General features: G+C 71.0%; 47 protein-coding genes (2 of these 47 only partly in view). 15 read left to right on the top strand and 32 right to left on the bottom strand.

Features of this window, described 5'->3' with window-relative positions:
* The 4 genes from typA to AB0E78_RS17730 form a co-directional block, all read right to left on the bottom strand.
* A protein-coding gene (typA, locus tag AB0E78_RS17745) for a translational GTPase TypA (RefSeq protein WP_361833195.1) crosses the window boundary here: on the bottom strand, positions 1-1,563 show its 5' portion. It extends 312 nt beyond the left edge of the window; 1,563 of the gene's 1,875 nt are visible here — the first part of the coding sequence; it begins with the start codon at positions 1,561-1,563; its stop codon lies beyond the left edge, outside the window.
* 168 nt (positions 1,564-1,731) lie between these two features.
* Positions 1,732-2,037: a helix-turn-helix transcriptional regulator gene (locus tag AB0E78_RS17740; RefSeq protein WP_361833193.1), complete on the bottom strand. Its 306-nt coding sequence runs from the start codon at positions 2,035-2,037 to the stop codon at positions 1,732-1,734.
* A complete protein-coding gene (locus AB0E78_RS17735) occupies positions 2,034-2,384 on the bottom strand; it encodes a type II toxin-antitoxin system RelE/ParE family toxin (RefSeq protein WP_361833191.1) in 351 nt (116 codons plus the stop codon). Before AB0E78_RS17735 ends, AB0E78_RS17740 begins: the two co-directional genes overlap by 4 nt.
* A 176-nt stretch (positions 2,385-2,560) precedes the next feature.
* A complete protein-coding gene (locus AB0E78_RS17730) occupies positions 2,561-4,903 on the bottom strand; it encodes an ABC transporter family substrate-binding protein (RefSeq protein WP_361833189.1) in 2,343 nt (780 codons plus the stop codon).
* A 413-nt stretch (positions 4,904-5,316) separates the two neighbouring features.
* Here AB0E78_RS17730 and AB0E78_RS17725 point away from each other — a divergent pair, with 413 nt between their 5' ends.
* The 6 genes from AB0E78_RS17725 to AB0E78_RS17700 all read left to right on the top strand — a co-directional run bounded on the left by AB0E78_RS17725 (position 5,317) and on the right by AB0E78_RS17700 (position 11,540).
* Positions 5,317-5,631, top strand: a complete 315-nt coding sequence (locus AB0E78_RS17725; RefSeq protein ID WP_361833187.1) for a hypothetical protein — start codon at positions 5,317-5,319, stop codon at positions 5,629-5,631.
* A gap of 92 nt (positions 5,632-5,723) precedes the next feature.
* Positions 5,724-6,557, top strand: coding sequence for a hypothetical protein (locus AB0E78_RS17720; protein ID WP_361833185.1), 834 nt, complete (start codon positions 5,724-5,726; stop codon positions 6,555-6,557).
* Positions 6,557-8,494, top strand: a complete 1,938-nt coding sequence (locus AB0E78_RS17715; RefSeq protein WP_361833183.1) for a fumarate reductase/succinate dehydrogenase flavoprotein subunit — start codon at positions 6,557-6,559, stop codon at positions 8,492-8,494. Before AB0E78_RS17720 ends, AB0E78_RS17715 begins: the two co-directional genes overlap by 1 nt.
* Positions 8,491-9,318 carry a succinate dehydrogenase/fumarate reductase iron-sulfur subunit gene (locus AB0E78_RS17710; RefSeq protein WP_361833181.1) on the top strand — a complete coding sequence of 276 codons (828 nt, stop codon included), beginning with the start codon at positions 8,491-8,493 and terminating at the stop codon, positions 9,316-9,318. Before AB0E78_RS17715 ends, AB0E78_RS17710 begins: the two co-directional genes overlap by 4 nt.
* Positions 9,319-9,540: 222 nt before the next feature.
* Entirely contained in the window at positions 9,541-10,803 is a 1,263-nt protein-coding gene (locus AB0E78_RS17705) for a hydrolase (RefSeq protein ID WP_361833179.1), read from the top strand.
* A gap of 53 nt (positions 10,804-10,856) precedes the next feature.
* Positions 10,857-11,540, top strand: coding sequence for a phosphotransferase (locus AB0E78_RS17700; protein WP_361833177.1), 684 nt, complete (start codon positions 10,857-10,859; stop codon positions 11,538-11,540).
* Positions 11,541-11,678: 138 nt separating this feature from the next.
* On the opposite strand, the gene AB0E78_RS17695 is transcribed toward AB0E78_RS17700, so the two are convergent.
* Positions 11,679-12,416, bottom strand: coding sequence for a DUF4232 domain-containing protein (locus AB0E78_RS17695; RefSeq protein WP_361833175.1), 738 nt, complete (start codon positions 12,414-12,416; stop codon positions 11,679-11,681).
* Positions 12,417-12,804: 388 nt separating this feature from the next.
* Between AB0E78_RS17695 and AB0E78_RS17690 the strand changes: the two genes are divergently transcribed.
* Together AB0E78_RS17690 and AB0E78_RS17685 are read left to right on the top strand one after the other, a co-directional pair.
* Positions 12,805-14,859, top strand: a complete 2,055-nt coding sequence (locus AB0E78_RS17690) for a TPM domain-containing protein (protein ID WP_361833787.1) — start codon at positions 12,805-12,807, stop codon at positions 14,857-14,859.
* Positions 14,860-14,959: 100 nt separating this feature from the next.
* Positions 14,960-15,673, top strand: coding sequence for a PspA/IM30 family protein (locus tag AB0E78_RS17685; RefSeq protein ID WP_361833173.1), 714 nt, complete (start codon positions 14,960-14,962; stop codon positions 15,671-15,673).
* 73 nt (positions 15,674-15,746) lie between these two features.
* On the opposite strand, the gene AB0E78_RS17680 is transcribed toward AB0E78_RS17685, so the two are convergent.
* The 9 genes from AB0E78_RS17680 to AB0E78_RS17640 form a co-directional block, all read right to left on the bottom strand.
* Positions 15,747-18,383: a SpoIIE family protein phosphatase gene (locus AB0E78_RS17680; protein WP_361833171.1), complete on the bottom strand. Its 2,637-nt coding sequence runs from the start codon at positions 18,381-18,383 to the stop codon at positions 15,747-15,749.
* 166 nt (positions 18,384-18,549) lie between these two features.
* Positions 18,550-18,966: an ATP-binding protein gene (locus AB0E78_RS17675; RefSeq protein ID WP_361833169.1), complete on the bottom strand. Its 417-nt coding sequence runs from the start codon at positions 18,964-18,966 to the stop codon at positions 18,550-18,552.
* 259 nt (positions 18,967-19,225) lie between these two features.
* Positions 19,226-19,612 carry a (deoxy)nucleoside triphosphate pyrophosphohydrolase gene (locus AB0E78_RS17670; RefSeq protein WP_361833167.1) on the bottom strand — a complete coding sequence of 129 codons (387 nt, stop codon included), beginning with the start codon at positions 19,610-19,612 and terminating at the stop codon, positions 19,226-19,228.
* An 18-nt stretch (positions 19,613-19,630) separates the two neighbouring features.
* The gene (locus AB0E78_RS17665; protein ID WP_361833165.1) at positions 19,631-19,816 is read right to left on the bottom strand and encodes an SPOR domain-containing protein; all 186 of its coding nucleotides are present in this window, start codon (positions 19,814-19,816) and stop codon (positions 19,631-19,633) included.
* Between the two features lie 205 nt (positions 19,817-20,021).
* Positions 20,022-21,716, bottom strand: coding sequence for a hypothetical protein (locus AB0E78_RS17660; protein WP_361833163.1), 1,695 nt, complete (start codon positions 21,714-21,716; stop codon positions 20,022-20,024).
* Positions 21,717-21,895: 179 nt separating this feature from the next.
* A complete protein-coding gene (locus AB0E78_RS17655; protein ID WP_361833161.1) occupies positions 21,896-22,648 on the bottom strand; it encodes a GntR family transcriptional regulator in 753 nt (250 codons plus the stop codon).
* A gap of 174 nt (positions 22,649-22,822) precedes the next feature.
* Entirely contained in the window at positions 22,823-24,088 is a 1,266-nt protein-coding gene (locus AB0E78_RS17650; RefSeq protein WP_361833159.1) for an alpha/beta hydrolase, read from the bottom strand.
* Positions 24,089-24,203: 115 nt separating this feature from the next.
* On the bottom strand, positions 24,204-25,319 hold the full coding sequence (locus tag AB0E78_RS17645; protein ID WP_361833157.1) for a DUF4190 domain-containing protein: 1,116 nt from the start codon (positions 25,317-25,319) through the stop codon (positions 24,204-24,206).
* Between the two features lie 344 nt (positions 25,320-25,663).
* Entirely contained in the window at positions 25,664-27,238 is a 1,575-nt protein-coding gene (locus AB0E78_RS17640) for a S8 family serine peptidase (RefSeq protein WP_361833155.1), read from the bottom strand.
* A gap of 286 nt (positions 27,239-27,524) precedes the next feature.
* Between AB0E78_RS17640 and AB0E78_RS17635 the strand changes: the two genes are divergently transcribed.
* From AB0E78_RS17635 to fxsT, 3 genes are all read left to right on the top strand, one after another.
* A complete protein-coding gene (locus AB0E78_RS17635; protein WP_361833153.1) occupies positions 27,525-28,640 on the top strand; it encodes a threonine synthase in 1,116 nt (371 codons plus the stop codon).
* 321 nt (positions 28,641-28,961) lie between these two features.
* On the top strand, positions 28,962-30,413 hold the full coding sequence (locus AB0E78_RS17630; protein WP_361833151.1) for a hypothetical protein: 1,452 nt from the start codon (positions 28,962-28,964) through the stop codon (positions 30,411-30,413).
* A gap of 419 nt (positions 30,414-30,832) precedes the next feature.
* Positions 30,833-34,732, top strand: a complete 3,900-nt coding sequence (gene fxsT, locus AB0E78_RS17625) for an FxSxx-COOH system tetratricopeptide repeat protein (protein ID WP_361833149.1) — start codon at positions 30,833-30,835, stop codon at positions 34,730-34,732.
* Between the two features lie 49 nt (positions 34,733-34,781).
* Here fxsT and AB0E78_RS17620 read toward each other — a convergent pair whose 3' ends face one another.
* The 7 genes from AB0E78_RS17620 to AB0E78_RS17590 form a co-directional block, all read right to left on the bottom strand.
* The gene (locus AB0E78_RS17620; RefSeq protein WP_361833147.1) at positions 34,782-36,653 is read right to left on the bottom strand and encodes an HEXXH motif domain-containing protein; all 1,872 of its coding nucleotides are present in this window, start codon (positions 36,651-36,653) and stop codon (positions 34,782-34,784) included.
* 29 nt (positions 36,654-36,682) lie between these two features.
* Positions 36,683-36,871: a hypothetical protein gene (locus tag AB0E78_RS17615; RefSeq protein WP_361833145.1), complete on the bottom strand. Its 189-nt coding sequence runs from the start codon at positions 36,869-36,871 to the stop codon at positions 36,683-36,685.
* 103 nt (positions 36,872-36,974) lie between these two features.
* Positions 36,975-38,042 (bottom strand): trypsin-like peptidase domain-containing protein, encoded by a 1,068-nt coding sequence (locus tag AB0E78_RS17610; RefSeq protein WP_361833143.1) that lies wholly within the window; start codon positions 38,040-38,042, stop codon positions 36,975-36,977.
* Between the two features lie 11 nt (positions 38,043-38,053).
* Entirely contained in the window at positions 38,054-38,380 is a 327-nt protein-coding gene (locus tag AB0E78_RS17605; protein ID WP_361833142.1) for a trypco2 family protein, read from the bottom strand.
* A 105-nt stretch (positions 38,381-38,485) separates the two neighbouring features.
* Positions 38,486-38,893, bottom strand: coding sequence for a rodlin (locus AB0E78_RS17600; protein WP_361833140.1), 408 nt, complete (start codon positions 38,891-38,893; stop codon positions 38,486-38,488).
* Between the two features lie 111 nt (positions 38,894-39,004).
* Positions 39,005-39,940, bottom strand: coding sequence for an LCP family protein (locus tag AB0E78_RS17595; RefSeq protein ID WP_361833138.1), 936 nt, complete (start codon positions 39,938-39,940; stop codon positions 39,005-39,007).
* A gap of 598 nt (positions 39,941-40,538) precedes the next feature.
* Entirely contained in the window at positions 40,539-40,949 is a 411-nt protein-coding gene (locus tag AB0E78_RS17590) for a rodlin (RefSeq protein WP_361833136.1), read from the bottom strand.
* Between the two features lie 206 nt (positions 40,950-41,155).
* On the opposite strand from AB0E78_RS17590, the gene AB0E78_RS17585 reads away from it, so the two are divergent.
* The 3 genes from AB0E78_RS17585 to AB0E78_RS17575 all read left to right on the top strand — a co-directional run bounded on the left by AB0E78_RS17585 (position 41,156) and on the right by AB0E78_RS17575 (position 43,038).
* Positions 41,156-41,566 (top strand): rodlin, encoded by a 411-nt coding sequence (locus tag AB0E78_RS17585; RefSeq protein ID WP_361833134.1) that lies wholly within the window; start codon positions 41,156-41,158, stop codon positions 41,564-41,566.
* 274 nt (positions 41,567-41,840) lie between these two features.
* Complete coding sequence (locus tag AB0E78_RS17580) at positions 41,841-42,032, top strand: chaplin (RefSeq protein ID WP_361833785.1); 192 nt, start codon at positions 41,841-41,843, stop codon at positions 42,030-42,032.
* A gap of 97 nt (positions 42,033-42,129) precedes the next feature.
* Entirely contained in the window at positions 42,130-43,038 is a 909-nt protein-coding gene (locus AB0E78_RS17575; RefSeq protein WP_361833132.1) for a chaplin family protein, read from the top strand.
* A 246-nt stretch (positions 43,039-43,284) separates the two neighbouring features.
* Here the strand turns inward: AB0E78_RS17575 and AB0E78_RS17570 are convergent, their stop codons facing one another.
* Together AB0E78_RS17570 and AB0E78_RS17565 are read right to left on the bottom strand one after the other, a co-directional pair.
* Entirely contained in the window at positions 43,285-44,553 is a 1,269-nt protein-coding gene (locus AB0E78_RS17570; RefSeq protein WP_361833130.1) for an NAD(P)-binding domain-containing protein, read from the bottom strand.
* A complete protein-coding gene (locus AB0E78_RS17565) occupies positions 44,553-45,917 on the bottom strand; it encodes an ATP-grasp domain-containing protein (protein WP_361833128.1) in 1,365 nt (454 codons plus the stop codon). The genes AB0E78_RS17570 and AB0E78_RS17565 overlap by 1 nt, the downstream gene beginning before the upstream one ends.
* Before the next feature lie 130 nt (positions 45,918-46,047).
* Here AB0E78_RS17565 and AB0E78_RS17560 point away from each other — a divergent pair, with 130 nt between their 5' ends.
* On the top strand, positions 46,048-47,322 hold the full coding sequence (locus tag AB0E78_RS17560; protein WP_361833126.1) for a glycosyl hydrolase: 1,275 nt from the start codon (positions 46,048-46,050) through the stop codon (positions 47,320-47,322).
* Positions 47,323-47,332: 10 nt separating this feature from the next.
* Here AB0E78_RS17560 and AB0E78_RS17555 read toward each other — a convergent pair whose 3' ends face one another.
* From AB0E78_RS17555 to AB0E78_RS17515, 9 genes are all read right to left on the bottom strand, one after another.
* On the bottom strand, positions 47,333-48,445 hold the full coding sequence (locus tag AB0E78_RS17555; RefSeq protein WP_361833124.1) for a GNAT family N-acetyltransferase: 1,113 nt from the start codon (positions 48,443-48,445) through the stop codon (positions 47,333-47,335).
* 5 nt (positions 48,446-48,450) lie between these two features.
* Complete coding sequence (locus AB0E78_RS17550; RefSeq protein WP_361833122.1) at positions 48,451-49,110, bottom strand: lipopolysaccharide biosynthesis protein; 660 nt, start codon at positions 49,108-49,110, stop codon at positions 48,451-48,453.
* Entirely contained in the window at positions 49,110-50,240 is a 1,131-nt protein-coding gene (locus AB0E78_RS17545; protein WP_361833121.1) for a glycosyltransferase, read from the bottom strand. The genes AB0E78_RS17550 and AB0E78_RS17545 overlap by 1 nt, the downstream gene beginning before the upstream one ends.
* A complete protein-coding gene (locus tag AB0E78_RS17540) occupies positions 50,237-50,950 on the bottom strand; it encodes a polysaccharide deacetylase family protein (RefSeq protein WP_361833783.1) in 714 nt (237 codons plus the stop codon). The genes AB0E78_RS17545 and AB0E78_RS17540 overlap by 4 nt, the downstream gene beginning before the upstream one ends.
* Positions 50,951-51,011: 61 nt before the next feature.
* The gene (locus AB0E78_RS17535; protein WP_361833119.1) at positions 51,012-52,700 is read right to left on the bottom strand and encodes a lipid II flippase MurJ; all 1,689 of its coding nucleotides are present in this window, start codon (positions 52,698-52,700) and stop codon (positions 51,012-51,014) included.
* Complete coding sequence (locus tag AB0E78_RS17530; RefSeq protein WP_361833781.1) at positions 52,697-53,962, bottom strand: O-antigen ligase family protein; 1,266 nt, start codon at positions 53,960-53,962, stop codon at positions 52,697-52,699. Before AB0E78_RS17530 ends, AB0E78_RS17535 begins: the two co-directional genes overlap by 4 nt.
* Positions 53,963-54,059: 97 nt before the next feature.
* Positions 54,060-55,538 carry a sugar transferase gene (locus AB0E78_RS17525; RefSeq protein ID WP_361833117.1) on the bottom strand — a complete coding sequence of 493 codons (1,479 nt, stop codon included), beginning with the start codon at positions 55,536-55,538 and terminating at the stop codon, positions 54,060-54,062.
* Positions 55,535-56,689: a glycosyltransferase gene (locus AB0E78_RS17520; protein WP_361833115.1), complete on the bottom strand. Its 1,155-nt coding sequence runs from the start codon at positions 56,687-56,689 to the stop codon at positions 55,535-55,537. The genes AB0E78_RS17525 and AB0E78_RS17520 overlap by 4 nt, the downstream gene beginning before the upstream one ends.
* 33 nt (positions 56,690-56,722) lie before the next feature.
* Positions 56,723-57,671: the 3' portion of a DUF3344 domain-containing protein gene (locus tag AB0E78_RS17515; protein ID WP_361833113.1), read on the bottom strand. It continues 158 nt past the right edge of the window; only the last 949 of its 1,107 coding nucleotides appear in the window; its start codon lies off the right edge, out of view; its stop codon occupies positions 56,723-56,725.

Here is a 57,671-nt window from a genome sequence, read left to right as displayed (position 1 = left end):
GAGGTTGACCATCGCGAACGGCGTGACCGAACCTGAACGGTCCGCGACGAGCGAGCCGTTGTGACGGGTGCGCAGGTCGCCGAACCACGGCTCGTGACCCTCGAAGATCGAGTGCGCGATGCCGGTGCCGCGGGTCTGCGTCAGGAACTCCGTACGGAAGCCGATGAGGCCACGCGACGGAACGATCCACTCCATGCGGATCCAGCCGGAGCCGTGGTTGGTCATCGTCTCCATGCGGCCCTTGCGGGTCGCCATCAGCTGCGTGATGGCGCCGAGGTGCTCCTCGGGCGAGTCGATGGTCATGCGCTCGATCGGCTCGTACGTCTTGCCGTCGATCTGCTTGGTGACGACCTCGGGCTTGCCGACGGTGAGCTCGAAGCCCTCGCGGCGCATCTGCTCGACCAGGATGGCGAGCGCGAGCTCACCACGGCCCTGGACCTCCCAGGCGTCGGGGCGCTCGGTGTCCAGGACACGGAGCGAGACGTTACCGATGAGCTCCTTGTCCAGACGGTCCTTCACCTGGCGGGCGGTGACCTTGTGGCCCTTGCCGCCCTTGCCGACGAGCGGCGAGGTGTTGGTGCCGATGGTCATGGAGATCGCGGGCTCGTCGACCGTGATGAGCGGCAGCGCGATCGGGTTCTCGGGGTCGGCGAGGGTCTCACCGATCATGATGTCCGGGAATCCGGCGACGGCGCAGATGTCGCCCGGGCCCGCCTTCTCGGCCGGCTTGCGGGTGAGCGCCTCGGTCATCATCAGCTCGGTGACGCGGACGTTGGACATCGTCCCGTCACGCTTGATCCACGTGACGGTCTGGCCCTTGCGCAGCTCGCCCTGCTCGACACGGCAGAGGGCGATACGGCCGAGGAAGTTGTCGGCGTCCAGGTTCGTGACGTGCGCCTGGAGCGGGGCCTCCTCGTCGTACTCCGGAGCCGGGACGGTGTCCAGGATCGTGGAGAAGAACGGCTCCAGGTTCTCGCTGTCGGCCGGGACGGTGCCGTCCTCCGGCTTGGTCAGCGAGGCGACGCCGTCACGGGCGCAGGCGTAGACGATCGGGAACTCGATCTGGTCCTCGTCGGCGTCGAGGTCCAGGAAGAGGTCGTACGTCTCGTCGACGACCTCGGCGATGCGCGAGTCGGGACGGTCCGTCTTGTTGATGCACAGGATGACCGGCATCTTGGCCGCGAGGGCCTTGCGGAGCACGAAGCGGGTCTGGGGCAGCGGGCCCTCGGAGGCGTCCACGAGGAGCACCACCGCGTCCACCATCGACAGGCCGCGCTCGACCTCACCACCGAAGTCGGCGTGGCCGGGGGTGTCGATGATGTTGATGGTGATGACGTCGCCGCCATCCTTGGGGTGGTACTTGACGGCCGTGTTCTTGGCCAGGATCGTGATGCCCTTCTCACGCTCCAGGTCGTTCGAGTCCATCATGCGGTCGTCGAGGGACTCGGCTGCGTGCGCGGCGAAGGAGCCGGCCTGCTTGAGCATGGCGTCGACCAGGGTGGTCTTGCCGTGGTCGACGTGGGCGACGATGGCAACATTACGAATGTCATGGCGCGTGGGCATACGAGCTGCGCTTCTCCCGGGAAGAGTGGATGGCCGCGCGTACGGTCCGGCACGCGTGCCCTGCCGGGCAGAACACGCCACGGCCTCACCCCAGTCTACGTCCCTTACGGGGAGGCGACCTCCGCGGGCCCCTCGCGGTGGGCCTGAGCTGGGGTTTTACCCCCAGAACTAGGCGCTCTCGGCGTGCGGCGCCAGCTCCACGCGCAGCTGGAGGTCCAGCGCGCGGGCCAGCCGGTCGAGCACCGGGATCGTGGGCACGGTGCCGCCCCCCTCGAACCGCGCCACGGCCGACTGCGTCATGTCCGCCCGGCGCCCGAGCTCGCTCTGCGAGAGCCCCAGCTCCTGCCGCCGCTCACGCACGGCTTCGGCAAGCATGAATCGGAGACGCGCGGCGGCGTACTCCTCCTCGATCTCGGGCGTGATCGCCCGAGCGGCACGCGCATCGGCAAGGCTGGCACGCCTGCTCTGAGTCACGACTCCTCCTCGTCCACGGTGTGCCGCTCTTCCTGGCAACGCTTCATGGCCTGACGCGCTCGATCGACCTCGGCGAACTCACGCATCCGCGTCTTGGGGAACACCGTGAGCATGATGATGCGGCGCCCGGAGGCAATCCAGTACGTGACACGGACCCGATCGCCTCCGCAGTAGAAGCGCAGCTCTCGGAGCTTGCCGTCGAGCTGGCGCGTGTACGGCTCGTCGAGGAGAACCCCGCGCTCTTCGAGCAGGTCGAGGTGCATGAGGGCCTGGGCCCAGCGTTTGTCGTCGAGCCCGGACAGCCAAGCATCGACTTCCGGCTCCAGTTCGACGGTACCCCACGTCATAGCACCAACGCTATAAACCGTGGCGTACCCGTGGGGTGGATCGCTGTGCTGTCACTCGATCGTGGCGATGGGGCAGGGGTGGGTGTCCCGGGTCAATGGGCGGGAACGACCTTGCCCGCCGGAGGTGCCGGCGGGCAAGGGAGTTGAGCGGAATCTGAGCGTGACCTGCGGCGGAGCTACTTCGCCGCGGGCTTGCCCGAGGGCTTGGCGCCCGGCTTCAGGAAGCCCATGTCCTCGTAGTTCGGGACCTGGAATCCGAACGCACCCGCGTTCGCGAGGTTCGTGCGGGCCGCCATCAGCTGCGGGCGCTGATAGAGAGGAATCGATCCTGCCTCCGCCCAGATGCGGGCATCGGCCTTCTTGACCAGGGCGCGGCTCTCGTCCTCGTCCAGCTCCCCCATCGCCTGATCGAACAATTGATCGATGTGATCCGTGCCGACCCGCGTGTAGTTCTGCTCGACGTTCAGCGAGCCGTCCGCGGCCGGCACCGGCTTGGCGAAGATCGGGCGCGCGTCCGTGGCCGGGAAGGCCGACGCGGGCCAGGAGTAGAGGGCGAGGTCGTACTGACCGGACGCGATGTGGTCCTTGAAGTAACTGTCGTCGGCGACCTTCGCCGTCTCCGTGCGGACCCCGATCTTCTCCAGCATCCGCGAGATCCGGTCCGCCACCGTCCGGAGCGATTCCGAGCCGTCGCCGGACGGCAGGACGAAGCGCAGGGTGAGGGGCTTGCCGTCCTTGGCCATGGGGCCGCCCGCCGCCGGGGTGGCAGCCGGTGCCGCAGTGCCCTTGGGGGCGTACGCGCCGGGCGCACCGCCCTTCGCCGCCTGCTTCTCCGAGTGCTTCTCGGAGTGCTTCTCCGCCTTTTCCGCCTTCTCGGCCTTTTCGGCGTGCTTCTTGGGGTCCTTCTTCTTCTCCTTGTCCGCCTCGCCCGGGGCCGTGAGGGACGCCGCCTGGCGGGTCAGCGCCGCCTGCTGGTAGGCCGCCGCGGGAGCCGGCGCGAGCACCGAGGTGCCGCTGTCGCCCGGCTTCTGGTCGTCCTCGCCGACGACGTACGAGCCGTCGTCGCCCGAGTCCTCCGAGGAGTCCTCCGCCGAGTCCGCGTCGGATTCCGCCTTCGCCTTCGCCTTCTTGGCGTCCGCCTCGCCCCCGGCCGTCTTCCCCTTCGGCTCCTTCACCGGACCGCCCGGCGTCCACCCCGCGTCGGCGAGCAGCGCCCGCGCCTCGGTGGTGTCCTGGTCGCCGAGGGCCCCGCTGTTGTCCGCGTACGCCTGCTGCCCGGCGAGGGCCAGGTGGCTGCCGACCGGCACGGCGGGCAGGCCGAGCGGTGAGAGGACCGCCTTGGCGAGTTCGTCGCGGTCGAGGGCGCGGGCCACCGCGCGCCGCACCCGGTCGTCGGCGAGCGGGCCCTCGGTGCCGTTGAGGGCGAGCTGGGTGTAGGCCGGTTCGAGGGACTTGCGGACGGTGTAGCCCCGCAGGCCCGTCTGTTCGGTGGCGTACTTCTTGATCGCCTTGTTGGTCCGCTGGCGGGCCTGCTGCTCGGTGTCGGCCGCCTCCTCGTCGGAGCCGTGGGCCACCGCCCAGGAGCGCAGCGCCTTCGCGGGGGTCAGCTGCGACTCGGGGCCGTGGCTGAGGGGCCCCTGGGCGCCCTTGTCGCGCGCCGCGTTCGCGATGCGGCGGGCCTCGGGGGCCTCGATCTCGGCCAGATCGACCTTGCCCTCCGCCAGCGCGGCGGCCCGCTTCTCGCGCGGCACCTCGCGCAGGACCAGCTTGGAGAGCTTCGCGGGCCTGCCCCACCAGCGCGGGTTGCGGACCAGCGTGACCTCGTCCGCCTTGCTGTCGAAGTCCTGCACCGCGAACGGACCCGCGCTCACCTTGAGCTTGCGCCGCGCACCGTCGTTGAAGGTGTCAGGGGTGCCCATGACCTCCTTCGGATACAGCGGCGAGAAGAGCGAACGCCAGTCCGCGTAAGGCTTGTTGAAGGTGACGCGCACCTCCAGGTTGTTCTCGCCCTGCTCGATCTTCTCGATGCGGTCGTAGCCCGCGTTGCGTGCCGTCCAGTACGCGCTGTCCTTCCCGGACAGGGCGCGCTGCTGCGCGGCGAAGTCATCGGCGCCGATCTCCCGGCCGTCGCTCCACACCGCCTGCTGGTTGAGCTTGTAGAGGACGACCTGCTTGGGCTCGCTCTCCACGACCTTCGCGGACTCCAGGAAATCGGTGTTCTGCTGCGACCTGCCCTGCGCGTCGAGCCGGAACATCGACGGCAGGACGGCTCCCGCGATCCGCGACGTGCCCGCATCCGCGTCCGCCTGGAAGGAGTTGAGGGTCTCCGGCATCGCGTCGACGGCCCAGTTCATGGTCCCGCCGTCGGCGACGAGATCCCGGGCTGCGGGCGCGATGTCCTGGCCGGCGGTCGGGGCGCCCGCCTCGTCCTGGGAGCTGCAGGCGGCAAGGGCGGGCAGGGCTAGCACGCCCGTGGCGAGGAACACGGCAGATCTCAGTCTGGCGCGGTCTGGGGACATGACGGGTACCTCCGGGGCTCGCCCGGCCGCCCGCTACCAGGACCGGGCCGGGTTTGATCACGTTTGGCGGTATATGGAGCTGATCACATCTATCGATCCACTGAAGGGGACGGGGCCCGGCACGCGGGGGCGACACGGCGTGGGGGCGCCAGATCCCACTCGTGCGGCCCAACCCCGTGTGATCACGCATGACCCAGCGTGACCGGATGCGGCCCGCAGCCGTGGCTCACACCCGACGCACGGCCGGGGTGTGCGGCGTACACCCCGGCGCGATCCACCGGCGCGTTCCGGCGGCGCGTTTCCATGCGTACGAGCCGGGAATCCCGGCAGATCCCTTCACAAGCCGGGATGTGACGCGCGACACTCGCAGGCGCATGAACGTTGCCGCCGCACCCCTGAAGTGAGGGCAAGTCATGGCTCTGCAGGATGATCTGACGGCTGTTCAGCGATGCGTCGACGATCTGGTCCGCACCGTCGGCAAGCTCGAGCAGCAGGTCGGCGAGGGTTCCCAGGGTGGTCTTGCCGGGCTCGACGTGCGCCGCGTCCGCACGGACGCCGACCATCTGCGCGAGAGCGTCGCGCTGCTGCGCGCCGCGGCCCCCGGACTCGCCGGAGCCCCGGCGAAGCGCCCTGACCTGGTCACCATCCCCGATACGCCGTACGACAGCTCCCTGTGGACGGACTCGGACGACGAGGGCCTGGGCGCGAGCGACCGGCGCGCCCCTTGAGGCGCCGCACCCCGCCCTGAGGGCCGCCACCGCACCGAGGACTGCCGATCTTCTGAGGACTGCCGATCTGAGGACAAAGGAGTGGAGCCTCGTTGGCCACTGGCACGGAACCCCATCTGAAAAGCGGTCAGGATCCGGGCGGCGTACGAGCGGCGACGCGCGCCGCGATCAGCGCTGCCCATCTGCGGACCGACCGCTGGTGGCTCGCGCCCGCCGCGACCGCCGCCGGCCTCTTCGCGTTCATCGTCTACTCGACGTGGCGGGCCTTCGCGAACGCGGACTACTACGCGGCGCCCTACGTCTCGCCGTTCTACTCGCCGTGCCTCGCCGAGAACTGCGAGCCGATGCGGTCAGGGCCCAACTGGGAGATCTTCGGCAGCTGGTGGGGCCTGTCCCCTGCCCTGCTGATCCTGATCTTCCCGCTCGGCTTCCGGATGACCTGCTACTACTACCGCAAGGCCTACTACCGCGGCTTCTGGGCCTCACCGCCCGCCTGCGCGGTCGCCGAGCCGCACAAGAAGTACTCCGGAGAGACCCGTTTCCCGCTGATCCTGCAGAACATCCACCGCTACTTCTTCTACGCGGCGGTTCCGGTGGCGGGCATCCTCACGTACGACACGGTGCTGTCGTTCCGCGATGAGCACTACGAGTGGGGCCACATGGGCCTCGGCACCCTCATCTTCCTGGTCAACATCACGTTGATCTGGGCGTACACGCTCTCCTGCCACTCCTGCCGGCACATCGTCGGCGGCAAGCTCAAGCACTTCTCCAAGCACCCCGTGCGCTACCGCATGTGGCAGTGGGTCGGAAAACTCAACGCACGCCACATGCTGCTCGCCTGGGCCTCCTTGGTGAGCGTGGCGCTCGCCGACTTCTACGTCTATCTGATCGCGTCCGGCGTCTTCGACGATCCGAGGTTGTTCTGATGTCTCAAGTGGAGCGGCAGCAGTGGGATGTTGTCGTGGTGGGAGCCGGAGGCGCGGGCCTGCGGGCCGCGATCGAGGCACGCGAACAGGGTGCCCGTACCGCGGTCATCTGCAAGTCCCTGTTCGGCAAGGCCCATACGGTGATGGCCGAGGGCGGCATCGCGGCCTCCATGGGCAACGTGAACTCCGGCGACAACTGGCAGGTCCACTTCCGCGACACCCTGCGCGGCGGCAAGTTCCTCAACCAATGGCGGATGGCCGAGCTGCACGCGCGCGAAGCGCCCGACCGCGTCTGGGAGTTGGAGACCTGGGGCGCCCTGTTCGACCGTACGGCGGACGGGCGGATCTCCCAGCGCAACTTCGGGGGGCACGAGTATCCGCGGCTCGCCCACGTCGGCGACCGGACCGGCCTCGAACTGATCCGCACGCTCCAGCAGAAGATCGTCTCCCTCCAGCAGGAGGACGAACGCGAATTCGGCGACCACGAAGCACGGTTGAAGGTCTTCCAGGAGTGCACGGTCACCCGGGTGCTCAAGGAGGGCGAGCGCGTCAGCGGCACGTTCTGCTACGACCGCGAGTCGGGCCGCTTCTTCGTCCTGGAGGCCCCGAGCGTGGTCCTCGCGACGGGCGGCATCGGCAAGTCCTTCAAGGTGACGTCGAACTCGTGGGAGTACACGGGTGACGGCCACGCGCTCGCGCTGCTCGCCGGGGCACCGCTCCTCAACATGGAGTTCGTGCAGTTCCACCCGACGGGCATGGTCTGGCCGCCGTCGGTGAAGGGCATCCTGGTCACCGAGTCGGTGCGCGGTGACGGCGGGGTACTGCGCAACTCCGAGGGCAAGCGGTTCATGTTCGACTACGTACCGGACGTCTTCAAGGAGAAGTACGCCCAGTCGGAGGAAGAGGGCGACCGCTGGTACGAGGATCCGGACAACAACCGGCGGCCTCCGGAACTCCTGCCGCGCGACGAGGTGGCGCGCGCCATCAACTCCGAGGTAAAGGCGGGCCGCGGCTCACCGCACGGCGGGGTCTTCCTGGACGTGTCGACGCGCATGCCCGCCGAGGCCATCCGGCGCCGACTCCCGTCCATGTACCACCAGTTCAAGGAACTGGCGGACGTCGACATCACGGCCGAGGCGATGGAGGTCGGGCCGACCTGCCACTACGTGATGGGCGGCATCGCGGTCGAGTCGGACACGGCGGCGGCACAGCGCGTACCGGGCCTGTACGCGGCAGGAGAGGTCGCCGGCGGCATGCACGGCTCCAACCGGCTCGGCGGCAACTCCCTCTCCGACCTGCTCGTCTTCGGGCGGCGCGCGGGACTGCACGCGGCGCAGTATGCCTCCGGGCTCACCGGGGCGGGCGCGCGGCCGGTGATCGACGACGTCCAGGTGGACACGGCGGCGGCCGAGGCGCTGCGGCCGTTCAGCGCGGAGGGCCCCGAGGACGGGGCGACGCCGGAGAACCCATACACCCTGCACCAGGAACTCCAGCAGACGATGAACGACCTGGTCGGCATCATCCGCCGTGAGGCCGAGATGGAACAGGCCCTGGAGAAGCTGGCGGAACTGCGGGTACGGGCGCGGCGGGCCGGTGTCGAGGGCCACCGCCAGTTCAACCCCGGCTGGCACCTCGCGCTCGACCTGCGCAACATGCTGCTCGTCAGCGAGTGCGTGGCACGGGCCGCCCTGGAGCGCACGGAGAGCCGGGGCGGGCACACCCGCGAGGACCATCCGGGCATGAACCGCGAATGGCGCCGCGCGAATCTGCTCTGCCAGCTCACGGACCCCTCCGGGGGGCTTGCGGCGACGGATCCCGTGCGCGGCCAGATCGACCTGGTGCGGATCACCACCGAGCCCATCCGTCCCGACCTGCTTGCTCTCTTCGAGAAGGAAGAGCTGGTCAAGTACCTGGCCGAAGAGGAGCTTTACGAGTGAGTACAGCTACGCCGAGTTCGTCGGGTCCCTCCGGTGCGCCGGGTCCCTCCAGTACGTCCTACGACGCGCGGTTCCGGGTCTGGCGCGGGGACGTGAAGGGCGGCGACCTGGAGGACTACAAGGTCGAGGTCAACGAGGGCGAGGTCGTCCTCGACATCATCCACCGCCTGCAGGCGACCCAGGCCCCCGACCTGGCGGTGCGCTGGAACTGCAAGGCGGGCAAGTGCGGTTCGTGCTCGGCGGAGATCAACGGCCGGCCACGCCTGATGTGCATGACGCGGATGTCGGTGTTCGACCGTGAGGACGTCATCACGGTGACGCCGCTGCGGGCGTTCCCCGTGGTCCGGGACCTGGTGACGGACGTCGGCTTCAACTACACGAAGGCACGGGAGGTGCCGGCCTTCGTGCCGCCCGCCGACCTCGGCCTCGGCGAGTACCGCATGATGCAGGCGGACGTGGACCGCTCCCAGGAGTTCCGCAAGTGCATCGAGTGCTTCCTGTGCCAGGACACGTGCCATGTGGTGCGCGACCACGAGGAGAACAAGGCGGCGTTCGCCGGACCGCGCTTCCTGATGCGGGTCGCTGAGCTGGACATGCATCCGCTGGACGCGGCGGCGGAGACCGGCCTCGACCGCAAGAAGGCCGCCCAGGACGAGCACGGGCTCGGCTACTGCAACATCACCAAGTGCTGTACGGAGGTGTGCCCGGAGGGCATCAAGATCACGGACAACGCGCTGATTCCTTTGAAGGAAAGGGCAGTTGACCGGAAGTATGACCCGCTGGTCTGGCTCGGGAACAAGATCCGGCGGCGGGGGGAGCAGTAGCGCTGCGGCGAGTAGGGGCGCTGCCGCGCCAAACGGTGAGGGGCGGGCTTCGGGGCTGGGCGTCTGGCGGGTCTGGAGGTCTGGCGGGTCTGGAGGTCTGGCGGGTCTGGGGGTAATCCCCCAGACCGAAGACTCAAGATTTCCCCCATGGTCACGGGGCCCGGGCGAGATCAGCATTGAGGCATGAACTCTTCCTCGGCAGTGACTCGTTCGGCTTTACCCGTGGCTGCGCGTTCGGCCTTGACCCGGCGGTCGGTGCTCGGCCTCGCGTCGGCCGGTCTGGCGGCGTCGATGCTGGCCGCCCCGTCCCCCGCCCATGCGGGCCCCGGGCCCGCAGGCCCCGCGCAGGCCCGCCCCCTGGGCATCGAGGCGAAGCTCCCGGCGCCGACCGGACCGCACCGGATCGGCACGGTGTCGACCCGCCTCGTCGACACCACACGGCACGACCCCTGGGTGAAGTCCGTGCCGTACCGAGAGGTGATGGTCAGCGTCTGGTATCCGGCGGCGGGAAAGAAGGGCGGGGGCGTGCACCGTCTCGCTCCGTACATGACGCCGGGAGCGGCGGAACGCTGGAACGCGAAAGCACCTCACGGCATCCCCAAGGACGCGATCGACTTCGCAGCCATGCGTACGCACGCGCGGGAGGGGGCCCCGGCCGACACGAGCGGGGGCCGCCGCCCGGTCCTCTTGTACGCGGCGGGCGCGAACGACCCGCGGACGTGGGGCACTTCCGTGGTCGAGGAGCTCGCGAGCCGCGGCTATGTGGTGGTGACGATCGACCACACCTATGAGGCACCGGGGGTGCAGTTCCCCGACGGCTCGGTCAAGGACGACGCCCCGCTCATCAAGGCCTTCGAGGAGGCGCAGCGGAAGGAAGAGGTGCCGGCGCTGCTCAAGAAGGTCGTGGACGTCCGGGTGGCCGACTCGAAGTTCGTCATGGACCGCCTCGGCTCGCTGCCGCACGGCCTGTCCAAGGCCGTGGACCAGAAGCGGGTGGGCATGCTCGGCCAGTCGGCGGGCGGAATCGCGGCCGCCGAGACCATGTACGAGGACGGCCGGGTCAAGGCGGGCCTGAACATGGACGGCACCCTGGAGAACAACCCCGAGCCGAACGGCACGAACCTGACGCCGGTGGCCGAGCACGGCCTGACCGGCCCGTTCCTCCTGATGGGCAGGCAGGGCAGCGACCGGACGACGGAACCGTCGTGGCGTGCGTTCTGGTCCCACAGCACCGGCTGGAAGCGCGACCTCACCCTGCGCGGCGCGAAGCACCAGGCGTACACGGACCTCGCCGCGCTGCTGCCGCAGGCCGGGGCGGACCGCGAGGTCATGGAGGAGAACGTGGGCACGGTCGACCCAGATCGCGCGATAGCGGTGGAACGGGCCTACGCCACGTCGTTCTTCGACCGCTGGCTGCGAGGCCAGGACAACCACCTGCTCGACAAGCCTTCAGGAAGGTATCCGGAGGTGGAGTTCGCGGGCTGAGCCGGGGCGGTTGATCCCCTGCGCCTGCGGGGGTGGCGGCTTACGCTCCCGGAATGGGGATGACTGATCGACTGCTCGGCTCGGGACGCACGGCGGATGTCTTCGCGCTGGACGACACATGGGTGCTGCGGCGGTATCGGGACGGAACCGACGCGACGGAGGAGGCCGCCGTCATGGCGTATCTGTCGGAGCACGGATATCCCGTACCGCCGGTCCGCCCGGCCGCGCCCGGGTCACCGCACACCGACCTGGTCATGGGGCGGCTGACCGGGCCGACGATGGCGGAGGCGGCGATGCGGGGCGTGCTCACGCCGGAGGAGGCGGCCGTGATCCTCGCCCGGTTGCTGCAGACGCTGCACGCCCTTCCGGCCCGCTCGTCCACCTCGCCCGCGGACCGCGTCCTGCACCTCGATCTCCACCCGGAGAACGTGATCCTCACGCCGGAGGGGCCGGTGGTGATCGACTGGTCCACCACGGAGGAGGGGCCGCCCGGCCTCGACTGGGCGATGTCGGCGCTGATCCTCGCGGAGGTCGCGGTGAGCGGCAGGCCCGAGGCGGCGGGGTCACGTGTCGCTCTGGCCACGCTCCTGACGGACGCGGCGGTCGATGTCAGGGCCACGGCCAAGCACCACTTGGCCGAGGCCCGCGCACGCCGGGCGGCGAATCCGACGCTGGGGGAGGACGAGGTGCGGTGCCTGGAGGCGGCGGGGGAACTGGTGCTGGAGCTGCACCAGTGACCTGGCGCCCGTTGAACGGGAGGAACCCCATGAACGGGAGGAACCCAAGGCGCTTGCGATCGCCTTGGGCCCTTGCTGCGGTCGTTCGATGGTCGTGGTGAGGAAGGCGAGGAAGGTGAAGAGCCAGCCGAGCGCGGTCTACTGGGCTCCGCCCTGGCCGGCGCTGCCGATCGGGCCGACCTTGACCGGTGAGCCGGAGCCGTCGGTGACGGGCAGGGTGGCGGCGCCCGGCCACTCCAGGGAGTAGGACTTCGTCTCTCCGGGCGGGGTCACGACCAGGCCCGTGATGCTGACGCCGGAGCCGCCCGAGTCGTTCATCGGGTAGCTGATGTTGAAGAACGTCGACTTACCGTCCTTGAGGACCGACCGCTCGGCCGGCGCACCCGCGCGCTTGGCGGACAGCGCACCCTCACTCGTCGACAGATCGACACCGGCGAATCCGGACATCACGCAGTCCTTGCCGCCCACGTTCTTCATCTCCACCGCGACGGAACCCTCGTTGTCGCCGTCGATGGTGGTGTCCGACGCCGAGATGTCCAGGTCATCCGTACGGCACTTGCCGACCGAGGCGTTCTGCCCCGAGCCCGAACCGGAACCGGCCGCCGTGCCCTGCCCGCCCGAGTCCTTGCCCGCCGAGTCCTTGCCGCCACCCTGCTCCGAGCCGCCCGAACCACCCGAGCCGCCCGAGCCCGCGTCGTCCTTGCCGGAGCCGCCGCCTGACGAGGACGCGCTGGACGCAGCCGAGGGGTCAGCCTGCCCCGTGGCGTCATCGCCGTTGCAGGCCGTGAGGGAGAGGCTCGCGGCCATGGTCAGGACCGCGGCGGCGACGCGGAGGGTGTGGCGACGGTTTCCACGGATGGTGGTGTTGGAGCGCATGGCGTGTCCCCCGGTAGGTGGTGGGTGGCGTTCCCTCCCTGGGAACAACACCGACTCTGGTGGAGGCCGCTAATGCCGGGTTCCCGTCCCGCTAACTTCCGCCTAACGCACCCGTAACCAGGCAAGAGAGCCCGGGAAATTCGACGACGCGGCTTGGCGGGCGGCCGCAACCGGGATCTCGGCAAGGGAATGTGGCGTCGAGCGGGCTGCGGCGGTCGCCCGGGGCAGGGCGAGGACGCGCAGGGCGCCGCCGAGGCCTTCGCCCGGGTGGCGCAGGCGGGACGCCGCCCGTTGTCCCCGGTCGCGCACCCCACAAGACGGCCATACGCTCCCACATGTGACGCCGCCCTCGCACATAGCCGTGCGGGCGACAGCGGCAGCCACCGCACTGCTCACGTGGTGCCTGCTGCTCCTGTCCGCCCCCGCAGCACTCGCCGCCCCGGCCGACGACCCGGTCACGCTCTCCCGCGACGGCCAGATCACCGACAAGGTGGGCGCGCTCGGCAGCCGCAAGAACGCCACCGCACGGGCGCTCGACCAGCTCTACGACGACCGAGGACTCCAGCTCTTCGTCGTCTACGTACGCGACTTCTCCGGGCGGGGCGCGCAGGACTGGGCGGACGCCACCGCCGAGCGCAACGGGCTCGGTCTGGACGACGCGCTGCTCGCCGTCGCCACGCACGACCGCCAGTACGCCTACTCCCTGGACGCCGGTTCACGGCTCACCGAGGCCCAGCTCCAGGACGTCGCCACCACCGCGATCAAGCCCTCGCTGCGGCAGAACGACTGGGCAGGCGCGGCCATCGGTGCGGCGAACGGATACCGCGCGGTCCTCTCCGGCCGGCCCGTCCCCACCCCGACGCCCACCCCCGGAGCCGCCGATCCGGGCGGCAACGGCAGCGGCAACGGGGACGAGACGGCCGCCGGTGACCTCGTCCTGCCCATCGTGGCGGTGGGCGGCGCAGGCGCCCTCGCGGCGGTGGCGTACAACCGCCGCAAGAAGCGCGCCACCACGCGTACGACGCCCGGAGGCGGCGGGTGGGGCACAGGGGCTGCGGGCGGGGAGACGCCGCTCCCGGAGCTCGACAAGCAGAGCAAGCAGCTCCTGGTGGAGACCGACGACGCGATCCGGACCAGCGCGGAGGAGCTCGGTTTCGCCACCGCCCAGTTCGGCGACGAGGCGGTGCGGCCCTTCACGGACGCGCTCGCCTACGCCCGCTCCGAACTGACCAAGGCCTTCAAGCTGCGCCAGCTGCTTGACGACGCCTATCCGGAGGACGACGCGACCAGGCGCACCATGCTGGACGAGATCGTCGCGCGCTGCACCGAAGCGGGCCGGCGTCTCGACGCGGAAGCCGCGGGCTTCGACCAGCTGCGGGCGCTCGAACGCGATGTCACGGGGGCCCTGACCCACGCCGAGCAGGTGTTCCGGCAGGTCACGGGCCGCACCACCACCGCGGAAACCACCCTCGGCAAGATCCGCGAACAGTACGCGCCCTCGGCCTCGGCGCCCGTCCTGGGCCACGTGGAGCAGGCCAAGGACCGCCTCCTCTTCGCCACGACGCACCTGAACGAGGCCCGCCAGGCCATCGACGCGGGCGACAACGGCAAGGCCGCCGTCCACCTGCGTGCCGCCGAAGGCGCCGTCGATCAGGCGGGCACCTTCGTGGACGCCGTCGACCGGCTGGCCGACGAGCTCGGGCTTGCCGCGGAGAAGCTGCCCGCCGCGCTCACCGAGACGGAGACCGACCTCGCCGAGGCGCGCGGCCTCCTGGAAGGCACCATGGCGGGCGCCTCCACGGCTGACCTGCACGGCCGTATCGCCCGCGCGGAGACCGTGGTCGCCGAGGTCCGCTCGAGCATGGCGGCGGGCCCGCACGACCCGATCGACGCCCTGCGCCGGGTCGAGGAGGCCGACACGGTCCTCGACGAGTCCCTCAGGGGCGCCCGTGAACGCGAGGTCACCGGCCGGCGCGCCATCGCCCTGCTCGGCCAGGCCCTGCTCACCGCGCGCAGCGCCGTGGGAACAGCGGCGGACTTCATCGACACCCACCGGGGCGCGGTGGGCAGCGAGGCGCGGACGCGGCTGGCCGAGGCCCAGCGGCACCTCTCGGGCGCGGAGGCCGCCCAGGACACCGATGCCGCCGCGGCGCTCGCGGAGGCCCAGCAGGCCGACGCCCAGGCCCGCCAGGCCCAGCAGCTCGCCGAACGCGACGTACGCGGCTACGGCAACCCCTACGGAGGAGGAGGTGGGCGCGGCGGCGGCATGGGCGGCGCGGTCCTCGGCGGCATCATCCTCGGCGAGCTCCTCGGAGGCATGGGCGGACGCGGGCCGGGTGGCGGAGGCGGCGGCTTCGGAGGGGGCGGCTTCGGCGGCGGCAGCCCCGGAAGCTTCGGCGGCGGCGGGACCCGGGGGCGGATGGGCGGAGGCGGAAGGTTCTGAGCCACGCCTCTCCCCCGCGCCTCTCCCCCACACCACCCCTCCCGCCCCTGCCGCCCCTCCCCCTCCGCCTCCCACCACCCCTCATAAGAAGGAGTCCGTCATGACGAAGCAGACGATCCTCGGGCGCGTGGCCCAGCTCGCCAAGGCCAACATCAACTCCCTCCTCGACCAGGCCGAGGACCCGCAGAAGATGCTCGACCAGCTGATCCGCGACTACACGAACAATATCCAGGAGGCCGAGGAGGCCGTCGCGACCACCATCGGCAATCTGCGGATGCTCGAACTGGACCACAAGGAGGACCAGGACGCGGCTGCCGAATGGGGCACAAAGGCGGTCGCCGCCAGCAAGAAGGCGGACGAGCTGCGGTCCGGCGGGAGTGCCGTGGAGGCCGACAAGTTCGACGGCCTCGCCAAGGTCGCGCTGCAGCGGCAGCTGCAGTCCGAGCGGGAGGCCAAGGACGCCGAGCCGACGATCGCGTCCCAGACGGAGGTCGTCGACAAGCTGAAGTCGGGCCTCGACCAGATGAAGATCAAGCTGACCGAGCTCCGGTCGAAGCGCGATCAGCTGGTCGCCCGTGCCAAGACCGCGCAGGCGCAGAACCAGATGATGGACGCCGCCCAGAGCATCGATGTCCTCGACCCGGCAAGCGAGTTGAGCCGCTTCGAGGACAAGGTGCGCCGCGAGGAGGCCAGGGCGCTGGGGAAGCAGGAGCTCGCCGCGTCCTCCCTCGACGCCCAGTTCGAGCAGTTGGACAGCATGGGCGACGAGGCGGAGGTCGCCGCCCGGCTCGCCGCCCTGAAGGCCACCACGTAACGGCACCCCTGCCCGCACGGCGCGAAGCCCCTCGGAAGAAGCCCCTCAGAAGAAGCCCCTCAGCAGGGGCTGATCAGAAGAGGCTGAGCAGTGCCTCCGCCGCGTCCATCGGCTCCACCCCGCTGTCCGGCAACGGCATCTCGAACCACACCGTCTTGCCGCGCGGGGTCCTGCGCGAGCCCCACGCGGCGCTCAGCAGGCCGACGAGCTGCAGCCCGCGCCCGCCCTCGTCCGTGTCGCGCGCCCGGCGGCGGCGCGGCTGGACGAGGCCCGCGTCCCACACCTCGCACACCAGGGTCCGGTCGAGCAGGAGCCGTACCCGGATGTCGCCCTCGCCGTACCTCAGGGCGTTGGTGACCAGCTCGCTGACCAGCAGTTCGGTCGTGTCGCAGAGGGGTTCCAGGTCCCAGGAGCGCAGCTGCTCGCAGGCCAGTTCGCGCGCCCGGCCCACCGACTTGGGGTCGCGCTCCAGCGTCCAGTCGCCGACGGCTTCGGCGGGCAGTCCCTGGATGCGCGCCATGAGCAGGGCGATGTCGTCCTCTCCGTGGTGGGTGTCGAGGGTGTTCAGGACGTGGTCACAGACGTCCTCGAGGGCGGGCGCGGGGTCGTCGAGCGCCCGTACGAAGGCGGTCAGGCCCTCGTCGAGGGGATGGTGGCGGGATTCGACGAGCCCGTCCGTGTAGAGCGCGAGCAGGCCGCCCTCGGGCAGCTCGACCTCGACCTCCTCGAAGGGCTCGCCACCGACGCCCAGGGGCATGCCGGGCGGCACGTCGAGCATGAGCGGCGATTCGCCGGGCTCGACGAGCACGGGCGGCAGGTGTCCGGCGTTGGCGAAGGTGCAGCGGCGCGTGACGGCGTCGTAGACCGCGTAGACGCACGTGGCGAGGTAGACCTCGGAAAGGTCCGTCTCGCTCGCGGAACGCGTCTGACGGGCCGCTCTGGTGGCCTGCTGGGTGCCCGAGGGGTCGCCGAGGCCCCGGGCGATCTCGTCGAGCGCGGAGAGGACCTCGGCGGGCTCCAGGTCAAGCAGCGCCAAGGTGCGTACGGCGGTGCGCAGTTCGCCCATGGCGACGGCGGCGCGCAGGCCGCGGCCCATGACGTCGCCGACGACCAGGGCGGTGCGGTGGCCCGGCAGTTCGATGACGTCGAACCAGTCGCCGCCGACCTCGGTGGCCGCGTTGCCCGGGAGGTAGCGGCAGGCGATGTCCAGGCCGGACGCCTCGGGGTCGTCGGGCGGGAGCAAGGAGCGTTGCAGTATCAGCGCGCGTTCGTGCTCGCGGCGGTAGAGGCGGGCGTTGTCGATGCAGACGGCGGCGCGCGCGGCGAGCTCGACGGCGAGGGCGCGGTCGCGTTCCCCGAAGGGCTCGCTCCCCTTCGTGCGGGAGAACTGGGCGAGGCCGACGACGGTGTCGTGGGCGACCATCGGCACGGCGAGCGTCGACTGGATGAGCCCGCCGGTGAGCCTGCTCGCGGAGCCCTCGTCGGCCCCGGAGACCAGCCGCGGCCGTGCCGTGCGCAGGGCGTCGGCGCAGGGCGAGGTGAAGCCGAACCGGTGCACGGCCCCGACGTCGATGGGGGTGCCCCCTTGCGGGAAGGGCGCGTCGGCGACGGCGCTCGCGTAGGCGACGCGGCGCAGGTCGGCGCTTCCGTCGGCGAGGCCGGGAGGTGTCTCGTCGCCGTCGAGCAGCCCTTGGTAGAGGTCCACGGAGGCGAGGTCGCAGAAGCCGGGGACGGTGACGTCGAGCAGCTCGCGCGCGGTCGTCTCCAGGTCGAGCGAGTTGCCGATCCGGGCACCCGCCTCGTTGAGCAGGGCGAGGTTTCGGCGGGCGTGAGCGGCCTCGCGGGCGGCGGCGTGCCGCTGCGTGACGTCGGTGCCGAGGCCGGCGATGCCTATGGGGCGGCCCGAACCGCTGTGCACGCGGTAGAGGTTGATCGACCAGTGGCGGCGTTCCTTGCTGCCGGGTGCGGGGCCGACGATCTGCATGTCCGTGACGGCGTCGCCGGTCTCCAGGACGCGCTTGAGGGCGGCGGCCATGCGGTCGGCCTCGTGCCGCGGCAGATAGTCGTGGACGGTACGGCCGCGGTGGTCCTCGACGCCGCCTCCGAAGACCGCGGCGAAGCGGCGGTTGGCCCGCTGCACCTTCAGGTCCGTGCCGAACAACAGGAAGCCGAAAGGAGATTGGCCGAAAATGGCCTGCGAGGCGGCGAGGTCGGTCTCGATCTGCCGGAGCGCCGGTACGTCGACGACGATGCAGACGGCGGCCCGCTCACCCTCCTCCGTCTCGGTCGGCATCACATAGACCTCGGCGATCCCTTCGGAGCCCCCGTAGGACGCCGCGTCGGGCCCGCCGGTCCCGTCGGGCCCCCCGGACCGTGCGGGCGCCCGGAAGGGGACGGATCCGGTCCACTCCCTGCCGTCCAGGATCTCCGCCATCTTGCGGTGCCCGCTGCTGCGCAGCTCGGCCGGGACGAAGGCCTCGATCGGGTCCCTGCCCACGGCGTCGTCGGCCGCCACTCCGAACAGCCGCTCGGCGCGCAGGCTCCACTGGTCGATGAGCCCGTCGGGGCCGATCGAGAACGAGGCCACCTTGATGTAGTCGTAGATCGAACCGGGTGGACTGCTCTGCCACATCACGTCATCCGCAGCTTCGCCCCTAGCGTCATCCGACGGCCCGTCCTGTTCCGTCGCCTTCGCTGGTATCTCGCTCACGCGAACCGTCCCCTCCAGCTCACCACGTCCGGCACCGGTCACCGGGTGCGGCCGCCCGCAGTATCCAGCACTACGGAGCCACGCCACACGGCGTTCACGATCACAGCACGGACTCAACTCTTTTTGGCCCGTGACCGTCTTGTGTCCGTCCCACGCTGCCAGTCTTCTAACCCGGCAGCACCAGCTCGAACCACACCGTCTTCCCCGTTTTCCCCGTCCTGCCCTGTCGTGTCCCCCAGCGCCGCGAAGCACGGGCCACCAACTGGATGCCCCTGCCCCCCTCGTCATCAGGCGCGGCGTCGCGCTCCTGGGGCGGGTCGGGAAGCGGATCGGAGACCTCTACGAGAAGGGTGCCCGAAGGATCGGCCGGGCGTACGAGCCGTACCCCGATGGGGCCTGAAGCGTGCCGCAGGGAGTTGGTCACCAGTTCGCTCACGAGGAGGACGGTGATGTCGCCGAGGGCCGCGAGGCCCCAGGCGCTGAGTTGTTTGCGGACGACGGCACGGGCCATGCGCACGGCGCCGGGGTCTGCGGGAAAATCCCACTCGGCGCAGTCGCCTTCGGTGTCGATCACGCCGATCACTTCCAGACCAGCAACAGCGGACCCTTGTCCGGTTTCATGGGGTTAATGGGCACATACCCGATATCCCGGCGGAATTACCGCTTACCTGGGCGCACTGTGGCACGAACGGCGTAGATGGGGCTCAAGTGCGGGGAGGCATGGCCTCGCGCGCTCCCCCGGCCGGCGGCATCCGATCACGTTCGGCGGTATCCGACGCCTCGCAGTGACACCCGGCGCCTCGCTGTGACACCCGGCGCCTCGTGGCGACACCCGACGCGCCCTAGCAGCACTCGACCGCGGCCGCCACCGCCGGGACGTCCGCGTCCAGCCACTCCACCGACCAGACCTCGTCCGGCGAGAGCCAGCGCAGTTCGTCGTGGTCCTCCAGGGGCTCGGGGGCTCCGGAGAGGAGCTTCGCCGTCCACACCCACAGGACGTATCCCGGCTTGAGCGGCCACTCCCCCGGCACCCGCGCGACCGGTTCGGCGGCGACGCCGAGCTCTTCGCGGAGCTCCCGCACCAGGGCTTCTTCGGGGTGTTCGCCGGGCTCGACCTTCCCGCCGGGCAGTTCCCAGCGGCCCGCGAGCTCGGGGGGTGCGCTGCGGCGCGCGGCCAGCAGGCGCCCGTCGTCGTACAGGGCGGCGCCCACCACGATCCGTTCCGTCATACGGCGGAGCCTATGCGCTCAGTGCGCGCTGCCGTTCTGGCTCAGCTTCTCCACCCAGTACAGCTGCCGGCGGCCGTGATCGTCGAGGCTGTTCGCGATCCTCTCGGCCTCGGCCTTCGTCGCGTACCTGCCCACCCTGTAGCGGTTGCCGTTGTCGTCCTGCCGGATGACGAACCAGGGAAGTACGGACGTTCCGTCATTCATCGCGTCCCTCCGCTCGCCGCCCCCGGCGCGCGCCACGCCTCGATCAGTAAGGAAACCGCAATCCGCATATGCCCGAGCCTACGCCCGACCTTTACTCAGCGGATACGAGTTTGCACAAAGAGGTACGCAATTGGCCATCGCCGAGGGGGCGCACCTTGGCGGGTGCGCCCCCTGGTGCCACCGGTTCGGCCGGTGCGAGCCCGCGTCAGTCGACGCGCACCGTCGGCATCGGCATGAGCACCGGCTCACTCGGCGGCGACGTACGGCAGACGTCGCCGCATTCCGCGTCCAGTGAGCAGCACAGGGAGCAGATCGGGCCGCCCTGGACCGGGCAGTCCGCGATGTCGGGGAGTTCGTACGCCGTCTCGCAGACGCCGCACGCGTGCGTGGCCGTCACGTCGGGGACGTCGACGTGCGGGCCGTTCACCGGGTTCGGGCGCGCCAGGTAGTACTTGCCCTTCGTCGCCCAGGCGATCAACGGGCAGAGGGTCACGGCGAGTCCGGCCGCGATGAAGGTCGAGAAGGCTTCCGCGTACTCCCCGAAGAGGCCGAAGAAGGCGAGGATCGAGACCACCGACGCGATCACCATCGAACCGAAGCCCGCCGGGTTCACCGCGTACAGGTAGGCCCTCTTGAACTCGATGTACGGGGGACTCCAGCCCATCCTCTTGTTGATGACGAGGTCGGCGGCGACCGCCACGATCCACGCGATGCCGACGTTCGAGTAGAAGCCGAGCAGCTTGTTGAGGGCCGCGAACATGTTCATCTCCATCAGCGTCAGCGCGATGGCGAGGTTGAGGAAGATGTACCAGACCCGGCCCGGGTGCCTGTGCGTGATGCGGGAGAAGAAGTTCGACCAGGACAGCGAACCGCTGTAGGCGTTGGTCACGTTGATCTTGACCTGGGAGACGATCACGAAGAGGGCCGCCGCGGGCAGCGCGAAGGAGCCGAGCCAGGGTTTGAGGGCCTCGATCTGCGGGGCGATCGGCTCCAGGGCGTGCGTCCTGCCGACCGCCTCCAGCGCGACGAAGGCCAGGAACGCGCCGCCGAGTTGCTTGGCCGCGCCGATGATGACCCAGCCGGGGCCCGCCGCCAGAACGGCCAGATTCCAACGCCGCCTGTTCTGCTCGGTCTTGGCGGGCATGAAGCGCAGATAGTCCGCCTGCTCGCCGATCTGCGCGATGAGCGAGAGCGCGACACCCGTGCCGAGCCCGAAAGCGACCCAGGAGAAGCCGCTGCCGGCCCCCTCGGTCCCTCCGAAGGAGCCGAAGGCACCCCAGGCGTCCGGCGCCTCGAAGGCGAGCACCACGAAGGGCAGCACCATGCCGATGAGCCAGATCGGCTGCGTCCACGCCTGCACCTTGGCCAGGGCACCCATGCCGCGGAAGACGATCGGGATCACGATGAGCGTCGTGATCAAGTAGCCGATCTCCACCGGGAGTCCGACGGCCTGATGCATGGCCTGGGCCATGATCGAACCTTCGAGCGCGAAGAAGATGAACGTGAACGAGGCGTAGATCAGCGACGTCAGCGTCGAGCCGAAGTAGCCGAAGCCCGCGCCGCGGGTCACCAGGTCCATGTCCAGGCCGTACTTGGCGCAGGCCCGCGCGATCGGGATGCCCGTGACGAAGATGATCGTCGCGGCGCACAGGATCGAGGCGAGTCCGCTGGTGAAGCCGTACGTGAAGACGATGGACGCGCCGATCGCGAAGTCCGCGAGGTAGGCGATGCCGCCGAGCGCCGTCGACGCCACCATCGTCGGCGACCAGCGCCGGAAGGAGTGCGGCGCATACCGCAGGGAGTAGTCCTCGCGGCTCTCGTCGGCCGCCATCCTGGCGTAACTGCGCTGGGGCGGCGGTCCTTCGGCGGCGTCGGTGTCGCGGGTGACCGTGTCCGTCATGCGGGTTCCTGTCGTCCGACCGGATTGCGGGTACGGGCGATGAAGTTAGGAGCCGTACATGACAAGTCGTTGCAGGGACTCATTGCTCCGGCGTTACGGAAGACCGGCGCGCGTTAACTCGCGATCACGGCGGGCGGACGGGTCCGTCCGGATTCCGGGGCGTACGCCGGAGCATCCGGTCACTTCACCGGCAGGTGGTATGCGATCCGGTACCGGTCGGCGGGGACCACCACGTCGGCCGTCTCTACCGGTTTGCCCGACGCGTAGTACGTCCGCTGCACGACGATCACCACATGGCCGGGGACGCCGCCGAGCGCCATGAGCTCCTCCGCGAGCCCCGGGCGGGCGCCGACCTCCTCCGCGACGTTGTCCACGACCACGTCGATGGCCGCCATGCGCTCGACCACTCCGCAGCCGCCGAGCGGCCCCTCCTCGGGGAGCATCACCGGAGTGCGTCCGGTGACGGCGAGGGGCTCCCAGGAGGTGGAGAGCATCATCACCTCGCCCGCGTCGCGGTACACGTACTTGGTGCACATCACGCGGTCGCCCGCGCGGATGCCGAGCCGCTCGGCGGTCGCGCTCGCGGCCTCCACCTGCTCGCTGCGGGACTCCCAGGTGCCGCGCGCGCCGTCCTCCGCCTGCTCCTGACGGAACGGCGTCGAGCCGCCGGAGGCTCGGTAGCCGGTTCGTGCCACACGGCGGGGCACGGGACGCTCGCGCACATACGTGCCGGATCCGGAACGTCCTTCGACCAGGCCTTCGGCCATCAGGACCTTGCGGGCCTCCAGGGCGACCGTGTCCGACACCCCGTACTCCTCGCGGATCCTGGCCTGCGAGGGGAGCCGGGTGTGCGGCGGCAGCGAACCGTCGACGATCTTCTTGCGGAGATCACCCGCGACACGCAGATACGCCGGCTGTTCACCGAAAGTCACTGGCCACTCCCATCAGGTTGACAGACAGCAACAGCCTGGCAACCGTGGGTTGTTGGCCGCAACCCAAGGCCAAGGAATCACCCGAAGTGATGATTTTGGAGTGCTCAGGTCTTTACGCAGGGGCTTTCCACAGCTATGGCGATCACTTTCCCGCGGTGGCCCACGAGGTGACGATCAAGCGCTCGCGCCCCGGATGTCAAGGAAACGGGAGATCGCCGATCGCGCGATCTGGCTCCCCCAGCCGCCCCAGTTCACGTCGAAGCAGTGGTCGGCCCAGGACAGTTCGACATACGTCGCCGGCGCCCCGGCCGCTTCGAGACGCCGCGCGAGCTCCCGCGCCTGCGCCACCGGCACCGCCCGGTCCGCGCTGCCGTGCAGCAGGAGCGTGGGCGGCACATCCGTCCGTACGAGCTTCGCGGGCGAACCGAGGAGGTAGCGGGCGGGGACGGCCTTCGCCGAACCCCCCATCAAGCGCGGGATCATGGGGTCGCCGCGCAGCGCGGTCCCCGCGATGAGGCGCCCCATGTCGGTCGGCCCGTAGAGGGAGATCACCCCGGCGACCGAGCTGTCACGCACCGCACAGGACGCGGGAACCCGGTCATCACCCTCCGTATAGGCGGCCGCGAGCGCGAGATTGCCGCCCGCCGAACTCCCCGCCAGGACAAGGCGGTCGGGGTCGATGCCGAACACGCGCGCGTGGCGCCGCACCCAGCCCACGGCGCACTTCACGTCACCGATCTGGTCGAGCTGGGTCACGCGGGGCGCGAGCCGGTAGTCGATGTCGAAGACCGACCAGCCCCGCGCGTTGAACCAGCGGTTCCATGCGGGGCTCTGCCCGCGGTGCCCCTTGTTCCAGCCTCCCCCGTGCACCCAGACCACGGCCGGATGACGCACCCCGGTCCGCTTCGGCAGGGTCCAGAGGTCCAGCTTTCCGCGCTGCTCACCGGTGCGGGCGTAGCGACGGGTGCGGTCGCCGTCTGGAGCCTTGGCGTAGTTGACGCCCTGGAAGTAGGCGGTGGGGGCCAGGGGTTGCCCGTGCTCCTGGGCGGTGCGGTACCCGGCGGCGTACGGCATGACGCCGTACACGAGCGCGACGAACGCGGTCAGTACGGCCAGTCCGGCGCACCAGGGGTGGCGCCGGCCCGCGACGGCTCCGGCGACCAGGCCGATGACCGCGGGGGGCACGAGTACGAGCCCCCAGGAGGTGACCGCCGCCGCGACGAGCACCAGGAGGGGGATGCGGGGCAGCGGGGCGGCGACGAGCACGACAAGGGCGGCGTTCAGGAGGGCGACGACGAGGAGGAGTCCGCGGGAGAGGTGCGCGACGCACGAAACCCTGGGCCCGTTCCTGCCGTTGCGGCTGCCCCTTCGGGGAGAGTCCGACGCCGCGGGCCCCGGAGTTCGCTGGCCGGCGACGGTCGGCGTCACGACGGTCGTCACGCCGAAGAACTATCACAGAAGCGGACAAAAGGCCCTTAAGGTGAGCGGCTTCGCGGCACCCGTACCCGGTCGCCGCGCCTCCGTTCCGCCGCCTCGCCGCAACGCCGCGCCCTCGTCACACCGCGGCGCCCGCCCCGCCTCCGTCGTCCTCGTGAACGCCGGGGCTCTCATCCCCGGGAGTCGCGTCGCGCGGTGAAGTGGTCGCCAGGCCCAGGGCCTTGCGGGCCGCGGCCTCGCGCGCGCCGCTGATGTGCCGCTGCGCCGGTACGTAGTGCTCGGAAAAGGCGTCGGCGTCCTCGGCGGTGGATGCCTTCTTCCACTGCTTGCGGTTCTGCTCGATCGCGTCGACGAGGGCGGTGATGCCGGCGTCGGCCTTCGCCGGCCAGTCGTGCGCGCGCAGCAGCCGCGCCTGCTCGGCGAGGCCCTTGTCGACGCGGCCGGCCCACTCCTTGTGGCCCGGCAGGTCGTCCTCGAACCTCTCCGCGTCGGGCTCGGACCCGTAGGCGTCGGAGAGGGCCTTGTCGGCCTTCAGGTAGGCGAGCTGATCGGCGTCGAGGTTCGTGCCGTCGCGGCGGAACGAACCCTCCAGCGAGCGCTTCCGCTCGGCGTCAGTGAAGAGGCAGGTGATGTGCCGGTCCCCCTGGCGCCAGGTGTCCCCGTCGGGCACGAAGTAGTTGACCTGCGCGTCGCCCCGGTCGACCCAGCTGTCGAGGACGTAGGCGGCCTGCAGGCCGCCGCACTTCTCCTCGGCGAGATACGTGAGGGCGGAGTCGCCCGGGTAGCTGTCGTGGTTCACCCGGACCGACGCGAAGACCTCCCCGTCGTGCCGCGCGGAGCACGGCACCCGGTCGACCTGGTAGGCGTACTCCGCCCCTTCGAGTCTGCTGCCGGGGACGTTGAAGCACTCCCCCTTGCCGACGGGGAACCCGGCACTGTTCCTGGCGTCACGCGCGGCGTCCCTGAAGCCGTCCATGAAGTCACGCGCGCCTCCCGTGGCGACGGCGAGCACCAGCAGCACGACGCCGACGACGGAGAGGATGCTGCCCGCGATCGCCAGGCCCTTGCCGCGCTCGCCCTTCTTCCTGATCTGCGCGAGCGCCACGAGCCCGAGGACCAGTCCGACGGCGGGCAGGAAGCAGAGGATCCCGAGAACGAGCGAGGCGATCGCGAAGCCGTTGACCGGAGGCCGGGAGTACGGCGAGTACCCACCGGGCCACTGCTGATACGGCACCTGGGGCCCACCCGGGTACGGGGGCTGCGCTGGCGGCCCGTAGGGAACCTGCCCGTACGGCTGCTGGGAACGGCCACCGAAGTCGGGGGGCGGGGGTATGGCCACGGGTTCCGTGCTCCTGGTTCGGGCGGGTCGGTCGATGCGGACGGCCTCGCATCGTATGCGGCGCACGACCCGGGCACTAAATAGGTAGATCTGCCCCCATAGCGCCAACCTCTTCACCGCACCGCACCGCACCGCACGCCTCGTCCTCGCGGCGGCCCGGGTCGGCGACCCGGAGCCGTGCCGCGAGGACGAGGCCCTAGAAGGACTCACTCAGAGCACAGAAATCAGAACTCAGAACTTCAGAACTGCAGCCCCCAGGAATCGATCTTTCCGACGTCCTGTGCCGCGTTGTCGCTCACTCGCAGCTTCCACGTCCCGTTGGCCGTCTCGGACGACGCGTTGACCGTGTACGTGGTGTTGATGTCGTCCGAACTGCCGCCGGTCCCATAGCCCTTCAGCGTGTACGCGCTGCCGTCGGGCGCGATCAGCTGCACCTGGAGGTCACCCACATAGGTGTGCTTGATGGCGACCGGCACGCTCAGGGAGGCAGGCGCGGAACCCGGGACACCGCTCACGGTGACCGGCGATTCGACCGTGGCGTTGTCACTGATCGCGTAGTCGGTCGTGTTCTCGAACTTGGGGCCCGGAGGGTTCGTCGAGCCGGCGCCCACGTTCAGGAGGCGGTTGGGCGAGCCCGATCCGGGGCTGGTGACGACGCCCGTGGAGGCCGCGGCGACCAGGGCCGCGGACACCTGCGCCGGGGTCGCCGTGCGGTTGTCCGCGAGGTAGAGCGCCGCGGCGCCCGCGGTGTGCGGGGACGCCATCGACGTACCGGAGATCGTGTTCGTCGCGGTGTCGTTGGTGTTCCAGGTCGAGGTGATGGACGAACCCGGCGCGAACAGGTCAAGGACGCTGCCGAAGTTGGAGTAGCTCGCCTTGGCGTCGGTGTTCGTGGTGGCGCCGACCGTGATGGCCTCGGTCACGCGCGCGGGAGAGCGTGTGGAGGCGTTGACGGACTCGTTGCCTGCCGCGACGGCGAAGGTGATGCCGGACGCGACGGCGTTGCGTACCGCCGCGTCGAGGGCACTGTCGGCGCCGCCGCCGAGCGACATGTTCGCGACGGCCGGCTTGACCGCGTTCTGGGTGACCCAGTCGATGCCCGCGACGACCTGCGCGGTGGTGCCCGAGCCCTGGTTGTTCAGGACGCGCACGCCGACGATCTTCGCCTTCTTGGCGACGCCGTGCAGGGTCCCGGCGACGGTGCCCGCGACGTGCGTACCGTGGCCGTGGCCGTCCTGCGCGGTGTTGTCGTTGTCGATGGCGTCGTATCCGTAGGAAGCGCGCCCGCCGAAGTCGCTGTGGCTGATGCGGACGCCGGTGTCGATGACGTACGCCGTGACGCCCTCACCGGCGGAGTCCGGATAGGTGTACGAGTTGTTCAGCGGGAGCGTCTTCTGGTCGATGCGGTCCAGGCCCCAGGACGGCGGGTTCGGCTGGGTGGCGTCGACCGTGAACGTCCGGTTCTGCACGACGGACTCGACCGCCGGGTCCGCGGCGAACTTCTCGGCCTCGGCGGCGGAGAGCTCGACCGCGTAACCGTTGAGGGCCTTCTTGTACGTGCGCTTGATCTCGGCGCCGTACTCGTCGGCCAGCGCCTTGCCCGCCTCGGAGCCCGCCTTCGCGGCGTCCGCGTCGAGGGTGACTATGTAGCTGCCGGGTATCGCGCCGGGGACTCCGGCGTTCTCGACCGTGCCTTGGGCCTGGCCCGGCTGCGCGGTCGCGGGGAGGGCGGAGACGACGCCGAGGGCGAGGGCCGCGACCGCTGTCGCGCTGATCCCGGCCAGTCTTCGGCGGGTATGACGCATCACTGCCATCTGAGGGGTCCTCCTCAATAGGTGGTGCGCTGGTGGGGGGTGGTGCTGATGGTGCTTGGGGTGAAGCCGGTGACCTTCGATGAAGCTGATGGTGCTGGGGTGGTGCCCGCAGACACAGGGGCACAAGGCAGGGACATGTCAAGTCGCCTTACCTGTTCTTGCCTGCGTCGGGACGAAAGATTGGCGGACCCATGGGAAACCCACAAGGGTCAGGACCGGACGTAACATGACCGCCACGCACCCGTCATGACACATCGGCCCCAACTGCCCCAACTAACCTGGCCACATGACAGCATTGCCGGATTGTTTCTGCCCCGCCGACGGAACCCGGGTCCCCGCAGGCACCCTCGCCTGGTGCTGCCCCGTCTGCCGTGGCCCGCTCGACCTGGACTTCTCCCCCAATCCCGCGTCGCTGAAGGCCCTGAACGGAAGGGTCAATTCCCTGTGGCGGTACGCCGAGTCCCTGCCACTGCCCGCCCCCGCGTTCTCGCTCGGCGAGGGCCGCACACCGCTCGTACCGCTGGATGGCGCGATCTCGGCCAAGCTCGACTTCCTGATGCCGACGCTCTCCTTCAAGGACCGGGGCGCGGTCATGCTCGCCGCGCTCGCGGCCCGGCTCGCTCCGGAGCGCGTGATCGCCGACAGCAGCGGCAACGCGGGCACGGCGGTCGCCGCCTACTGCGCGCGGGCCGGACTGCCCTGCACGGTGTACGTCCCTGAGGGCACGTCACCGAAGAAGCTGGAGCAGATCGGCGCGCACGGGGCACGGCTCGAAGTCGTCCCCGGAGACCGCGAGAAGACGGCGTGGGCGGCCCGGACGGCGGCCGACGAGCCAGGCACCTTCTACGCCTCGCACGTCCACAACCCCTATTTCCTGCAGGGCACCAAGACGTACGTCCATGAGCTCTGGGAGGACCTGGGCGGCCGCCTGCCGGACGTGCTCGTCGTCCCGGTGGGCAACGGCACCCTGCTGCTCGGCGCGGCCCTCGCGGTGCGGGAACTGCACTCGGCGGGCCTGATCGCCAAGGCGCCCGCGCTGTACGCCGTGCAGGCGGCCGCGGTCGCCCCGCTGGCCGAGGCGTGGCGCGCGGGCGCCGACGAGCCCCTGGACACCCCCGGGACGGAGCCGATGGCGCCGACGCTCGCGGAGGGCATCGCGATCCCGCGCCCGCCCCGCGCACGCCAGATCCTGCGGGCCGTACGCGGATCCGGCGGCGGCTTCCTGACGGTCACGGAGGACCAGATCCGGGCCGCCCAACTGGATCTGGCGGGCCGCGGGTTGTACGTCGAGGCGACCGGCGTCGCGTGCTGGGCAGCCGTACGGGACGGCGCACTCGGCGAACGGACGGCCGTGGTCCCGCTGTGCGGAGCGGGCCTGAAGTCAGGACTGGCCGCCGTCTGACATCAGGGAGGGCCGGCGCCTGGCACCACCGTTCGACAAGGGCGGCCCGATGGAGCCGGGAACGCCGGTGCCACCCTCTCTCCATGGCACGAACTGCGCTTCACAGCTCGGGAGTTGGCAGAATTCGACCAATGGTCACAGCTCTGCTCTGCTAATGGCCGGAGACCTGCCCTGCGCTGGGCTGTGGTCGTACGCTTGTCGCCACCATCGATATGACGGTGCCGCACCATCGATTCACATGAGTGCTGACTGCTGACTGCTGGTGGCGATCGGGAGGTCACGGGGGTGGAAGGGCGCAGCCCTGCGAGGGTTCGCAACGAATTGGTCGCCGACATCGTCGACGTACTGCAGGATTCGGGCACGGTGCGACAGGAGAACAGCGCCGATCTTTGGGTGCGCATGCTGAGCGACGAGCTGGAATCCCCCGTGGAACCCCTGCGCAACGCGGCGCTGCGACCCTGGCTGCTGCAGCTGGTGGAGCGCTGCGCGCAGGTCCCCGACGGTCTTGGGTGTCTGGTGCGCTGCCTGCGGTACCTGGAGCAGCAGTCCTCCGCCACGGTGTCGCTGCTGCGGCTGGTGGACGAATGGGAGGCAGTGGAATTCTTCGACGGCGCCGATCTGCGTCCCCTGCAGCCCGTCCTGCGGGACATGCGGTCGCCGGCCGGGCTCACCACGCTCGCCCGGCGGGCCAGCCGCTCACGCACCCAGGAATTGCCCGCGTGGTGCGACACGGGATGGGCAGTCTTCTTACGACTGGCCGGCGACAACACCGCCGCGAAGGAACTCCCCGTCAGCATGGCGTTCCTGGCCCTGGCCGCCGAACAGCTCGTGGAGGACGGACAGATGGAGGCAGCGGAGGACCTGCGTCGCTGGAACCGTCGGCAGTCCAGGGCCTGGGGCCTGGAGGACCAGATCGCCGACTGGCAGCGCAGCGGCATGGTCCAGCAGGCCCCGCCGCCCATGGTGCCCGCGTATCTGATGATCCAGTTCGAGCCCGACGGAGTGGATCCGGACCGCTATTTCCTCTCCCACTGGCGGCAGTCGGACGCCGAGGGCTGGCATCCCGTGCCCGGCGAGACCCTGCATCTTCACCGCGACGACCTGCCCGCCGAGGTGGAGGTCCTCATCGAGCAGACCGAGGAGCGGTGGGCGGACCTGCGCCAACCGGTCGTCCTGGAATTCATCCTCCCGTGGGAATTACTGGGCGAGCCCGTGGAGTGGTGGCACAAGGAGTCCTCCTCCTCGTCCCCCACCCCCCTGGTGATGGACTACTCGGTCCTGATCCGCAGCTTCGAGCGCCTGCGCAAGGCAGCCTGGCACCGGCCCTGGCACAAGAAGTGGCGCCAGCTCAAGGAGCAGCCCGCCGACAGCCACTCGTACTTCAACCCTCCCGGCCAGTCGCACTTCCACCTGGAGCGCGAGCTGAAGGAGGACGACCACGCGGTCTGTCTGGTGCTGAGCGAGCCGCCCGGCACCGACTCCCCGGCCAGCCACCAGGAGTTCATGGCGGGCCTGCGGGCCGGGGTGCCCGCGATGATCTGGCACCGGGGTGACTGCGGCGACCCCGCCTTCAAGGAAGCGGTCGCCGAGATGGTCCAGGACCGGGGCCTGTCCAGCCTCGTGACACGCGCCGGAAATTGGCGCAAGGAGGCTCTGGCGCTGGGACCCGAGGGCTGGGACAACCACGTGGGACGCCATCTGGCGATCCTGCTCGACGATCCGGAACGCAGACCCGGGCCGCCCGGCCCCGACCGTGCGCCGGTGACGAGTTGAACGGGGCCGCCGGCCACCGGTCCGTGAACCTCCCGCACACGGCGAGAGGGGGTGCCGCGCCATGAACGAGCCGGCCTCGGCTGCCGTGTGGCAGCTTCCCGCCGGGCGCACCCACTCGCCGGTTGGGTGCACACACCTGGCGGCCGGGCGCACACGCCTGGCGGTTAGGCGCACGCGCCCGCCCGCGGGGCGCACGGAGCCGCACGCCAAGGGCACCATGTTCTCCGCCGGAGGCACGACTTTCGCTGCCGCAGGCGCGACTTCTAGCACGATTTCCGTGCGCCCCGGCCCATGCCGCCGTACCCCCTTGCTTGCAGTGCGGGCGCACTGTCAGGCTGCGCTTGTGGATGTCACGCACGCCCGCGCACTGCGGGACTCCGCACCATTGTCCTGGCCGCCACGACGCCTTGAGGGCGCATATGCATGACGACGGAGGGCAGCGGCAGGGACCGGCGACGCGGGCACGACGTGAGGCCGCGTCCGTTCTCGGCCGACTCGGGCATGCGCGGTCCGGGCCGCCCGGCGGACAGGAGCGCTCCGAAGCGGTCCTCGTCCTCGACAGCCACCTGACCATGCGGATCTGGGATCACGCCGTCGGCGACCTGGTCGACGAGCTGAACCGCGGAGGCGACTTCGCACGCGTACGCGTGCTGCGCCTGCGCGGCACCGACGAGACCGACCCCGCCCGGATCGGCCCCGAGGAACCGCTCGGCAGCCCCGGAGACATGCGCCGCGTGGTCCTCGTGCTGACCGACGGTCTCGCGGCCGGATGGCGGTCGGGCGCGGTCATGCCGCTGCTGCGCGCCTGGGGCCGCACCTGCCCGGTAGCCGTGGTGCATGTGCTCCCCCAGCAGCTCTGGTTCCGCACGGGCCTGGACGTCTCGCGGGTGCGGCTGCGCGCGGGACGTGCCTGGGCGGCCAACAGCGAACTCGACTGGGAGCTGCGCGAGGCCCCGGTGGAGTCCCGCGACCCGGACGAGCCGGAGGCCGAGGGCGACCCGGTCCTGGTGCCGGTCCTCGCCCTGACCAACCGCTGGGCCGAGGCCTGGACCCAGCTCGTCATGGGCCCCGAGCCGCGCTGGCTGGAGATGTCCGCCACCCGGGCGCGGGAGTGGAAGCGCAGGCCCGACGCGGCGCGCGCCCTGCCGTGGACGGACGACGTCCCCGATCCGCACAGCACGGTGCCGGCGTCGGAGCGCGTGTCGGACTTCCGCGCCGGAGCATCGCCCACGGCATTCACCCTGGCGACACGCTTAGCCGCTGTCCCCCTCAGCATCCCCCTCATCCGCAAGGTCCTGGAGACCACACCGGGAGCGGGCCCTGTGCACGCCTCGGAGCTGCTGATGAGCGGCCTCGTCCGGCCCAGCGGGGAACAGGGCGACGCCATCACGGATGTGGCGTTCTCGTTCGCCCCCGACATCCGCGAGGAGCTCCTCGCGCTGGGCCGCCGCAGCGACACGGCACGGATACTGCACGACGTACGCGCGTTATTGGCGGGCGACGGAACCGGCCCCCCTTCGCTGCTCCCCTCCCCCGCCGAACCGCTGGACACCCTGGCCATGCCCAAGGTGAACAGCCGCAACATCGGCTTCCTCCGCGTGGAACTCGCCGCGCTGAGAGCACTCTCCGGACGTTTCATGCAGCGCGCCGCCCTGCTGGCAGGGGTACTTGGCTGGCACGATCGTCGATACGCAGTCAGCCTGGAGAAAAGCGGTGGAACCCCCGTCTCTCGGCCCCATCCTGAAGGAGCACCGGTGATGTCGACTACGCCCCAGCAAACGGTGGAGGGGGACCGCACATCACAGCCGCGCGTCTGGGGAAACCTGCCGCCCCGGAACCCCAATTTCACCGGCCGAATGGAATTGCTGGATCTCCTGGGAGAGCGGCTGAGGGAAGGCACGACAACCGTCCTGCCGGAAGCCATTCACGGCATGGGGGGCGTGGGCAAGACCCAGCTCGCCATTGAATACGCGTACCGCCACCAGTCGGAGTACGACATCGTCTGGTGGATTCCCTCGGAGCGGCCCGGTCAGATCGGCCAGGCACTCGTGGAACTCGCGGGACGCCTCGGACTCGAGACCAGCACCGAGGCCAATATCGCGGGGCCCGCGGTGCGCGAGGCACTGCGCGAGGGCCGTCCTTTCTCACGCTGGCTGCTGATTTTCGACAATGCCGATAATCCGGAACAGGTACGTCACTACTTTCCCACCGGGGGCAACGGCACGATCCTGGTCACCTCGCGCAACCGGCGCTGGGGCCTGGTCGGCGGCTCTCTCGAGGTGGATGTCTTCACCCGCGAGGAGAGCAAGGAACTCCTGCGCCACTCGGGGCCGCCCCTCCAGGACGACGAGGCCGATCAGCTGGCCGAGGCGCTGGGGGACCTGCCGCTCGCCCTGGAGCAGGCCGCCGCCTGGCGTGCGGAGACGGGCATGCCGGCATCCGAGTACCTCCGCCTCTTCGAGGACAAGCGCACCGAACTCCTCGAAGTGGCCCCGCCGCCGGACTATCAACTGCCGGTCGCCGCCGCCTGGAACGTGTCCCTCGACCACTTGGAGAACCGCAGCCCTTCGGCCCTGCGCCTGCTGCAGCTCTGCTCGTATTTCGCTCCGGACCCGATTTCGCGGTCCATTTTCTCCGGCTTGGGAAACAGCAGCATCTTCCCCGAGCTCGACGCGACACTGAACGACCCGATGCGGCTCGCGCGAGCCATAAGGGAGGTGAACCGCTACTCACTCGCACGCATCGACCACCGTACGAACTCCATCGAGATGCACCGTCTTGTTCAGCTCGTCCTGAACAACCGCATGACCCCTGAGGAGCAGTCCCGCATGCGCCATGGCGCCCACACTCTGCTGGCCGCCGCTGACCCGAAATCGCCCAACAATGCCGCCAGCTGGCAGCGTTACGCGGAGCTCTACGGTCACGTCATCGCCTCTGACGCCATCAAGTCCGACCAGCCTTGGGTGCGTCAGCTCGTCATGAACATCGCCAAGTATCTCTATTACTGGGGCGACCACGAGGTGTCGCTCGACTTCTCCGAACAGGCCTGGGAAACCTGGCTGACGATCTTCGGCGAGGAGGACCAGCAGACCGTCCTCATGGGCCAGTGGCTCTGCGTCATGTACCGCACTGTCGGCCGCTACGACGACGCGGCCAGGCTCGTGGACCAGCTCAAGGAGATCTACCAGCGCACCGCCCCCACCGATCGCGAGGACACCCGCGAGGACGCCCTGGACGCGATCCAGCTCGAAGCCGCCGTGCGACGCCTCGAAGGGCACTTCGCCGTCGGCGCCGAACTGGACGAGACGGCCTTCGAGCGGGCCCGCAGGGCGTTCGGCGAGGACGACCCCACGACGCTGAACATCGCACACAACCTCGGAGTGAGCCTGCGGCTGGCCGGAGAGTTCCGCCGCGCGCTCGAACTCGACCAGCACACACTGGGGTTGAAGATGCGCCTGTTCGGGCGGGACGACCAGCGGACCCTGGTGACGGAGAACTCGGTCGCCATCGATGTGCGCGAGACGGGTGACTACGTGGGCGCCCGCGCCCTCCAGGAGGCGGTGCTCGACGCCTTCCGTGACGTGTTCGGCCGCGCCAACCCCTCCACGGTCGGTGTGATGCGCCAGCTCAGCGAGTCCTTCCGCAAGGAGGGAGACCACGCGCGCTCCCTGGAACTCGCCACCGAGGCCTACGCCCTGTTCACCCGGCGCTACGGCGACGCCCACCCCCAGTCCCTGTCCACCGCGCTCACCCTGTCGGTGGCACTGCGCCAGAACGGCGACCTGCAGGCGGCCCGCACTCGCGGCATCAAGGCCAGCCAGGGATATCGCAACATCTTCGACCCGCACCACCCGCACGTCCTGTCGGCCGACGTCAACCTCGCGGTCACCTTGCGCCTGCTGGGCCAGCCGGACGAGGCACGAAGGCTGAACGAGGCGTCTTTGGCGTCACTCGCCGAACGGCTCGGCCCCGGCCACCCGATCTCCCTCGCCTGTGCCATCAACCTGGCGAGCGACCTGGCCGCGCTCTCCCAGCCCCAGGACGCGCGCAGGCGCGGAGAGACGACGCTCGCGTTCTGCCAGTCGACGTTCGGCCCCGACCACCCCACCACCCTGGCCTGCGCGAGCAACCTGGCGATGGACCTCATCGCGGTCGGGGAGGAAGCCGCGGGTAACGCGCTGCGGGCCGACACCCTGGAACGCATGGAGCGCGTGCTCGACGCCCCCCGGATCCGCGAGCAGACAGGTCCGCACCCGGCGACCCTTCAGGCCAAGGAAGGGGAGCGGGCCAACTGCGACATCGACCCGGTGTCGCTGTAACGCGACGGGGCGGGGCCGGCTGCGGGGCGCGCACCCCGGCCGGCCTCTCCTAGCGTTCCGTCGTCCCGCCCCGGCCCAGCCACTCGGCCAGCCGTGCGGGGTCCGCTCCGTGTCCCGTCCCGGCCCGCAGCGCGTCCCGCACGGCACGGGCCCGCTCCGGATACCGGCACAGAAGGCGGGCCGCCGCGTCCTGGCCCGCCGCCAGTGCCCGCCCGAGGCCGACCCAGGCGGCCACGGAGCCGCCCTCACCGCTCAGCTGGGCGGCGTAGGCGTGCCGGGCCCCGGCGAGGTCACCACGGGCCAGCAGTACGTCGCCCGGGTCGACGCCCTTGACGCCTCCCGCCAGGGCAGCGGTCCGCCGCCAGGCCCCGTCGGGCTCGCTGACGCGGTAGCGGGCCAGGATGGCCGTGACGTCGAAGTGCCGCCCCTCCGGATCCGGTACGAGTTCTGGCTCGGCCTCCAAGGCGGCCGGCGGGCGGCTCTCCCCTCGCTGCCAGGCGCGTACCGCTTCGTCGACGGCCGCGGCCGGCGGCCGCAGATGATGCGCGCGCCAGCGGGCCCGGTGGTCGGCCGCGGCCTCCCCGGCGAGCTCCAGCTCCCGGTCCGGCACCTCGTCGGCCATCCACTCCGCGCACCTCTCGCGCAGCGCCTCGATGACGCTTCGGCCCAGGGGCGTCAGCCGTTCGTGGCCCGCGACCAGATGCAGCGTGGACCACACCTGAGTACGCCACAGCGCGAACTCGAAGTGGGCCAGGGGGGCGTACGCGGCGTCGGCGGCATGCCGGTGGACGCGCCAGAAGCGGGCGACCCCGGCGAAGGCGTAGATGCCCTGCAGCAGGCCGCCCAAGGGCCGCGGATCGTCGCGCCAGGGGGCGTAGAAGAGCTCTTCAGGCCCCGCCTGGTCCTGGTCCGGTGCCTGCCGGGTCAGCGCCTCCAGGTGCATCAGGCCGCCGAGCTTGGTGTGCTGGAACTCGTGCACCAGCGTGGCCGCGAGTTGCGCCGCATCGTCCGGGTGGGATGCCGTGACGCTGCCGAACGCGTCGCCCGCCGTCCCGCTGTATGGCCGGAACCGCTCCCTGGCCGACACGGGCGCCAGCGACATCAGACCCGGCCGCATCGCGTCGGCGCTCTCCGCGTCGTCGCGCAGCAGGATTCCCCACGCGTCGGCAAGCAGTTTCCGCCAACTCGCCTCCTCCGCGGCCGTCATCAGGGTGGGCTCGCTCGGGCGGGGGAACGTGCGATAGGGGTCGAGCTCCTCCAGGACCAGCCGCTTGGCGTGGCTTTTGGACCCGAGGGCCACGCGGCGCACCGCATGCCAGCCGGGCCCGCTCTCCTGCCGGTCGGCGGGCACGGCCACCTCGCCGCGAGCCCCGAGGACCCGTAACGCCCCATCCCCACAGATGACTTGCGCGGTACTCCATGGCTCGCTCGCCTCGACCACCGCGCATCCCAGCGTCGGCAGCGGCACGACACCCCGGCGCACCGGAACGGTCATCGAGAAGTCCAGCCCTGCACGCGCTCCCGCCGCCGCGGCCAGTGCCGACAGATGCCCGGTCACCACCCACAAGGGCGCGTCCTCGTACGACGTGCCCCTGAGCCTGCGCAAGGCGAGCGAGAGCCACATGCCGGTGTGCGGGCACATCAGTACGTCGTCGAACACCTCGGGGGACTGCTTCTGGACGCGCTCCAGGAGGGCCCAGGCCTCATCGGGCGACACCGCGGCCCCGGAGCCGAGCGACGGACCGCTCCGGGACAGACCGTCGTCCAGGGCGCGCAGCATCAGCAGTCTGCGACTGCGTTCCGCGGCGAGCAGTTCGTCGACCACGTCGCTGTCGCCCTCGCCGAGCGCGAGCGCGCGCACGCCGGACGCCGAGAGCTGGTGGAACGACAGATCCGCAGATATCGCGGACTCACCCGCCATGAGCCCTCCACCGCACCGTACTGAGCCCCTCAGTCGATGCGGTCCGGGGGGTTGTACGACACGGCGATGGCCTGAGGGCCGTCAATATGCCGCAGGAGCTGTTCCAGCGACACGGCGATGGCCGTGCCGTCCATGGAAAGCAGCGCTTCAAGAGAAACCCCCGAGAGATCTACGAGATCGGACTCGACGGCAGGCATCGATTGCTCCACGGCTGCCAAGTCCCCTCCCGTGATTCCGTGCATGCGCCATCCCTTTCCCCCTCATGATGACCCAGCACGGCACGCTGCGAAACCCCGCATCCGAGCCGTGCCCGACATCAAGTCAGCAGTATCGCTTGGCCAGTTGAGCCGCCTCACGGTCGACGCGGGCCACTTCCGCCGACTGCCCCTCCAGCAGCCGGACAGTCTCCAGGAGCTGATCGAGCGTGCCCCGGTAGCGCAGACAGGTGCGCACGATGCCGTAGATGTCCATCCTGAGCCGGGAGTCCCTCGGCCGGTTCGCGGCGATCTCCGCGTCGATGCTGGCGAGCACCACACCCAGGCCGTTCGCGTCCTTCATCGCCGGGATCTCCACCAACGCGTCGACGAGCCCCATGAGTTCCCGCAAGGGCAGGTCAGAGGGGAGACCGGTCAGGCTCGCGGGGGCCGACGGCCCCTCCGGGCCGGCTGCGGAACCCAGCGCTCCGATCGGCGGAAGACCCGCCTCTTCGTGGAGGAGTTCACCCTCGGCCGAGGACAGCACGCCGTACCAGTGCTCCACCCGGCAGGCCGCGAGCCGCCCCAGGCCGTCCGACCGGTGGTGGGAGCTCACCAAGCCGATCACGGCGCCCCCCGACCAGACCGCAGCGCCGGACATCCCCTCCCACGGAGAGCGGCCCGGCTCGGGGTCCTCGCGCGGTGCGAGAACGGCCAGTTCGAGTGTGCCCTCGCGGCGGTTGGACAGGACGGAGACCGTCCCCGAGACATGGCAGGAGTCCCGGTACTGGCTGGGGGCGCCGTCGTCGAGGAGGCGCATGCCGTCGTCCCGCAGCTTGAAACGGGGAAAGCCCATCGCGCTGAAGGGAAGCACCACATCGGACTCGGGCACGGCGCCGTAGCGGGGGCTCAGGACAGCCGGGCCCCGGGGCGGAACGGTCGTGAGCTCGAGGAGCGCCAGGTCCGCGGCCTCGGCGAGCAGCACGACGCGTGCGTCTGCGCTCCACTCCCCCGGCAGATCGGCGTCGAAGCGCACCCGCACCGACGTCACCGGGCCCGCGGCCACATGGGCGGCCGTCAGCACGGACCGCTCCCCCACGCGATATCCGGACCCGCGCCGTCCGGGCGCTCCGCCCGGCCTCTCCACCAGTACTTCGGCGACCCTCGCCGCCTCAAGACCCTCTGACGCCGCCACGGTGGCCGGACTCAGCGCTCGCGCGCGGCCTGGTCACCGCTGACCCAGGGCCGCTGATCGGAGCCACGCACGCGGGGCTCCAGGCTGAGGGTGACGCGGTGGGTGGTGCTGGTCGCCTGCTGGCCGGAGGCGCCTGCCTCGACGACCCAGAAGCGGATCCTGCCGTCGGCCCCGGCGGACCGCTGCACGGCGAACTCCGCCTCCAGTTGTACGGGACCCAGCTCGAAGCGCAGTGCTGTGTCCTCGGCGTTCTCGGCGTTCTCGGCGTTCTCGGCCGCGGCCATGGCGGCGGCGAGTTCCCCACGTAACTGCGCGATCATCTCGGCGAGTTCAATCACGCCGGGCCTCTACCCCCGGCGGGTCGCCCCCACACGGCGGAGGCGACCCGGGGAAGGCCGAAGGGGCCGGCCGGCACGACGACGGCCGGCCCCCTTGAGGCAAGGTCAGCCGTTGCCGACACCGTTGCCGGACAGGGCCGGGATGTCGTTCAGGATGTGCGACAGCGGCTCGTCGCCCTTGGCCTGCGTGGAGTTCTCGGTGCACTGCTGGTTCTGCGGCGCCGACAGGACGGGGATGTCCTGGACTCCGACGTTCACGAGCGCGACGAGCGACTGGAGGTTCGCCTTGACCGGGAGACCGATGCAGGGCTTGTTCAGCGTGCCCTGGACGAGCGTGAGCTGGGGGCTCTGGTTGCCCTTGGTCGCGGAGTTGCCGAATGCCGTCTCGGCGCCGTTGCCGCTGAGCGACGTGGTGCCTCGGTCGTCACCGATCGCCAGGGCCTGGGGGGCCATCCCTGCCGTGATTCCGGCGACGGAGGCGGCAACGGCCGCGGATGCCCACAGCTTGTTCATTTTGATTCCCTTCAAGAGCGGGCTCCCTTGGCAGAGCCGCGTGATGATCAACTGTCTGACACGGTGATGGTTGCGACGTTCGACCCGGTTGGCCTAGTAATCAGAGCGCCGTCAACGGCATTCCAGGGTGTCGCCCCGGACGGTCACCGGGCTTCCGAACCTAGGCGGATCGCTCAGCCTGGCCTTGGAGTCGGGGGCCGTAAGAGGCTGGTCCCGCTTGAGGGCCGTGAAGACTTTGCCGGCCTTGGCCCGGTCCCACTGGAGCGCGCCGTTCAGCGTCTCGCTGAAGCCGCTGACGGGCACCGTGGTGAACTCCATGGACGACGCAGGGAGTCTGCCGAGGTCCGCCGCGAGGGCCAGGATCTGCTCCGAGCTGAACCCCCGGTCGACCCGCGCCGATCCGGCCAGCAGCCGGCCGAGCCGCGCCGCCCTCACCGGGTCGGCCAGCACGTCCTCCGTACGTACGCCGCGCAGCGCGGCCACGAGGAAGCGCTGCTGTCGCTGGATCCGCCCGAAGTCGGCGCTCAGGTCCACGTGCCGGGAGCGGACGTACTGCAGGGACCGGCCCCCGTTGAGCAGATGGCTGCCGGGCGCGAGGTCCAGCTTGGTCGTCCTGTCCTTGAGTGCGCGGGGCGTGCAGACCCGCACGCCGCCGACCGTCTCGACGCTGTCCATGAAGCGCCGGAAGTCGAGCTGCAGATACCGGTCGACGCGGACGCCGGTCGCCCCCTCGACCGTCCGCACCGACAGCGCGGGACCGCCTTCCGCGTAGGCGCCGTTGATCTTCCCCGGATGCGCCGGGCGTTCTTCTCCCGTGGCCTCGTCGCGGTGCGCGGGGATGTCGGCGTAGGAATCCCTGGGAAGACTGACGACACTGACGCGGTCCCGGGCCTCGGAGACATGGACCAGCATGAGCGTGTCCGTGCAATTGCAGGCGACTCCGCCCGCATGGAACGTGCGCTTCTCCTTGCGCGTGATGGTGTCGCGGCCATCCGTCCCCATCAGGAGGATATTCGTACCGCTTCCCTCGTTCGGTCGGTTCTTCATGTCGCCGAAGACATCGACGCGTTGGACAGGGAGCGGCGTTGCCGTGGCGTTTCCCATTCCAACGGCGGCGGCGACCAGAAGGACCCCCGGAATGGCGAGACGCAGCATTCGCGCGCGCCGGGATCCGGTCGGTGAGTAGAGGTGAGTGCGCAAGCTGGACTCCGCTACGGAGGAACCGGGACGAAGAAACGGTAAACCGCTCGACGCCACTGCGGAGTGCGGGTGTTCGCGGCACGCACGAACAACAACTCGTTCGCCCTAAACGTTCGGTTTCCCTGGATTCCACATCTGGAACAGATGGCTCGACACACGCCCGTCGATGGCGAGGGAACATGGCTGACTTCAAGCGTCAATGGAAGCGGCAGGGCCTCATCCCGTTGAGCAGGAATTCTCCGGAACGCCGTGTCGATGACCCCATCTTCACGTCGTTGCAGGACTCCTGGGAAAGGCAGGGGAAAACCGTCCCGGGCCGCCCCGACCAGGAATGGAGAGCTCTTATGTCAATGGATCACTGGCCACGGGGCTGACGGCACGGCGGATGGGGAACGCGGCAGCGGGCCGCCGGTGAACGGCGGCCCGCTGTGCAATGCGTGGGGGGTCAGTGGTTGGCCGTCCCGTTCCCGGAGAGGACCGGGATGTCGGACAGGATGTGCGACAGCGGCTCGTCGCCCTTGGCCTGCGTGGAGTTCTCGGTGCACTGCTGGTTCTGAGGCGCCGACAGGATCGGGATGTCCTGGACTCCGACGTTCACGAGCGCGACCAGCGACTGGAGGTTCGCCTTGGCCGGGAGGCCGATGCAGGGCTTGTTCAGCGAACCCTGGATCAGCGCCATCTGCGGGCTCATGTTGCCGTACGTGGCGGAGTTGCCGTACGCCTGCTGGGCGCCGTTGCCGCTGAGCGACGTGGTGCCGTGGTCGTCACCGATCGCCATGGCCGACGGAGCTACGGCGGCCGACATGCCGACGACGGAGACGGCAACCGCGGCTGCAGCCATACCCTTCTTAATCACAAGTAATTCCCTTCTGGAGTAACCCCGTTCGCCGGAGCGCTCTGATTAACTCCGCGCCCTGCACATAGTTGCTCCGTTTCACTCTGATGGCCCAACGGAGGGCTGGCACGGACCCCAATCGAGTGAAGCCCCGAAACTCAAACTCCTGCGGGCAGGTTGGTCAGCGTGCAGTGACTCGAGCTTCTGCCAGAAAAGGAACACACAAAATGATGAAGAAGGCTATGGCCACGGCGGCAGTTGCCGTTTCCGTCGTCGGTCTGTCCGCTGCCGCGGCCCCTTCGGCGCTGGCCATCGGTGACGACCACGGCACCACGTCGCTCAGTGGCAACGGGTCCAAGCAGGCGTACGGCAACTCCGCGACGCACGGCGACATGAGCCCCCAGCTCTCCCTCGTCCAGGGTTCGCTGAACAAGCCCTGTGTCGGTCTCCCGGTCAAGGCGAACCTCCAGTCGCTCGTCGCGCTCGTGAACGTCGGAGTCCAGGACATCCCGATCCTGTCGGCGCCTCAGAACCAGCAGTGCACCGAGAACTCCACGCAGGCCAAGGGCGACGAGCCGCTGTCGCACATCCTGTCCGACATCCCGGTCCTGTCCGGGAACGGTGAGCTCAACGGCTGATCTGCCGGTGTGAGAACGCTCGGGCTGCCCGCCTGCTTCAAGGCCGGGCAGCCCGGGCTTCTTCATTTTTGTTCTGCGGTAATTCGGGTGAATTTACCGAACGGTCGAAACCGCCGGTTTCTTCCGGACTCTCAACTCGTTTGCAGACTGCGGGTCATGGTGCGAGACGTAAACGTAGTTCTCGCTCGGTTTCGACTGCCAGATCGGCATGACCACAGAGAAGGGAACATCTGTGAAGCACAAGAAGAGCGCAACGATCATCGCTGGTGTCGTCATGGCCATGAGCATGGCGGCCCCCGCGTTCGCCGACGCCGGCGCCGAGGGTGCGGCCGTCGGGTCCCCGGGCGTTCTCTCCGGCAACCTCGTCCAGGTCCCGGTCCACGTGCCGGTCAACCTGTGCGGCAACACCGTCGACGTGATCGCCCTGCTGAACCCGGCGTTCGGCAACACCTGCGCCAACACCTGAGGTAGCACCCAGCCACCGGGCTGTTTTTCCTGGCCGGCCTTGGACCGTCGCTACGACTCCAAGGCCGGCTTTCCACTGCTCAGAGGAAGACAACTACATGCGACAGGTCATCGGTAAAGGGATGCTCGCGACCGCGGCCGCGACCAGCATCCTCTCCCTGTCCGGAACGCACGCGTTCGCCGCGGGCGCGGACGCCGTGGCGACGGATTCGCCCGGGATCTTGTCCGGGAACAGCGTGCAGGCCCCCGTGGAGGTGCCGGTGAACGCCTGCGGCAACTCCGCGAACGCAGTCGGCGTGGGCAACCCCACCATGGGCAACAGCTGCGCGAACTCCGAGGCCCCCAAGCACCACGCCGAGGCCCCGAAGCGGCACGCCGCCGTCCCCGAGCAGCACGCCGTCGCCCCGCACCGGGCGGCGACGCAGGAGCCTGCGGCCACCAAGACGCACGCCAGGTCCGGGCACGGTTCTGGGCACGGGTCGGGCCACGGGTCCGGGTACGGCGACGAGTCGGGCAGGGACGCCTACCAGGACACGCACGCGGGCACCCAGTCGCTGGCCGAGAGCGACGCCAGCCACTCGCCCGGCATCCTGTCGGGCAACGACGTACAGGCTCTCCTGGACATCCCGGTCAACGCCTGCGGCAACACCGTGGACGTGATCGCCGCGCTCAACCCGGCGTTCGGCAACGGCTGTGCCAACGGAGCGTCCGCACCGACGCCGCCGCAGCACGAGACGCCTCACTCGCCCGAGACGCCTCCGCGGTCTGTCGAGCCGCCGACCGACCGCGCCATGCCGCCGGTGAAGGCCGCTCAGCCGCCGCAGTACGTCGCGTCCTCGACCGCGCGGCAGATGCCGTCGGCCGCCCACGAGGCGCCGCACGCCGTCGCCCGGCTCGCCGAGACCGGCAGCGACCAGGACCTCCTGGCCGCCGCCGCGGCGAGCGCCGCCCTGCTGGTCGGCGGCGGGATCCTCTACCGCCGCGGGTTCGCCTCATCGGGTCGCTAGTTCGCCCGGACAAGCCGCTGGCGGGGAAGAGACACCCGAGGGTCTCTTCCCCGCCAGAACGGGAGGGGGGCCGGCCCGCGAAGGGGGTGTTGCCTACCCACGGCATGGAGCCGACGGCTGGCGGAGGGCAACCAGGCCCGTCCCATGACGTCAGAGTCCACCACCTGATCGCCGCGGACGAAGAACCGATTCACCCGTTCGCCGATGGCATCACCTGATCGGGTTCGCCGGAGCCGGGATTCCCGCTCAGTGCTTGACGGCGCCCAGGGGCGACCGGCGGCCCCGCTCACCGGCCGGCGCCGGGACGGCGGAGCCCGCCGGGCCGTGCCGCAGGCTGCGTCGCACGCCCCGTACCAGCCGCTCCGCCGTGAACGAGGCCCCCTGCACGAAGCGCATCGCCGGGCCGAAGCTGGCCGCCGTCACCAGGCCCGCCAGGAACAGACCGGGGTACGAGGACTCGAACCCGGTGGAGGCGTAGGGCTCGTCGGCGGCGTTCACCGCCAGGCTGGCGCGCACCTCCGGGGCCAGCAGGCCCAGGCGCGCGCCGGTGGCCCTGAAGCCGGTGGCGGCGATGACGTGGTCCGTCTCGAAGTCCGGGCCGCCGCCGATGCTGCCGACGGTGGCGAGCCGCACCCGGCCCGACGTGACCGACGCCGTGGCGACCTCGTGGTCGAGCAGCACCTCGACGCGTGACTCGACCCGGTCGCGCACCCACCAGGCCCCCGCGGGGCCGAGCGCCGACGCGGAGATGCGGGCGCGCGTGGCCTCGGGGAGCCGCCGGAAGCCGCCCGGCACCTCGGCGTAGAACCAGTTGCGCCAGCCGCAGCCGAGGCCGCTGTGCGGGGCGCGGGCGGACTGCCACCACGGGCGCTTCCACTCCGGGGGCACGGTGTTCCAGCTCAGCCGGTGCGAGCGGGCGAGTACGCGTACGCGGGTGCCCTGTTCGGCGAGGAGAGCCGCGGTCTCCAGGGCCGCCTGGCCGCCGCCGATCACGGTGACGTCCCGGTCCCGGAAGCGGTCCAGGTCCCGGTGGTGGCTGCTGTGCGTGACGTGCTCCGGGCCGAGCCCGTGCAGGGCCGAGGGGATCTCGACGAAGGGCATCACGCCGACGGCCAGGGCCACCGTGCGGCCACGGACGGCCTGACCGTCGTCCGTGACCACCTCGAAGCCTCCGGGGCAGGCCCCGACCGACGCCACCATGCGTTCGTCGACGTCCGGTACGGCGTGCCGCGCGAACCACAGGCCGTACGAGGCGAACGTCTCCACGGAGACCGGCTCGCCGTGCCGGGCCCGCATCCCGTTGCGCTCGCAGTACGCGGCGAGGCCGTAGCGGCGCCGGGGGTCGGAGAGGTTCGACGCCCAGGGCTCCGACTTGAGGAACATGCCCCGCGGCATGTGGTCGCGCCAGGACGCCATGGGTCTGCCGAAGACGCGTACGTCGAGTCCCGCACCGGCCGCGTGCGACGCGATGGAGAGACCGTAGGGCCCGGCTCCGACCACCAACAGGTCATACATCAGCAACTGCTCGCTCTCTCGTCATCGGTACGGGCGTCGTCGGTGCGGGCGGCATCGGGGCAGGCACCCTCGGCGCGGCCGGGGCCGTCGGGCGTGCCCGCCTGGCGCACCATCCGCACCCGCACGTCCTCCCCCCGGGGCGGTCCTGCGGGACGTGCCGTCCGCCTCAGCCGGCCGAGGAGGCGCCGCGTCACGTGCCGGCACCACAGCACCCACATGGCGCGCGCGGGAGCCATGTCGTCCCGGGCGTGCCAGGCCAGTTCGCGGCGGTGTGCCGCGGTGGAGGCGGGCCCCGCCGTCAGCAGGACGCGCACGGCGGCCAGCGGGGAGTAGTTCTCCACGACGAACGAGCGGCCCGGGAGAACGGCGGCGGGCGGCAGCGGCCGGTGTGTCATGTCCAGGTGCTGGGCGCGCACCACGTCCAGGTCGGCCCCGTCGGCGAACAGCCGGAACTGGGCGCCGGGCCGCGGATTGAAGTCGAGCAGACAGTGCTCGCCGGTCGCGGGGTCCACCCGGAAGTCGAGGTCGAAGATCCCCCGGTAGCCCAGGGTGCCGATCAGCCTCTCCACGCCGGCCCGCAGGCCCGGCTCGGGCGTCCACTCGCCCACCGCCGTCAGGCCGGCCCCGCGGGGCCAGGAGCGGTGCTTGCGGCCGGAGCCGCCACCGCGCACGGCCCCCGTCCGGTCGGCGTAGCCGTGGACGAACCAGTCGCGCCCGGGGCCGTCCGGCAGGAAGGCCTGCAGCAGCAGGCGGCTGCCCGCCTCCTCGCTGCGCCGATAGAGCTCCTTGGCCTGGTCGGCCGACCGCACCAGGACCGTGCTGCGCAGGTCCGTCCCGGCGGGGACCAGCCACGGGCGGCTCCACTTGGCCACCACGGGGAGCCCCAAGTGCCGTACGGCGGCGGCTGCCTGGGCGGCGGTCCGCGGGAGGAGCGTCACCGGGTGGGGGATGCCTGCCGCGGCGCACACCTGGGCCAGTGTCGCCTTGTCGGCCACCCGCTCCGCGAGTCCGCTCGCCTGGTCCGGCAGGAGATAGGTGGCGGACAGTTCCTTCTGCAGGCGGCCGATCGCGAGGGCTCCGGCATCGTCCATGGGAATGAGGACGGACGGTCTGGCCACCCGGTGGGAGATGCGGCGCAATACGGCGGCGATTTCCGGGAGGGACGCACCCGGCGGCGGTGGAGGGTGCGTCTGGTGCAGATAGCGGGATCTGCGCACCGGGCTCTCCGCCGATTCCGCGGCGGCCACGTGCACCTCCACTCCCGCGCGGCCCAGCGACCGGACAGCTCCGAGTGTGCCGTGATGAAAAGGGTTCCGGTCGATCCGCAGCAGAACCGCGGGGACGCGGGTGTCGAGAGTTAGCACGGCCGAATTCTCTCAATTCGATCCCCCATGCGGGCGATGGGCACGCCCAAAGGATTAGGGGCTCGATTGGCGCAATAGAAATACATATGACTGAGTGTCAGTAGACGGAGGCGCAGCATGAGGAGCGACCATGGCCTTGCAGAGACGCCAGACCACCAGTAAACGACTGGCATTCATTGCCACCGGAATCGTTGCATCGGCAGCTCTCGCCGTCGGACCCGGCTACGCGTGGGGAGCCGGCCAGGACCCCGAACCACCGGCCGCCCTGCCCGGTCTGCCGTCGGCGGCACCCGTCCCGGTCCCCTCCCCGGCCGTCCCCGCGCCCCCGGTCGGCCCGCTCGCCCCGTCCGGCGTGCAGCCCTCCGCGACGCCGAGCCCCACGGACGCGGCCAAGGCGGCCGGGAAGCCCGCGTTCGGGGCCTACCTCGCCTACGGGCCCCAGGGCGTGCAGCGCATGGCCGAGCTCAGCAAGTGGCTGGGCGGCGCCGAGCTGCGCGTGGGGCACACCTACCTGCCGGGCGACCGGTGGAGCAATATCGCGGGGGCGCCGGACTTCCTGGAGAGCTGGGCCGAGTGGCGGCGCGAGAAGGACAACCGGCTCTTCGTGCTCAACGTCCCCATGATGGAGCGCAACGAGGACCACGTCGGCGACTCCGAGGTGCGTGCGCTGCTCGGCCGGGGCGCCGCGGGCGACTTCGACCAGCATTACCGCGCCCTCGCCGAACGGCTCGTGAAGCTGAAGGTCCCGGACACCGTGGTGGTGCTCGGCTGGGAGATGAACGGCACCACGTACACCCATCGGTGCGGTCCCGACCCGGAGGCCTGGAAGAAGTACTGGAAGCGCATCGTCACGACGATGCGTTCGGTGCCGGGACAGAAGTTCAAGTTCGACTTCACGCCGAACAGGGGCCGGGACGCCATTCCCTGGACGCAGTGCTATCCCGGTGACGACGTCGTGGACATCGTCGGCATGGACTCGTACGACCAGCCGACGGGCACCGATTTCGCCGAGCAGGTCAGCGAGCCGTACGGCCTGAAACAACACGTGGAATTCGCGAAGGCCCACGGCAAGGACATCTCCTACCCGGAGTGGGGCCTTTTCCGTAACGGCGACAACGAGGAGTACATGCGGAAGATGCTCGCCTGGATGGACGAGCACAAACCGCTGTACAACACCGTCACCGACTACTGCCCGCACGGGGTGTGGCAGTGCGGGGACAACCCCAAGTCGTCCAAGGCCTACCGCTCCCTGCTCTTCGGCCGTACGGACACCGAGCCGACCGCCCCGGAGCCGACGCAGCCCACGACGCCGCCCAACTGTTCGCCGCTGAACCTGGGCGAGTGGGTCGAGCACTGGCTCGGCGGCAAGCTCTGTATGCGCCTCGACTGGTACAAGCGGCCGTAGGGAGGGGCGCTCAGGACTGTTTCCGGCGTTCCTGGCGGTCCCGGCGCTTGCGCAGGAACTCCTTGCCCCGGCTGCGGGCCGCCGCGTCCCATGCGGCGGCCCGCAGCACGGGGGCGGTGCGTCCGCGGGCGAGGAGCAGGCGGTGGTTGACGGCCTCCTCGGGACGCCAGTGGTGCTTGTACGGTTCGTTGCCGCGCAGGAGGCTCAGGACCCGGCTCCGGTCGCCCTCGGCGTGCTGCGCGCAGGCGTTCAGGAGCATCGTCGCCACGTCGACCTTCCGCTCGCGCAGCCGCGGATGTGCCCCGTACAGGTAGCCGCCGACCAGGTGCGGCGAGAGCAGGGTCAGATCGGCCGCCACCACGGCGTCGTCGAGCCGGAACTCGGTGACCACCGCGTCGCCCGACCTGACCATGAGCCCCACCGACCTGATCAGGTGCTCGGAGAACCGCTCCTGGAGGTGCTCGGACGTCACCTTGCGGCCTTGCCACTGGAGTTGGTGCAGGTGCAGGAGCGTGCGCACCGACGCGTCCACCTCGTCGTGCCGTACGATCCGCCGCTCGACGCCGAGCGCGTCGATCTTCCGGATCTTGGCGCGGGCCCGCTGGGCGCGCGGCGCGGGCAGCCGCCCGAGCAGTTCCTCCATCGAGGCCGCGGGCAGCTCCAGGCAGAGCGAGTCCACGAGGCGGAGCCGGGGCCCCTGCCAGCTTTCGTAGATGCGCTCCACGGCGGCTCCCGACCGGACCTCGCGGAAGTCGATCAGCGCGGTGCGGGCCAGTTCCGACAGGCCGTCGGCCAGCGCGGCCGCGGCCTCGTCGGCGAACGCGTCATCGAGCAGCACGTCGGTGAAGTCGGAGATCGCGCCGCCCAGCGGTACGAGCGCGGGGAACGGGACGTACGCGCGCATCAGCGGGGCCGCGGCGACCAGTTCACCGTCCTTGCGCACGAGGACCACGCGGAGCCGCCCGCGGGTGCCGTAGGAGAGCCACCACGAGTGCAGCCAGGCGTGGCTCTGGAACGGCGTCGCCGTGCGGCATCTGCGGTGCAGCCGAGCCCACGCCGTCGCGAGGCTCCCGAACTCGGTCTCGTCCGTGCAGAGTTCGACCGTCAGTGCGCTGTCGGCCACCTCCATCACCTCTCCCGGTTGAGGTCGGCGGACTGCGCGGGTCCCGGTACCGCGGCCGATGGCGCGTCCTCGGCGCGGCGGGGGCGCACGAGGAGGGTGAGCCCTCCGAGCAGGCCTCCGGCGCTGGCGCCCACCAGGGCGGTCATGGGCGCCGTCGCCGATGCGGGGTCCGCGGGCTTGACCGCACGGGAGAGCTGCAGGAGACGTACCCGCGTGCTGTCCTTGGTGTGGTTGGCGTTCTCGGTCAGGGAGCGCGAGACCGCGTTGGCGATGTCGGCCGCCTTGCCGGGCTGGGCCGCGGTCGCCGAGATGGAGATCATCGGGGCGTCGGGCGAGGTGGCCGCCCGTACGCTCTCGCGCAGCGTCCCGGGCGAGACGCCCGACTCCACCTGGGCGTCGCCGAGCACGGCGAGCTGGGTGGCGACGCGGCCGTACGCCGTGGCGAAGCCCAGCGCCGCGGTGGGGTCGGAGTCCTTCTGCGGGACGGCGATCACATAGCTGGTGGCGGTGTACTCGGGTGTCTTGACCACGCCGTACAGACCGCCGGTGAGGGCGCCGAGGGCGGCTCCCGCCGGGAGGATCCACCACGCGGGCAGTCGCTTCACGCGGGCCAGCATCGGGGCCGGTCCTGCCGGGCGGTGCCGCCTGCTGAGGGTATCGGTCATCAGGAACTCACTCTCGGGGTCGAACCGGAGGCTGCTGCCTCGTAGACATGCATCAGCTGTGCCGCGCTGCGGGTGATGCCGTAGTGGTGCGCGGCCGCCAGGGGCAGCCGCGCCCGTGGCCCCGCCGACCGGGCCCGCAGCAGCGCCCGCGCGAAGGAATCCGCGTCGCCCGTGACGCGCTCGGCGCCGCTGTCCGCCCCCGGCGGAAGGTCCTCGACGGCGGGGCACCGCACGTAGAGCACCGGCAGACCGGCGGCGAGGCCCTCGACGACGGCAAGGCCGAAGGCCTCCTCGGGTGACGGCGACGCGAGCACGTCCATGGCGGCGAGGAGCGCGGGCAGGTCGGCCCCCTCCCTGGACAGATGAGGCCGCTCCCCCGCGAACAACACCCGGTCCGCTACGCCCAGTTGGGCTGCCGTCGCGCGCAGCCCTGCCTCGTCGGGGCCGCCGCCCACCAGCAGTACGCGGACGTCCTGGGGCAGCGCGGCCAGGGCGTGCAACAGGACGTCGAAGCGTTTGCCGGGGGCCAGCCGTCCGACCCCGCCGACGACGAACGCCTCGTCCGGGAGCCCCAGTTGACGGCGTGCGGCGATCCGGGCCCGGGGGTCGAAGCGGAACCGCTCGACGTCGATGCCGTTCGGGACGACGTGGATACGCTGCCGCGGCACCCCCCAGCGGCCGAGCCGCTCGGCGACGGACGGGGAGACCGCCACCGTGGCCCGGCCCAGACGCTCGCCGGTCAGGTACAGCGCGCGGACGCCCGGGGTCAGCGGCCGCCCCTCCATCTGCGAGTCCCCGAGGGAGTGTTCGGTGGCCACGACGGTGCGCATCCCCGCGAGACGGGCGGCGATACGCCCGTAGAGGCAGGCGCGGAACAGGTGGGTGTGCACGAGGTCGTAGCCGCCGCCGCGGATGACCTTCACGAGGCGGGGCACGGCGCCCAGGTCGCGGTTGCCGGACATGCCCAGGTGGATGACGCGCACCCCGTCGGCTGTCAGCCCCTCCGCGACCGGTCCCGGATTGGTGAGGGTGACGACGTCGCAGTCGACCGGCAAGTGGCGCAGGAGGAGCCGCAGTTGCTGCTCGGCGCCGCCGACGCCGAGGCCGGTGATGATGTGCAGGGCCCTCATCCGGTCACCTCCGGTTCGCGGACCGCACGGCGGCGCAGCCGGTTGAGCCGCAGCTTCAGCTGGAGCCGCAGGGCGGTGTCCTCCTGCCCGATGTGCACACGGGGCAGGGCGTGCACCCCGGTCAGGGGGCCCGGGGAGATCGCGCACGCGTAGCGGTAGCCGGCCGCTCGTACGGTGTCGACGACGCGCTGGTCGACGGTGCCGTACGGGTAGCAGAAGCCCTCGACCTCGCGGCCGACGATGTCGGAGAGGGCGACCCGGCTGCCGCTGGTCTCCTGCCACAGCAGCCGGTCGTCCGCCCGGGTGAGGTCGACATGCGTCAGGCCGTGCGAGGCGACCTCCATGCCCTCGGCGGCGGCACGGCGGATGCCCGCCGCGTCGAGCAGCGGTTTGCGCGGGCCCAGCGGGTCCCACGCGTTGTCGCCCGCGAGGCGGCCCGGGAGCACGAAGACGGTGGCGTCGAAGTCGTAGCGGTGCAGGAGCGGCAGGGCGTGGTCGACGAAGTCGGTGTACCCGTCGTCGAAGGTGAGGCCGACCAGGTCGCGTCCCTCGCCACGGGCCCGCGCCGTGAGGAGCCTCGACATGCTCACGCCGCGCAGGCCCTGTCTGCGCAGCCAGCGCAGTTGGGCGGCGAGTCGTTCGGGCGTGACGGTGATCTTGTAGGGGTCGTCCGCGCAGGTGTCCACGGAGTGGTACATCGCCACCCACATCGGCGCTTCGGGCAGCCAGTGCCGTGTGCGCCGTGATCGGGGGGTCTCACCGAGTGCTGTGTCAACGGACATGCGCGAGCTTTCGTGTGGCGGATGTGAGGGAACGGACGACGGGCTCGAAGGCCTGGGCCTTCAGGGCCCGGAGCACCAGGGCGAACACGGCGGCGACGACCGCGGACCCGGCGACGACGGCGAGGACCGGCGAGTCGACGCTGCTCGCGATCGCACCGCCGAACCCGGTGGCGCACACCATCGCGGCCACCGGCTTGGCCAGTTCGCCCAGGACCTGGCGGACCCGGATCGGCACGTTGCGCGGGCCCATCCCGCACAGCAGCACGAAGGCCGCGACGCTGATCCCGGCGGCGTTGGCGAGTGCGATGCCGCGTACGCCCCACAGGTCCACCGCCCAGCTGCCGATCCCGGCGGTCGCGGCGACCCCGACCGCCATCGCGCCCAGCGGGAACCACGTGGCCCGCCCGCCGGAGAAGTACGAGCGGACGAGCGCCCCCACCAGCGTGTGGCCGAGGAGACCCAGGGCGTAGACGCGCATCACGGCGGCCGTGGCGACGGTGTCCTGCGCGGTGAACGCACCGCGCTGGAACATGAGGTGGATGAGCTGCGGCGCGCAGGCGATCACCACGGCGGTGCCGAGGAGCACCACGCAGCCCGCCAGGCCCAGGTCCCGCTCGACGCGTGACCTGGCGCGCTTGACGTCGCCGTCGGCCAGAGCACGCGCGACGACGGGGAGCGTGACCGTGCACAGCATCAGGGAGAGGATCATCGGCACCTGCGCCACTTTCTGGGCGTAGTTCAGGTGCGAGATGGCTCCCGAGGGCAGCGAGGACGCCAGGAAGCGCTCGATGAGCACCTGCGACTGGCGGCACAGCGCGAACAGCAGCACGGTGGCGACGAGGGTGCCGCTCATCAGCGCGGGGGCCGAGGGGTCCGGCGCCTTCCCGGCGGGCGCGTCCGCCGTGTCGCGGGTGAGCCGGCGCCAGAGCGAGGGGGCCTGGACGAGCACCATGAGTACGCCGCCGACCGCGACGCCCAGCGCTGCCGCCCGGACGCCGTAGCGGGGGGCGAGGACGAACACGGCGGTGACGATGCCGATGTTGTAGAAGACGTAGATGGCCGCGGGGGCCACGAACCGGCGGTGGGCGCGCAGGGCCGCGCTGCAGTATCCGGCGAGGCCGAAGGTGAAGACGCAGGTGGCGGTCAGCCGTGTGCAGTCCACGGCGAGGCGCGGGTCGGGCAGACCCGGCGCGAGGACCTCCACCAGGACCGGCGCCCCGGCCATCAGGATCAGCGCGACGGCCCCGGAGGCCAGCATCAGGCGGGGCAGCGACGCGGCCACCAGCGCGCGGACCGGATCGCGGCGCGCGCCCCGGCCGCGGCGGGCCAGCGCCATGCTGAAGGCGGGGACGAGCGCGAACGCGAGGCCGTCCTCGATGAGCAGGGTGGTGGCCACCTCGGGGACGGTCCACGCGACGAGGAACGCGTCGGTCTCGGAGCCCGCCCCGAAGAAGTGGGCGAGCGCCTGGTCGCGCACGAGCCCGAGCACGGAGCCGGCCACCGTGAGCAGCGCCGTGACCAGAGCGGCCTTGGCGAGAAAGCCGTTGGAGGGATCGGAACCCTTGCCGGACCCGGACCCGGACCCTGACTCGGCACCGGCACCGGCACCGGCACCGGTGTCCGGTCCGGGCACCTTCCCGGCGCGGCCGGTGTCCACCTCATGCGTCGTGGAGGTCATCGCGGGGCCTCCCCGGGCATCGGCGCGGCCAGGGCGCGCCCGGACAGCGCCCACCAGGCCACGAGCCCGAGGACCACGGCCATGAGCACCGTCGACGGCCCGCCGATGTCGGCGTACGAGAAGTCCACCAGCTGCCACAGCAGCAGCCCGCACGCGACGAGCGCGCAGTCCGCCCCCGCGCCCCCGCGCACCCGGGCGAGCCGCCGCATGCCGAGCAGCAGGAAGGCGGCCCAGCTGCCCACCAGCGTGCACAGGCCGAGCAGCCCCTGCTCGCCGAGGACGAGCAGATACATGTTGTGCGGGGAGAGCAGCGGCTGGCGGCTGAACTTGGCGCCCGCGCCCCCGGTGTCGCTGGCCGAGGAGAGGGCGAGCGACGCGTGGCTGTCGCGGTGGTCGGGGAAGGCCTTGAGGCCGACGCCCGACACTGGTGCGTCGCGCCACATGTCCACCGCGGCGGCCCACATCGTGTACCGGTCGGTGACCGACTGGTCGGGGGCGTCGGACACCTGCGTGATGCTGGTGACGCGCTCCGACAGCATCTGCGATCCGATGCCGAAGCCGCCCACGAGGACCACGGCCGCGGCGGCCAGCCCGGCGAGGGCCCGCAACGCGTTCCGCACGCCCGCGAGCCCCAGTTGCGCACCGCAGGCCACGACGGTGGCGATCCAGGCGCCTCGGCTGAACGAGAGCGCGAGCGGCACCGTCAGGAGCAGCGCGCACACCAGCGCGATCTGACGCTGCCTCGGGGAGGCCGGGCCGAGCGCGAGGGCCACCGCGCACACCAGGCCGTACGACACCACGGTCGCCATTCCCATGACGTCCGTCGGGCCGAAGGTCCCCACGGCCCGGACGTCCGAGCCCATGTAGCTGGCGCCCGTCCCGGTGACGTACTGGTAGACGCCCAGCGTGCCCTGGAAGAGGGCGAGGACGATGAGGGACCAGGCCACCAGGCGGAAGTCGCGGCGGTCACGGACGAGCATCAGGACCGCGGCCGGTACGAGGACGAAGATCTGGAGGTAGCGCACCAGGCCGGTCATCCCGGCCGACGCGGTGGTCGCGCCGACGGCCGCGACCGCGATGCCGAGCACCGGCAGGCCGAGCACGACGGCGGCGTCGCGCGTCAGCGGCCGCCGCGCCCCGCGCACGGTGCGGGCCACGCACCAGAGCACCACCAGGGCGGAGACCGCGTCGGCGACCGTACCGCCCGCGGAGCCGCCCTCGCCCGGCGGCGCGGGGAGCGCGAGCAGGGCGACCACGGCCATGACGGGCAGCACGGGACCGGCGCCGCGGAGTGCCGAGGACAGGGCGGCGGCCGGTGAGCCGGCCGGGAAGAGCGTGATCGGGGCACCGTTCACCGGGTCAGCTCCCCGTCGGGCGTACGAGGGACGCGGCGGTGCGCAGCAGGATGCAGAGGTCCTGCCAGAACGACCAGCTGTCGATGTAGGCGTTGTCGAACCGGCAGCGGTCCTCGATCGAGGTGTCGCCGCGCAGCCCCTGGATCTGGGCGAGCCCGGTGATGCCGGTCGGCATGCGGTGGCGCTCGGCGTAACCGGGGTGCGCCTTGCTGAACTGCCCGACGAAGTAAGGGCGTTCGGGCCGCGGGCCGACCAGGCTCATGTCGCCCCGCAGGACGTTCCACAGCTGGGGAAGCTCGTCGAGGGACGTACGGCGCAGGAACTGGCAGAAGCGGCTCATGTGCTGCTCGCCCGCGACGGTCCACCGGGTGGCTGCCTCGTGCGGGTCGGCGGGGCGGTGCGTGCGGAACTTCAGCAGGGTGAACGGCCGTCCGTCCTTGCCGACGCGCTCCTGACGGAAGATCACCCCGGGTCCGTCGGTGGCCCGCAGCACGAGGGCGCAGGCGAGGAGCACGGGGCTGATCAGCAGCAGCAGGATCCCCGAGGTCACGAGGTCCAGGGCGCGCTTGCTGACGCTGAAGTGCCTGCGCCGCACGGGCACGAGCTGACGGCAGGGGAACCCCGCGAGCCGCCCGGTTCTCGCCTGGCGCCCCGGCGCGTCGTAGCCCGGCGGCTGCGTCGCGTCGACCGCCCATACGTCGCAGCCCGAACCGCTCAGCGTCCGCAGCCAGCCGATCTGCTCGGGGCCGGGGGTCGGTCCGACGACCAGGACGGTGCGTACGGCGTTCTGGATGACCGCGCGGCGCAGCTCCTCGATCGTGGAGAGCACCGGGAGGTCGGCCCCCTCCGACTCCGTGCGCTCGGCGGGCGTGTCGCCCACGATGCCCACGGGCCGCACCCCGGCCTGTGGATGACGGAGCACCGCCTCCGCCACGCGCCGGGCGACGACGCCGGGTCCGACCACCAGGGCCGGGCGCGGCTGCCGGAGCGCCGCCCTGCGCGCCCACCCGTACAGGGCGCCGCGGCCAGCGCAGCACAGCACGCTCTGGAGGGCCGCGCCGGTGCACAGGGTGGTGAGGGAGAGCGGGCTGAGGGTGGAGACGCTCGTGGCGAGGAGTCCCACGGCGCACCAGCTCAGGAGGGCCTGCCAGGCCAGCGAGGGGAGTTCGTCGAGGGCGGCGGGCACGGCGAGCGGGCGGTACAGCGCGGCTCGCGCGTTCAGGACGGTCACCGCTGCGATGAGCAGGACCACGAGGAGGGGGTGGCGCTGCGGATCGGTGAGCAGCACGGTGCCCAGGAGGGCGGCGCTGCAGTCGACGGCGTACAGCGGGAGGACCGACGAGCGGCGCGCCGAAGTCCCCCATTTGATGCTCGTCCCGCGGCCGCCCCCGGCCCCTCGGGGAGGGATGACCGAGGGGGTGGCGGTGGCATGGTCGGCCGCCCGTGGCTGCGCGGCAGGGGCGACGGTTCGTTCCGCACTCACGGGTTGATGGACTCCCTGCACTTGATGGGCCCCACGCCCAGTAGCTCGCGGTACACGGCCGCGACAGCGTCCGCGGTGTGCCGCACATCGTGGGTGTTCAGAACGTGGCGGTGCGCTGCGCGGCCGAGGGATTCACGCAGGGGCGGATCGCCGAGCAGTCCGACGAGGGCGCGTGCCAGCGCCGCCGGGTCCTCGGCGGGAACGAGGCCGTGCGGCGCGAGTGCGGGCGGCAGGCTCTCGCGTGCGCCGTCCACGTCGGTGACCACCACCGGCCGGGCGCAGGCCATCGCCTCCAGGGGTACGAGTGCCATGCCCTCCCACCGGGACGGCAGGACCACGAGGTCGGCCGCCTGGTACCAGGGGGTGGCGTCCCGGACGTCTCCGGCGAACCGCACGGAGGCGGGCGCCCGCTCGCGCAGACCGGCCGCGTCGGGCCCGTCCCCGACGAGGACGAGCCGGGCGAGCGGCATCCGTTCGGCGACCTCCGCCCAGGCCCGCAGCAGGACGTCCTGTCCCTTCTGCCGGCACAGCCGCCCCACGCACACCACCAGAAGCTCCTGCCGGGACAGCCCGAGGGCGGTCCGTGCCGCCTGCGCGGCCACCGGACGGAAGCGCCCGACGTCCACCCCGTTGGGGATCACGGACCAGCGCGCGTCGATCCCGGACCGCTGCCCGGTGAGCCGCTCCGCCTCGCTGACGCAGACCACGTGCGCGGCCCAGCGCGCCCCGAGGCGCTCCCAGTGCCGGGCGAGCCGCGCGGTCACACCGCCGACGGCCTCGAAGGACCACGCGTGCGGCTGGAAGACCGTGGGCACCCTGCCGCGCAGGGCGAGCCGGGCGGCGAGCCCCGCCTTGGCGCTGTGCGCGTGCACGACGTCGGGCCGGAGCTCGTCGACGATGCGGGCGAGGCGCCGCACCTCGTCCGGCAGACCGGGCCCCGGGGAGCGGGTCGCCGCCCACGGGTGGGTGGCGCCGCCCAGGCCGCGCACGCCATCGGGCAGGCAGCCGCTGTCCGGGCACGCCACGCCGACCTGCATCCCGGTGGACAGCTGGGACCGCACCAGGTCGGTGACCACGCGGGCCACTCCGCCGTCGACGGGCTGGGCGACGTGAAGGACGCTCAGCCGGGGGTCAGTTGATGACAGTTGCATGCACGGCGCCTTGCTCAGGGGGAAGGTGGTGCGCTACCGCTTCGCGTCCACAGCGGCGAAGAGCACACCGGCCCACGCGGACTCTCGCCGCGAGGCGAGTCGGATGAGCAGGCCCTTTCGGTCGGCCTTGAGGCCCCCGTCGAGGCGGAAGATGTCGGAGTCGTAGCCGAGCGTGTTGGCGTACGCGGGCGTCCTCGCGCTCTGCCTGCCCGGCTCGCTGATGGTCGAGTTCAGTACGTCGCGGGCGGGGTTCGCCGCGTCGGAGAGCCGCACGGGCCTGCTCCGGCCGGTCGACACGGTGAGCGTGTCGCCGGTCGCGCCGCGGTCGCCGTCGTACGCGACCATGCCCACGCTGCCCTTCGCGCGGGCCGGGACCGGCAGGCCGGCAAGGCGGACCGCATGGCTGCGCCCGCGCGCGCCGCCGAGGGAGTCGAAGCCGTCCCACACGGCCAGGTGGCGCAGCGGCGCCGCCTCGTTCTCGTACGCGACGACCAGCGTCCAGCCGCCCCACGCACCGGCCTTGGAGTGCCCCATCGCCGCGTTGACCTGGGCGACGGTGTAGAGCCCTGCGCCGCTGGACCGGACGAGGGGCGTGACGTCGGCCGATGCCTGGAAGGCGTCAGCTCCGTGGGCGGTGCGGTGGCCGACCAGGGTGTCGGCCCGCACGTGCCGGTAGCTGCCGCCCGGTTCGGCGATGAGGGCACTGCCGTTGTCCCTGGGCGGCTTCTGCTCCCCCACGCGGAGGTTGCCGCCCCAGTACAGGCGCGCGTAGGACACCCGGGAGCCCGGGGGGAGCCGGACCTCTCCACGGCTGGAGTTGTAGGTGTTCGGGTCCTTGTCGACGTCGACGTAGAACATGTCGAAGTCGTTGTTGGCTGCCGCCTTGCCCCCGCGCGCGGAAGCGCACGACACCGCGCGGGCGACCATCGGCTTCCGGCAGGTGACGGACGTGTTGGCGGCGCGGGTGATGCCGCCGTGCTGG

This window comes from Streptomyces sp. NPDC032198 (genome assembly GCF_040636975.1).
In the GTDB taxonomy this organism is placed as follows: Bacteria; Actinomycetota; Actinomycetes; order Streptomycetales; family Streptomycetaceae; genus Streptomyces.
This window is presented reverse-complemented; position numbering and strand designations above follow the sequence as displayed.

What these genes read in the sequence shown, in the direction of transcription:
- AB0E78_RS17535 (WP_361833119.1), bottom strand. Translation starts at nt 52,700, where the DNA reads ATGACCTCCACGACGCATGAGGTGGACACCGGCCGCGCCGGGAAGGTG.
- AB0E78_RS17570 (WP_361833130.1), bottom strand. Translation starts at nt 44,553, where the DNA reads ATGTATGACCTGTTGGTGGTCGGAGCCGGGCCCTACGGTCTCTCCATC.
- AB0E78_RS17735 (WP_361833191.1), bottom strand. Translation starts at nt 2,384, where the DNA reads ATGACGTGGGGTACCGTCGAACTGGAGCCGGAAGTCGATGCTTGGCTG.
- AB0E78_RS17600 (WP_361833140.1), bottom strand. Translation starts at nt 38,893, where the DNA reads ATGAACAAGCTGTGGGCATCCGCGGCCGTTGCCGCCTCCGTCGCCGGA.
- AB0E78_RS17715 (WP_361833183.1), top strand. Translation starts at nt 6,557, where the DNA reads ATGTCTCAAGTGGAGCGGCAGCAGTGGGATGTTGTCGTGGTGGGAGCC.
- AB0E78_RS17595 (WP_361833138.1), bottom strand. Translation starts at nt 39,940, where the DNA reads ATGAAGAACCGACCGAACGAGGGAAGCGGTACGAATATCCTCCTGATG.
- AB0E78_RS17550 (WP_361833122.1), bottom strand. Translation starts at nt 49,110, where the DNA reads ATGACCGATACCCTCAGCAGGCGGCACCGCCCGGCAGGACCGGCCCCG.
- AB0E78_RS17730 (WP_361833189.1), bottom strand. Translation starts at nt 4,903, where the DNA reads ATGTCCCCAGACCGCGCCAGACTGAGATCTGCCGTGTTCCTCGCCACG.
- AB0E78_RS17695 (WP_361833175.1), bottom strand. Translation starts at nt 12,416, where the DNA reads ATGCGCTCCAACACCACCATCCGTGGAAACCGTCGCCACACCCTCCGC.
- AB0E78_RS17700 (WP_361833177.1), top strand. Translation starts at nt 10,857, where the DNA reads ATGGGGATGACTGATCGACTGCTCGGCTCGGGACGCACGGCGGATGTC.
- AB0E78_RS17685 (WP_361833173.1), top strand. Translation starts at nt 14,960, where the DNA reads ATGACGAAGCAGACGATCCTCGGGCGCGTGGCCCAGCTCGCCAAGGCC.
- AB0E78_RS17520 (WP_361833115.1), bottom strand. Translation starts at nt 56,689, where the DNA reads ATGCAACTGTCATCAACTGACCCCCGGCTGAGCGTCCTTCACGTCGCC.
- fxsT (WP_361833149.1), top strand. Translation starts at nt 30,833, where the DNA reads ATGCATGACGACGGAGGGCAGCGGCAGGGACCGGCGACGCGGGCACGA.
- AB0E78_RS17580 (WP_361833785.1), top strand. Translation starts at nt 41,841, where the DNA reads ATGGCCATGAGCATGGCGGCCCCCGCGTTCGCCGACGCCGGCGCCGAG.
- AB0E78_RS17540 (WP_361833783.1), bottom strand. Translation starts at nt 50,950, where the DNA reads ATGTGGGTGGCGATGTACCACTCCGTGGACACCTGCGCGGACGACCCC.
- AB0E78_RS17575 (WP_361833132.1), top strand. Translation starts at nt 42,130, where the DNA reads ATGCGACAGGTCATCGGTAAAGGGATGCTCGCGACCGCGGCCGCGACC.
- AB0E78_RS17665 (WP_361833165.1), bottom strand. Translation starts at nt 19,816, where the DNA reads ATGAATGACGGAACGTCCGTACTTCCCTGGTTCGTCATCCGGCAGGAC.
- AB0E78_RS17560 (WP_361833126.1), top strand. Translation starts at nt 46,048, where the DNA reads ATGGCCTTGCAGAGACGCCAGACCACCAGTAAACGACTGGCATTCATT.
- AB0E78_RS17530 (WP_361833781.1), bottom strand. Translation starts at nt 53,962, where the DNA reads ATGGCCGTGGTCGCCCTGCTCGCGCTCCCCGCGCCGCCGGGCGAGGGC.
- AB0E78_RS17660 (WP_361833163.1), bottom strand. Translation starts at nt 21,716, where the DNA reads ATGACGGACACGGTCACCCGCGACACCGACGCCGCCGAAGGACCGCCG.
- AB0E78_RS17545 (WP_361833121.1), bottom strand. Translation starts at nt 50,240, where the DNA reads ATGAGGGCCCTGCACATCATCACCGGCCTCGGCGTCGGCGGCGCCGAG.
- AB0E78_RS17620 (WP_361833147.1), bottom strand. Translation starts at nt 36,653, where the DNA reads ATGGCGGGTGAGTCCGCGATATCTGCGGATCTGTCGTTCCACCAGCTC.
- AB0E78_RS17670 (WP_361833167.1), bottom strand. Translation starts at nt 19,612, where the DNA reads ATGACGGAACGGATCGTGGTGGGCGCCGCCCTGTACGACGACGGGCGC.
- AB0E78_RS17725 (WP_361833187.1), top strand. Translation starts at nt 5,317, where the DNA reads ATGGCTCTGCAGGATGATCTGACGGCTGTTCAGCGATGCGTCGACGAT.
- AB0E78_RS17635 (WP_361833153.1), top strand. Translation starts at nt 27,525, where the DNA reads ATGACAGCATTGCCGGATTGTTTCTGCCCCGCCGACGGAACCCGGGTC.
- AB0E78_RS17585 (WP_361833134.1), top strand. Translation starts at nt 41,156, where the DNA reads ATGATGAAGAAGGCTATGGCCACGGCGGCAGTTGCCGTTTCCGTCGTC.
- AB0E78_RS17640 (WP_361833155.1), bottom strand. Translation starts at nt 27,238, where the DNA reads ATGGCAGTGATGCGTCATACCCGCCGAAGACTGGCCGGGATCAGCGCG.